This is a genomic window from Micromonospora sp. U56, from assembly GCF_018070095.1.
GTDB classification, from domain to species: domain Bacteria; phylum Actinomycetota; class Actinomycetes; order Mycobacteriales; family Micromonosporaceae; genus Micromonospora; species Micromonospora purpureochromogenes.
The window spans coordinates 1-46,445 of sequence record NZ_JAGPYL010000042.1; the positions used below are offsets into that span (position 1 = coordinate 1).

Here is a 46,445-nt window from a genome sequence, read left to right on the forward strand (position 1 = left end):
CGGGGCGGTGGCGCTGCACGCCGCGGCGGCCGGGCTGGTCCGGCCGTGGACCACCGCGCTGGCGCTGGGCGCCATCGCGCTGATCGGCCTGGTCGTCGCGGCGCTGGCCCGGGGGCTCGCCCCGTCGCTGACGGAGGACGTGGAGACCGAGGGGATGCCGCCGCACCTGGTGCGGATCGGCGGCGCGGCGGCCGGGGCGGCCCTGCTGGCGCTGCCGGGCGCGGTCGCCGCGCTGGCCGCCGAGTTCGGTCACTCGGCCCAGGTGGTGCTGACCGGCGCGCTGGCGGCGTCCAGCATCGGGCTGGCCGGGGTCGCCGCGGTCCGCCGCCAGGTGCCGCAGTACCTGCCGTACGCGAGCGCGGCGATCGTCGGCGGCGCGACGGTCAGCGCGCTGGCCGCCATCTTCGCCCACCTCCCCTCCGGCGTGTACGCCGCCGCGGCGGCGCTGCTCGGGGTGCTCGCCGAGCTGGTCCGGGCGGCCACCGTCCCGCCGGTCGGCTCGGCCCAGCCGGTACGCCGGTGGGCCGTGCTGCTGGACGGCGCGCTGCGCCGGGTGCCGGTCGACGGCTCCCGACGCCGCTGGCGCATCAGCCCGGCCGTCGGCGCCTTCGCCGCGGCGGCGCTGCCGACGGCGCTGGCCCTGGCCTCGCTCGCGCCGCTGCTCTACATCGCCCTGGTGGAGCCGCACCGGATGCTCTCCCGGATCTGGCAGGGGCCGCCACCGGAGCTGCTCACCCCGCCTCCGGAGGCGGTCGACCCGACCCACGTGCTGACCGCGCTGCTGCTCACCGCGACCGCGGCGCTGGCGGCCACCGGGCTCAGCGGCGGGCGGCGCGCGCGGGCCGTACCGGTGGTCCTGCCGGGGCTGGCGGTGACCCTGCTGATCACTCCGGTGGCGCTCGGCCACGCCTGGCCGGAGAGCGCCCTGGCGGCACTGGCGGTCTTCACCATCTCGATGCTCGGGCTCGCGCTGACCCCGCCGCCGCCGCTGGCCGAGCCGGCCCGGTCGCTGCGGGTGACCCGGGTGCTGGTCTTCGCGATCGGGCTGGCCGGCGGCGGCGCCGGGCTGGCCGGCAGCCTCGGCACCCAGGGCCTGACCCTGTTCACGCTGGGCGGGGCGGTGGGTGTCGGCAGCGTCGCGGCGCTCTACGGCACCACCCAGCGGGCACGCATCCTCGGCTGGCTCTTCGCCTCGCTGATGGCGCAACTCTTCGTGCTCACCGCCGGGCTGGTCGCCGGGCTCGCCGCCGTCTGGTCGGCGTTCGGGGTGCTGGCGGTCGGCGCGGCGTTGCAGGTCTTCGCGGCGACCCTGCCGAGGCTGCGCCGCCCCGAGGCGCAGCCCGAGGCGGCCACCGTGGAGTGGACCGGGTACGCGGCCGCGCTGATCGCCCTGGCGCTGGCCTACGACTCGCCCCGGCACATCGCCGCCCTGCTGGCCGCCTGGGGTGCCGTGCTCGGGATCGCCGCGAGCCGGCCGGGGCGCCGCCCGCTGGAACGGCAGATCCTGTTCTGGGCGGTGGTGGCCTGCGAGATCACCGCCTGGTGGATCCTGATGCGGGTCGCCGCCGTGGCGCTGCCGGAGGCGTACACGCTGCCGTTCGCGGCGCTCGCCCTGCTGGTGGGGGTGCTGGAGCTGCGGCACCGGCCGGACCTGTCGAGCTGGGTGGCGTACGGGCCGGCGCTGGTCACCGCGTTCGTGCCGACCCTGGCGATCGTGCTGGCGACCGAGTCCAGCATGCTGCGGCAGGTGCTGCTGCTGCTCGGCGCGGTGGCGGTGCTGATCTTCGGCACCACGAGCCGGCAGCAGGCACCGGTGATCGTCGGTGCCACGGTGACGGCGATCGCCGCGGTGCACGCGCTGTTCAGCCTCGGCCCGTGGCTGGTGCTGATCCCGGTCGGCGTGGTGCTGCTGGGGCTGGGCGCGAGCAACGAGCGCCGCCGCCGCGCCCAGGAGCGGTTGCAGACCGCGCTGCGCGGCATGAGATAAATCGGAGGGTCCCTGTGGCGTGACTGCCGTGTTGCGCAGAGCGTGCGGGTGGTCGCGGATCACGAACCGGCACAGCCGACACGCTGCGTGATGGCGCGTCTGGGATCATCGACGGTGAGCGCCGTCGTGGTGTGGAGCGGTCAGGCGAGGGAGGCGCGGAGGGCGGCGTCCTTCGCGGCCACCATCTCCTCCAGGCTCGCCTGGAAGGCGGTCATCCGCTTCAGCAGCGCCGGGTCCGAGGCGGCCAGGATGCGGACGGCGAGCAGGCCCGCGTTGCGGGCGTTGCCGATCGACACGGTGGCCACCGGCACCCCGGCCGGCATCTGCACGATGGAGAGCAGGGAGTCCATCCCGTCGAGGTGCTTCAGCGGCACCGGCACGCCGATCACCGGCAGCGGGGTCACCGAGGCGACCATGCCGGGCAGGTGGGCCGCGCCGCCCGCCCCGGCGATGATCACCTTGACGCCACGGTCGGCGGCGGAGCGGCCGTACTCGATCATCTTCACCGGGGTGCGGTGGGCGGAGACGACGCCCACCTCGTAGGGCACCCCGAACTCGTCCAGCGCCTCGGCGGCGGCCTTCATGACCGGCCAGTCCGAGTCGCTGCCCATGATCAGCCCGACGGTGCTCACACGCGGCTTCCCTTCGTTCGCGACTGCGGGGCTCGCAAGCTCACTCCTCGCGCTCACTGTCCCTCGCGCAGCCAGGAAGCGGCCCGCGCCGCCCGCGCCCGTACGTCGTCCAGGTCGTTGCCGAGCACCGTGACGTGCCCGATCTTGCGGCCCGGTCGCACCTGCTTGCCGTACAGGTGGACCTTGGCGCCCGGCTCGGCGGCGAAGAGGTGGTGCAGCCGCTCGTCGATGGAGATGCCGCCCGGCTCGCCGCCGAGCACGTTCGCCATCACCACCACCGGGGCGGTCAGCGAGGTGTCCCCCATCGGGTAGTCGAGCACGGCCCGCAGGTGCTGCTCGAACTGCGAGGTGCGGGCGCCCTCGATGGTCCAGTGCCCCGAGTTGTGCGGCCGCATGGCCAGCTCGTTGACGACCAGGCCGGCGTCGGTCTGGAACAGCTCCACCGCCAGCAGGCCGACCACGCCGAGCGCGGTGGCCAGGTCGATGGCGAGCTGCTGGGCGGCGAGCGCCAGCTCCTCCGGCAGGTCGGGCGCGGGGGCGAGCACCTCGACGCAGATCCCGTCCCGCTGCACGGTCTCCACCACCGGGTACGCGGCGACCTGCCCGAACGGCGAGCGAGCCACCTGCACGGCCAGCTCCCGACGCAGCACCACCCGCTCCTCGACGATCAGCGAGGTGCCGCCGGCGAGCAGCGTCGCGGCCAGCTCGGCGGCCCGGGTCGGGTCATCGACCATCCAGACGCCCCGGCCGTCGTAGCCGCCGCGGGCGGCCTTCAGCACCACCGGCCAGCCGTTCTCCTCGCCGAAGGCGACCAGGTCGGCGGGCTCGGCGACCGGCCGCCAGGCCGGGTTCGGAGCGCCCAGCGCATCGAGGCGCTCCCGCATGATCCGCTTGTCCTGGGCGTGCAGCAGCGCGTCGGCGGCCGGGAAGAGCTTCACGCCCTCGGCGGCGAGGGCGCGGATGTGCTCGGTGGGCACGTGCTCGTGGTCGAAGGTGACCACGTCGCAGCCCTTGGCGAAGGTGCGCAGCGCCGAAAGGTCGGTGTGGTCGCCGTACTGGACGTCGGAGGCGACCAGGGCGGCGCCGTCGTCCGGGGCGAGCGCCAGCACGCGCAGTGACTGGCCGAGGGCGATGGCGGCCTGGTGGGTCATCCGGGCCAGCTGGCCTCCGCCCACCATGCCGACGACGGGCAGACCGGTACGGGAATCCATAGCGCCGCCAGCCTATCCGGGCGGCCGGCGATCACCGCCGCGAGGGGCGCCGGCCCGCCAGCTCAACGCCGGGCGTCAGCCGAGCTGGGCGACCAGGTCGTCGACCGAGGTCACCGGCCGCTGGCAGACGAAACCCCGGCAGACGTACGCGGTGGGCCGCCCGTCGACCAGCGGCCGGTCCGCCAGCAGCGGCACCCCCGGCTGGTCGGGTCGGCCGGCCACCACGACCGCGCCCGGTGGGGCGTGCCGCACGGCGGCGGCCACCAGCGGGTCACCCACCGCGTCGTCGGTGGCCACCGCGATCTCGTACGGCCCGGAGAGCAGCGCCTCCCCCATCGTCGCCGCGTAGCCGGTGAAACGGGCGTGCCGCCCGACGATCGGCGCGACGGCGGCCAGCGCCGCCTCGGCCGCCTCCCGGTAGCGGTTCTCCCCGGTCAGCGCCGCGTACGCCACCAGCGCCGCCACGATCGCCGAGCGCCCCGACGGGGTGGCGTTGTCGGTCGGGTCGGCCGGCCGGGCCACCAGTTGCTCGGCGTCGTCGGCGGTGTCGTAGAAGCCGCCGCCCGGGGCGGCGAACCGGGCCAGGGCCACGTCGAGCAGCCCGCCGGCCAGCTCCAGCCAGCGCCCCTCGCCGGTGAGCTGGTGCATCGCGCAGAACGCCTCGGCCACGCAGCCGTAGTCCTCCAGCACGCCGGCCGGCTCGCCGACCACCTTGTCCCGGGACGCCCGGCGCAGCCGCCCGTCCACCATGTGCACGGCGGCCAGGTGCTCGGCGGCATCGCGCATCGCGCCGTCGGCGACGATGGTGACGCCCTCCATCAGGTTGGCGTCCTCGTCGTCGGGCGAGGCGTAGAGAGCGGCGACCCGGAGGAACTCGGCGATCGCGGTGATCGCCAGGCCGTTCCAGGCGGCCACCACCTTGTCGTCGCGGGCGGGTTGCGGGCGGGTGTCCCGGGCGACGAGCAGCCGGCCGACGACGTCCCGCCAGCGGGCCCGGATCTCCGGGTCGGCGTCGTCGACGTCGCGGGCGAGCCGCAGCACGCTCGTGCCGTGCTCAAAGGTGCCCTTTTCGGTCACCTCGAACAGGTCGGCGGCCCAGCGGCCGTCCTCCTCGCCCAGCGCCTCGACGAGCTGGGCCGGGGTCCAGGCGTAGGTGAGCCCCTCGACGCCCTCGGTGTCGGCGTCCAGCGCGGAGGCGAAGCCCTCCCCCGCCCGGTGCAGCTCGTCGGCGAGGAACCGGGCGGTGTCCCGGGCCACCCGCCGGGCCATCCGGTCGCCGGTGAGCCGCCAGAGCTGGGCGTAGAACCGCAGCAGCAGGGCGTTGTCGTAGAGCATCTTCTCGAAGTGCGGCACGGTCCAGTGCGCGTCCACCGAATAGCGGGCGAAGCCGCCGGCGAGCTGGTCGTGGATGCCGCCCCGGGCCATCGCCTCGGCGGTGTGCCGGGCGATCTCCAAGCTGCGCGTCGAGCCGGTGCGCTGGTGGTGCCGGAGCAGGAAGAGCAGGTTCATGTGCGGCGGGAACTTCGGCGCCCCGCCGAAGCCGCCGTTCGTCGCGTCGTACTCGCGGGAGAGCTGGTCGGCGGCGGAGTCCAGCAGCTCGGCGGTGAGCGGGGCGGTCGGGCCGCCGACGGCCTGGGCGCCGCCGATCGCCTCGACCACAGCGGCGCCCTGGCGCAGCACCGCCTCACGCTGGTCGCGCCACGCGGTGGCGACCGACTCCAGCAGCCGGACGAAGTTCGCCCGGGGGAAGTACGTGCCGCAGAAGAACGGGGTGCCGTCGGGGGTGGCGAAGACCGTCATCGGCCAGCCGCCCTGCCCGGTCATCGCCTGGGTGGCGGTCATGTAGACCGCGTCGACGTCCGGCCGCTCCTCCCGGTCCACCTTGATCGCCACGAAGTCGTCGTTGACCAGCGCGCCGACCTGCTCGTTCTCGAACGACTCGTGGGCCATCACGTGACACCAGTGGCAGGCCGCGTAGCCCACGGAGATCAGCACCGGCACGTCCCGCCGCTTCGCCTCCGCGAACGCCTCGGCGCTCCAGGGCCACCAGTCGACCGGGTTGTCGGCGTGCTGGAGCAGGTACGGCGAGGTCGCGTCGGCGAGTCGGTTCACCCGACGACCATATCCAGCCGGGCGGGCCCGCGCCGGTCGGACCGGCGGCAAGCACGGGGCCTTCCGTAGTTCACTTCCATCTATTTATATCTGTGCATGCCGGCGATCGTCGCCGGCCTCGCGAGGAGGCACGCATGCGCGGATCCCGTCGTCTGTCCGTACTCACCTCGGTCGCGGTGCTCGCGGTCGTCCTCACCGGACAACCCGCAGCCGCCGCCGTGGACCCCGCCACCCGGATCTCCGGGACCACGGCCGTCGGCACCCACAACGCGTACGAGCGTGGCACCTACACCTACCTGGCGCAGGCGCTCGACGCCCGGCCCGGGATGATCGAGCTGGACGTCTGGCCGGACGTGCTCACGCGCCAGTGGCGGGTCAGCCACTCCAACCCGCTCGGCAACGACAACAACTGCGTCGCCGCCACCAGCGCCGCGCAGCTCTACACCGGCACCCGCAACAAGAACCTCGAACACTGCCTGGACGACATCCGGCTCTGGCTGGGCGCCCACCCCGACGCCGGGCCGGTGCAGCTCAAGCTGGAGCTGAAGACCGGCTTCAGCGCCCGTACCGGGCAGGGGCCGGTCCAGCTCGACGCGCTGCTCGCCGCCCGGCTCGGCGACCGGGTCTTCCGCCCGGTCGACCTGCGCGGCGGGTACGCCTCGCTGGACGCCGCCGCCCGGGCCGACGCCTGGCCGACCCGCCAGCAGCTCGCCGGCAGGGTGCTCGTGGAGCTGATCCCGGGCACCGTGGAGGAGGGCAACCCCACCGACACGCTCCGCACCGACGTCGAGTACGCCCGTCACCTCGCCGGCCTGGCGTCGGCCGGCACCCTCGCCCGGGCCCAGGCGTTCCCCGCCGTGCACAACGTCCAGGCCGGCGACCCGCGCACCCGCTACACCGAGGTGAGCCTGCGGCCGTGGTTCGTCGTCTTCGACGGCGACGCGAGCGCGTACGTCGGCGGCGGCATCGACACCTCCTGGTACGCCACCAACCACTACCTGCTGGTGATGACCGACGCGCAGAACGTGCCGCCGAAGGTGGGGAACACCGACCCGGACGCCGCCCGGGCCCGGGTCGCCCAACTGGCGGCGGCGCACGCCAGCATCGTCTCCGCCGACTGGGCGGCCCTGCCGACCGTCGTCGGCGAGGTCCTCCCCCGCGCCTGACCCGCCGCCCGGGCACCGTTTGTGGCGTCGCGGTGTCCGCCGCCCGGACACCGCGACATGCCGCATCCCGCGAGCGGGCGGTGGGTCAGGAGGCGCCGTCGGCGCGCAGCGGGAAGACGTTCGACTCGGCCGACTCGCGCAGCGTGCCGAGCACCGCGCCGATCTTGTCGGCCGGCATCGGCTTGAAGAAGTGGTAGCCCTGGGCGGCGGTGCAGCCCAGCTCGGCCAGGGCGAGCCGCTGCTCGGCGGTCTCCACCCCCTCCGCCACCACCCGCAGCCCCAGCTCGTGGGCGAGCCCGACGGTGGTCCGGACGATCGCCGCGGCCTCCGGCGACTCGGCCATCCGGATCACGAACGAGCGGTCCACCTTGAGCTCGTCGACCGCGATCCGGGTCAGGAAGGTCAGCGACGAGAAGCCGGTGCCGAAGTCGTCGACGGCGAGCTGCACGCCCATCGCGCGGACCGTGGCCAGCACCTCGTCGATCACCTCCAGCTCGCTCATCACCACCGTCTCGGTGATCTCCAGGACCAACCGGTGCGGCGGCACCTGGTGGCGGCGCAGCGCGTCGGCGATCTCGGCCGGCAGCCGGGGGTCGAGCAGGCTACGGGCCGACAGGTTCACCGAGATCGGCACGTCCAGGCCGTCCCGAGCCCAGTCGGCCGCCACCGCGAGCGCCTTGTCCAGCACGTACCGGGTGAAGGCGCCGAGCTGCTCGCTGTTCTCCACCGGGCGGATGAAGTCGACCGGGCCGAGCCAGCCGCGGCGCGGGTGCCGCCAGCGGATCAGCGCCTCCACCCCGGTCGGGGCGCCGGTGGCCAGGTCGACCGCCGGCTGCAGGGCCAGCACCAACTGGTCGTCGGCCTGCAGCGCCTCCCGCAGCTCCGCCAGCAGCGCCAGCTGGTCGGTGCTCGCGGCATCGCGGGCGCTGTCGTACGCGGCGACGCTGCCGCCGCCCTCCTTGGCCTGGTACATGGCGATGTCGGCCCGGCGCAGCAGCTCGGTCAGGTCGGCGGTGCCCGCCCCGGCCACCACCACCCCCACCGACACCTCGACCGACATCCGCACCCCGGCCACCTCGGTCGGCGCGGCCAGCCGCTCGGCGATCTCCCGGGCCTGGCGCAGCGCGTACGCCATCGGGGCGGACCGGTCGCCGATCACCGGGACCGATGTCAGCAGCAGCGCGAACTCGTCCCCGCCGAGGCGCCCCAGCAGGTCGCCCGGGCGGGCGAGGGTGCCGAGCCGGTTGGCGGTGAGCCGCAGCAGCTGGTCGCCGGCCGCGTGCCCGAGGGTGTCGTTGACCTCTTTGAACTGGTTGATGTCGAGCAGCAGCAGCGCCACCGGGTGGTCGTGGGCGAGCTGCCGCAGCGCCTGGTCGCCCTTGCTGAGCATGGCCGCCCGGTTCACCAGCCCGGTCAGCGCGTCGTGCACCGCCTCGTACGACGACCGCGCGCTGACCAGCCGCAGCTCCCGGTGGGTGGCCGCGTCGTGCAGCGCGGCGGCGAGGGCGTCGGAGAAGGCGGCCACGGCGTCCCGCTCGCGGGCGCTCGGTGGCGCGGTGGCGGGGAAGCGGACCCGCAGCTCGCCGACCTCGACGTCGCCGACGGTCAGCGGGCGGGCCAGCTCGTGCTCCGCGGTGGACGGCCGGGCGGGCGGCCCGACCTCGCGGTCGCGCACCTGGCCGGAGGCGTCCCCCCGGTACCGGCGCCAGCGGCCGTCGCCCCGGGCCACGTCGACGTCGACCAGCTCCGCGCCGAAGAGGGTCAGCGCGCCGGTCACCGCGGCAGTGGCCACCCCGCGCTCGTCGAGCTGGTTGAGCGCGGCGGTCGCCTCCGCGAAGGCCCGCCAGTCCCGCCGTTCCTGGTCGGCCCGGAGCCGGTGCCGGTAGGTCTGCTGGAGCAGCCAGAGCAGCGGCGGGAGCAGCAGCAGCCAGCGGGCGTCGATCTCCACCAGGGCGACCACGACCAGGCCGACCGCGACGTTGCCGACGAACATCAGCAGCTTGCCCCGGAGCGCGGCGAGCACCGGCGGGCCGACGGCGACGCCGTGCCGCAGCGCCAGGGTGGCGCCGCCGAGGCAGGCGGTGGCGAGCAGGTAGGTCACCGAGCCGGCGATCAGGGCGAGCGCGAGCCCGGGGGTGGGCGCGGCCAGCAGCGGCGCGCCGAGCGCGGTGGCGACCGCGACGGCGAGCGCGGTGGCGGCGGTCAGCGAGGCGGCGATCCGCAGCACCTCGAGCGGGGGTCGGCGGTCGACGGCCAGGGACATCCCCGTCCAGGCCAGCCCGGTGCCGAGCAGCGCCGCGGCCGGCAGCCACCCGGCCGGTACGAGGTAGAGGCAGACGATCAGCGCGGCCTCACCCCAGGTGATGCTGACCATGCCGGTGGCGGTGCGGAACCTCAGCCGAGCCAGTTGGGCGACCGCGAACGCGGCGAGGGCGATGCCGAACCGCGCGGCGGCGGGAAGAGCATCGTCCGGCGGCAGCGTGACGGGGACGGTCAGGCCGATCAGGACCGCCGTGAAGGCGGTCAGCGTGACGGCGGTGATCAGCAGGAGCACCCGTGGCGGCGTGCCGCCCGGATCGGGCCGGTCGACGTGGTCGCCGGCCCGGCCGGACGTCACCGGCCCGCTCCGTCCGCCGGCACACGGGGGATGCCCGGGACGGACGCTGCTGCGACGGTCATGGCGCCCCCTCCCGCGCACGGCTCAGGGACTTTTCGGTCCCCCCGGCGGAAGGCTAAGCCAATCCGGGTGGTCGCAACAGGGGCTGACGACCCGGATCGGCGTGAATCACGCTCCGACTAGCCGTTTCGGTGCTGCTGGTGGCCGTTGGGCGTGTCGGTCCGTGATTCCTGCGTCGAGGTCCCGTCCGCCGGATCGGTGGCCGACGTGTCGGCCTGCCCCTGGCTGGGGAACCGGTCGGGCAGCCGGCGCAGCCGGGCGTTCATGTTGCGGATCAGCAGGATGGTGGCGGCGGCCAGGAGCAGGATGAGGAAGAGGCCCATCGGCCCGGCCAGACCACCCGTGCGGGTGTCACCGAAGTTGTTCTCCGCGAGCACCTGGGCAGCGGCGGTCAGCATGGTGTTTCTCCGATGTGCGGTGGGGTTTCAGCGTAGCCCCCCGCCCGGTCAGCGGGCATGGGCCGTCTCGCGCACCCCGGCGAAGAGGTCCGACTCGGGCAGCGGGCTGTCGACCAGCGAGCGGACCAGCTGGAAGTCCTCCGTGGGCCAGGCGTGCCGCTGCAGCTCCATCGGGACGTGGAACCAGAAGCCGTCCGGGTCGATCTGGGTGGCGTGGGCGCGCAGCGCGTCGTCGCGGACCGGGAAGTAGTCGGCGCACTCCACCCGGGTGGTGATCCGCGGGCCCTTGTCGGGGCGGTCGTCCCAGCGCTTGAGCCACTCCTCGTAGGGGGAGGCCAGGCCGGCGGCGAGCATGCCCTCGTGCAGCGCCATGATCTTGCCCTTGGAGAAGCCGATGTCGTAGTAGAGCTTGAGCGGCTGCCAGGGCTCGCCGAGCTCCGGGTAGCGCTCCGGGTCGCCGGCCGCCTCGAAGGCGGCCACGCTCACCTTGTGGGTCATGATGTGGTCGGGGTGCGGGTAGCCGCCCTCCTCGTCGTACGTGGTGACGACGTGCGGACGGAACTCGCGCATCAGCCGCACCAGCGGACCCGCGGCGACCTCGACGTCCTGCAGGGCGAAGCAGCCCCCGGGCAGCGGCGGCAGCGGGTCGCCCTCGGGCAGCCCCGAGTCGACGAAGCCGAGCCAGGCCTGCTCGACGCCGAGGATCGCCCGGGCGGCGTCCATCTCGGCGCGGCGGATCTCGCCGATGTTGGCCCAGACGTCGGGCCGGTCCATCTTGGGGTTGAGCACGCTGCCGCGCTCGCCGCCGGTGCACGTCACGACCAGGACGTCGACACCCTCCGCGACGTACTTCGCCATGGTCGCGGCGCCCTTGCTCGACTCGTCGTCGGGGTGCGCGTGCACCGCCATGAGACGCAGTTGCTCTGCCACTGTGGGCGCTCCTCGTCTGTGCCGGCCGACGGCCCACCCCGGGCCGCCCGGCTGACCTGCCGGAATCCTCCCCCGTGCCGGACCCTGCCGGCGCCGACCTGTCATCCTTGACAACAGGACGAGCTTGGGAGCGTGGAACTCTCCCATTCTTGCCGATGCTTCCGACAACAACGCCAGGAGATACCCGCCGGTGACCGAGACGCACGCCACAATCACCCCGGGCGCGCCCGCGTTCCCGCCCGGACGGTACGGCCGCCGCCGCGAGCCGGGCCGCCGCCGGCCGCTGCTGGTCTGGCTGCTGGCCGCCGCCCTGGTCGCCGGGCTGGCCCTGGTCGCGATGCAGCTCTACGCCCGGTACGGCGACCCGACGTACGACGCCGAGGTGATCACCTACACCGACGTCACCGACACCGGGGTGCGGGTCGACTTCCGGGTCACCCTGCCCGAGGGCGGCGCCGGGGTGTGCGTGCTGCGGGCCCGCTCCCACGACGGCGCCGAGGTGGGTCGGGACGAGGTCGCGGTGAGCGCGCGGCCCGGCGCACGGCAGGTCACCGCCCAGCACCGGATCGCCACCACCGCGCGGCCCTTCATCGGCGAGGTCCTCCGCTGCCGACCCGCCGGCTGACCCACCGGCCGGCGCGGACGTCCCGGACCAGGGTCGGGTAGCGGTGCCGGGGGTGATCGACGACACCCGCGGGTGTGCCGCACTGGTAACTTGGTAATTCACCTGTCAGCCAGTTCCGCACGATCGAGGAGTACGCCTGTGTCCACCAATGACAACGAGGCGCCCGCCACCTGGCTGTCCCAGGACGCGTACGACCGCCTGAAGGCCGAGCTCGACCAGCACATCGCCAACCGGCCGGTCATCGCCGCCGAGATCAACGCCCGGCGCGAGGAAGGCGACCTGCGGGAGAACGGTGGCTACCACGCCGCCCGCGAGGAGCAGGGCAAGGCCGAGGGGCGCATCCTCTACCTCAAGGAGCTGCTGCGCACCGCCAAGGTCGGCGAGGCGCCGACCGCCGACTCGGTGTCGCCCGGCATGGTCGTGACGATCTACTTCGACGACGACCAGGACGACACCGAGACGTTCCTGCTCGGCTCGCGGGAGATCGCCTCCACCACCGACCTGACGGTCTACAGCCCGGAGTCGGCGCTCGGCAAGGCGATCCTGGGCGGTCGCCCCGGCCAGACCTGCACCTACACGGCGCCGAGCGGCGCCGACATCAAGGTGACCGTGGTCAGCTTCGAGCCGTTCTCCGGCTGAGTCCGGCCCCGCCGGGTCCGCGCGACCCGGCGGTTCCCCATCGCGTACGCCCCGAGGCGTGGCACCGTCGCCGGTGTCACGCCTCGGCCGCGAAGACCACCTGGTAGCCGCTGGCCCGCAGGGCGCTGATCAGCGTGTCGGAGTGCTCGACGCCCCGGGTCTCCACCGACAGCGCCACCTCCACCTCGCCGAGGCGCAGGTGCGGGTTGGCCCGCTGGTGCTCCACGTCGACCACGTTCGCCCGGTGCTCGGCGATCTCGGTGAGCAGCGAGGCGAGCTGACCGGGCCGGTCCGAACAGCGCACCGTGAACCGCAGGTAACGCCCGGCGGCGGCCAGGCCGTGCTCGATCACCCGCAGCATCAGCAGCGGGTCGATGTTGCCGCCGGAGAGCACCGCGACCACCGGCGCCTCCACCTCGACGACCCCGGCCAGCAGCGCGGCCACGCCCACCGCGCCGGCCGGCTCGACCACCTGCTTGCCGCGCTCCAGCAGCATCAGCAGCGCCCGGGAGATGTCCTCCTCGGAGACCGTGACGATCTCGTCGACCAGCTTGCGGACGTGGGTGAAGGTGATCTCCCCCGGCCGGCCGACCGCGATCCCGTCGGCGATGGTGGCGAAGGACGGCAGGCGTACCGGCTCGCCGGCGATCAGCGAGGGCGGGAAGGCCGCCGCGCTGGCCGCCTGCACCCCGACCACCCGTACGTCGGGGCGCAGCGCCTTGGCCGCCACCGCCATGCCCGAGATCAGGCCACCGCCGCCGACCCCGGTGATGATCGTCTTCACGTCGGGGCACTGTTCGAGGATCTCCAGCGCCACGGTGCCCTGACCGGCGATCACGTCGGGGTGGTCGAACGGGTGGATCAGCACCGCGCCGGTCCGCTCGGCGTAGGTCTGCGCCGCCACCAGGGACTCGTCGACGGTGTTGCCGACCAGTTCGATCTGCGCGCCGTACCCCTTGGTGGCGGCCACCTTCGGCAGCGGCGCGTTCACCGGCATGAACACGGTGGCGTGGGCGCCCACCAGGCCGGCGGCGAGGGCGACGCCCTGGGCGTGGTTGCCGGCGCTGGCCGCGACCACGCCCCGGGCGCGCTCCTCCTCGCTCAGCCGGGAGATCCGCACGTACGCGCCGCGCACCTTGTACGACCCGGCGCGCTGCACGTTCTCGCACTTCAGCCACGCCGGACCGCCCAGCTTGGCGCTCAGCGGCCGGGAGGGCTCCAGCGGGGTGGTGCGGGTGACGCCGGCGAGCAGTTCCCGCGCGGCCCGTACGTCGGCGAGACCGACCAGTTCCGTCATGCCCCGATCGTGCCACCCGGCACCGGGGGAGCCTGCGGCGACGCCGGGGGCGTGTCGGCCGAGGCCTGCGGCGCGGGCGCCGGCTGCGGCTGCGGCTGCGGCTGCGGCGGGGCGAACGTGCCGGGCGCGCCGGCCGGTGCCGGCGTGCCGGGGGCGAACCCGCCGGGCGCCGGGGTCCCCGGGGCGTACGGCCAGGCCGGGGTGGCGCGGGCGATCCGGTCCTGCTGGGCGGCGGAGATCTTCCGGATCAGCACGATGAACGACGCGGCGGCCACCACGCAGGCGATCGCCGGGATCGCGTTGCGGCCGAGGGCGCCCTGGTAGTAGTCCACGTACGCCTGGAAGTCCGCGGGGTCGACGGCCGTCTCGGGGAGTTGGGTGTACTCGAGGTCGTTCTTGCGGCTGAACAGCCGCTCGCCGACGCTGAAGACCAGCCACGCCGCCCACCAGACGACGACCAGCCACGGGGTGCTCCGGCGCCAGAGGCTGTCCCGGGCGATGTTGGCCACCACCCGGACGGGCACCACGAAGTTGGCGAACGGCACCAGCCAGCCGGCGATCGCCCAACCCTGACCGAGGACGGGCAGCGCGCCGGGGAAGGCGTCGATGTTCTTGCGCGCCCGCCAGGTCCAGATGATGACCAGCACGGCGGCGGTCAGGTAGGCCACCACGAACGGCAGGCTCAGCGCGACCTCGAAGAGCATGGCCCCGAGGAGCACCTCGCTGTCGCCGTCGCGTTCGGCCTGCCTCGCCAGCACCATCCCGGCCACCGGGGCGAGCGCGGACAGCAGGTAGAACGCGGCGGTCACGCCGACCGCGATCGAGGCGGCCAGGCCGATGCCGCGCACGGCGTGGGTCGCCAGCCCCGGCGTGACGGCCGGCTGTCCGAGGGGGGTATAGCAGTTCTGGCACTCGTTGAAGCTCGGGGACGTGACGTCCCCGCAGGTCTGGCAGAGCATGGGGACCGTCCAGGGGGTGCGGCGAGGGGGTGCGCGCACACGCTAGACGATCATGCGGCGGCCGGTGACCCCGTTTCGACCCGCGGATAGCCGGGGGCGTGCCTGGTCCACGGCGCCTGCATCTCGAACTGCCCGGCGACGGAGAGCAGCAGCAGCTCCGAGCCGGGCGGACCGATCAGCTGCGCGGCGACGGGCAGGCCGTCCGGGCGCCGGCCGACCGGCACCACGATGGCCGGCAGGCCGGCGATGTTCCAGGGCGCCGCGTACGGGGCGTACCGGATGTTGGCCTTCATGTTGGCCACCCACGACCGGCTGGACCAGGCGGCGGCCTCCGGCGGCGGGCCGGCCAGCGCCGGGGTGAGCAGCAGGTCGACCGAGTGGTCGGTGAAGAAGTTGATCGAGCGTTCGCGCCAGGCGGCCCGGTCGGCCTCCCGGACGTACCCCCGCCGCTGCGCCCACTCGCCGAGCGCGACGTGCCGGCGGCTCCGCCGCTGAAGGTCACGCCGGGCGATCCCGGCGGCCCGCACGTCGGCGGCGGCCGCGGCGAACCAGGTCGCGATGCCCTGGAGGCCGAGCGCGGTCGGGTAGACCGGGTCGGCGGGAACGGTGTCGTGGCCGGCGGCGGCGAGCAGTCGGCCGGCGGCGGCCACCGCGTCCCGGTTGGGGGCGTCCGGCGAGATGCCGCGTACCGGGGAGCGCAGCGAGACACCGACCCGCAGCCGCGGCGGCGGCACCAGCTTGTCGGCCCGGCGCCCGGCGAGCACCTGGAAGCCGACCGCGGCGTCCGCCACCGTGGTGCTGAGCATCCCGTGCTCGGTGAGGCCGAACCAGTCCTCCGCGCCGAGCTGGGTGGGGATCACGCCCCGGCCCGGCTTCAGGCCGACCAGGCCGCAGCAGGCCGCCGGGATCCGGATCGAGCCGAGCCCGTCGTTGCCGTGCGCGATCGGCACCAGCCCGGCGGCCACCGCGGCGGCGGCGCCGCCGGAGGAGCCGCCGGGGGTGCGGCGGGTGTCCCACGGGTTGCGGGTGATCCCGGACTCGTCGTCGGTGAGGGCCCAGAGGCCCAGCTCCGGCATCCGGGTCACCCCGAGGATCACCGCGCCGGCGCCGCGCAGCCGCCGGACCACCTCGTGGTCGGCCTCGGCGACCGGGGTGCGGCAGGCAGCCGAGCCGTTCCAGGTGGGTACGCCGGCGACGGCGGTGTTCTCCTTGACCGCCACCGGCACCCCGGCCAGCGGAAGGTTGGCCAGGTCCTCCTGCTCGTCGACCTTCTCCGCCTCGGTGACCGCCTCCCCGCCGCGTACCGTGCGGAACGCGGCGAGGTCGGCGTCGACCCGGGCGATGTGGTCCAGGTGATCGGCGACGACCTGGGTGGCCGAGACATCGCCCCGGCGTACGCCCCGGGCGATCTGCTTGGCGGTCGCTCCGACCCAGGTCGGCATGATGTCCTGCACGGCCACCCTCCCCAGCCAGCGGTCAGCCCAGCGCCTGCTCCAGATCGGCGAGCAGGTCGTCGACCGTCTCGATGCCGACAGACAGTCGCACGAGATCGCCGGGAACTTCAAGCGGCGAGCCGGCAGCACTTGCGTGTGTCATCCGGCCCGGGTGCTCGATCAGGGACTCGACGCCGCCGAGCGACTCGGCGAGCACGAAGAGCTTGGCCCGGTTGCAGATCTCCACGGCGTGCTCCTCGCCACCGGTGGCGCGGAAGGAGATCATGCCGCCGAACCGGCGCATCTGCTTCGCGGCCACCTCGTGACCGGCGTGCGAGGGCAGACCCGGGTAGATCACCTCAGCGACCTTGGCGTGGCCGTCCAGGTACGCGGCGATCCGCTCGGCGTTGTCGCAGTGCCGGTCCATCCGTACCCCGAGGGTCTTGATGCCGCGCAGGGTCAGCCAGGCGTCGAAGGGCCCGTTGATCGCGCCCATCGCGTTCTGGTGGTAGCGCAGCTCGTCGCCGAGGCCGGCGTCGGCGGCGATCAGTGCGCCACCCACCACGTCGGAGTGTCCGCCGATGTACTTGGTGGTCGAGTGGACCACCACGTCCGCGCCGTGCGCGATCGGCTGCTGCAGGTACGGCGAGGCGAAGGTGTTGTCGACCGCCAGCAGTGCCCCGGCGTCGTGCGCGACGGCGGCCAGGGCGGCGATGTCGGCGATGCCGAGCAGCGGGTTGGTCGGCGTCTCCACCCAGACGATCTTCGTGGTGGCGCGCATGGCGGCCCGCACGGCGTCGGTGTCGGAGACCTTGGCCGGGGTGTAGTCCAGTCCCCAGCGCTCGGCGACCCGGGCGAAGAGCCGGTAGGTGCCGCCGTACGCGTCGTCCGGGATCACCACGTGGTCGCCCGGCTTGCAGACGGTGCGGAGCAGGGTGTCCTCGGCGGCCAGGCCGCTGGCGAAGGCGAGCGCCACCGGGCCGCCCTCCAGGGCGGCGAGGCACTCCTGGAGCGCGTCCCGGGTGGGGTTGCCGGAGCGGCTGTACTCGTAGCCGTGCCGAGGCGCGCCGACGGCGTCCTGGGCGTAGGTGCTGGTCTGGTAGATCGGTGGGATCACCGCGCCGGTGCGGGCCTCGGGGTCCTGGCCGGCGTGGATGGCGAGCGTCTCGAAGCCGTGACTCATTCCCGAGACGTTAGTCCGCCGGTCCGCCCGGGCGGGCGGAACCCGGCCGCGGGTCGCGGCGGCGGCCTGTCGGACGGGTGGGACATACTTGCTCGGTGACCTCGCCCGCGATGCTGCCTTCGCGCCTGATCGGCGCGGCCGACCGCATCCCGGCCGCTCTCGCACTGCTCGACGGGCCCGAGCACGGCCGGGTCAGCTTGCCGGTATGGCTCGCCTGGTCGGGGCCGGTCGAGTTCGACGTCAGCGACCCCCGGGAACGGCTGACTCTCTACTGCCTTCTGCTCGACTGCGGGCAGCGCGACGACATCGTCCGGTACGTCAACGCCGAGCTGCTGCGCCGCGACTGGCCTCGGATCCGACGGCTGACCGCCCGTCGGCTGGTCGCGCTCTGGGAGCGCCGGCTGCCCGATCTCTCCACCGCCTGATGGACGCTCTGCACCGCCAGCTCGTCGAGGTCGGCCTCAACGCCGGCGACGACCTTGGTCTGGTGCTGGCCGGCGGCTACGCCATGTGCGCGCACGAGCTGGTGAGCCGACCGTCGCAGGACATTGATTTCGCCACGGCCACCGCGCTGCCGCTTCAGCGGGTGGTCGACCGGCTCGCGGCGGCCTACACGAACGCCGGGTTCTCCGCACGTGTCATCGAGGCCACCCCACGAATGGCCCGACTCGTCATCTCGACCGGCACGGCGGTGTGCGAGGTGGATCTGCTCAAGGAGGCGCTCGCACCGCCGGCCCGGTTGAGCATCGGTCCCGTTCTCGCCTTCGACGACGCCGTCGGACTCAAGATGCGGGCGCTGCATGACCGGGCGGCGCATCGCGACTTCATCGACATCCATGCGGCGAACGCCCGACTGAGCTGGAAGGACCTGGAGGCTTTCGGCGCACGACACACGGCGGGATTCTCGCTGGAGGAGCTGGCCGACCGGCTCGGCGCCATCGACGAACGCGATCCACGCGCCTTCCTGTCCTACGGGCTGAGCCAAGCGGACATCGATGAGCTGCGGACCTGGGCCGGACGGTGGGAGGCCGACATCCGACGGCGGCTGGCGAACAGGGAGACCGGGCCACAGGGCCCGCCGGACGACGAGTGGGACAGCTACCTCGACGAGCTGTGATCACCGTGCGAGCGGGCACCGGCCGCCCGGTACTAGCCTGGCCCGGTGAGCGGGTGCGTGTTCTGCGGGATCGTGGCGGGCGAGGTGCCGGCGTTCCGGGTGGCCGACGAGCCGGACGGCGTCGCCTTCCTGGACACCCGGCCGGTGTTCAAGGGCCACGTGCTGGTGGTGCCCCGCACCCACCTGATCACCCTCACCGACCTGCCGGCGACGGCGCTGCCCGGCTACTTCGGCCTGGTCCAGCGGCTCGCGGTGGCGGTGGAGGCCGGCCTGGGGGCCGGTGGGACGTTCGTGGCGATGAACAACAAGGTGTCCCAATCCGTCCCGCACCTGCACACCCACGTGGTGCCCCGGACAAAGGGCGACGGCCTGCGCGGCTTCTTCTGGCCGCGCACCCGCTACGCCGACGACGCCGAGGCGCAGGGGTACGCCGACCAGGTCACCGCCGCCCTGTCGCCCGCCGCCGCCTGATTCCGCCAACCCCGGGTAAGGAACCGGGGTCCGGCGGTGTTGCAGGCGGCAGAAGTACGAAAGGAGACCCACCGTGTTCCTTCGCCGTATGAAGGCCGAACTGCCCACCCCCGACCAGGCCCTGCCGGGTCGCCCGATCGCGATGCCGATCGGTGACCGGCACGAGGTGCTGCCGTCGACCCTGAGGGGTCCGTTCCCGGAGGGTGCCCAGGTCGCCGTCTTCGGCATGGGCTGTTTCTGGGGTTCCGAGCGGCTGTTCTGGACCCTGCCCGGGGTGATCACCACCTCCGCCGGCTACGCGGGCGGCATCACGCCGAACCCGTCGTACGAGGAGGTCTGCTCGGGGATGACCGGGCACGCCGAGGTGGTCCAGGTGGTCTACGATCCCGCGAAGATCAGCTACGAGGACCTGCTCAAGGTCTTCTGGGAGAACCACGACCCGACCCAGGGCATGCGCCAGGGCAACGACGTGGGCAGCCAGTACCGCTCCGCGATCTACACGACGACCGACGAGCAGCGGGCGACCGCGGAGGCGTCGCGGGACGCGTTCGCGCCGATCGTGGCCCGGGCCGGCAAGGGTGAGATCACCACGGAGATCAGGCCGCTGGGTAACTACTACTTCGCCGAGGACAACCACCAGCAGTACCTCGCCCCGACGAAGAACCCGAACGGGTACTGCAACCACGGCCCCAACGGGCTGAGCTGCCCGGTCGGCGTGGCGCGTACGACCGGCTGACCGACCGGAATGTCCGATACCGGGCCTGCGGTGTTCCTCACACCGCAGGCCCGGCACATTTCCGGCATAGGTCGCCGGCAGCACAGGAACCGCCGGCCCGGGGCGGTGGCTACCGACGGTAGCGGCGCATGATAGCGAAGCGTCACCCGACTGTCATCGTCTCAACAGGCGAACTGCAACAACCTCTGGCAGCATGGGCTCGCATGTGCGGACTTGCGGGAGAGTTTCGCCGTGACGGTTCACGGGCCGACGTGTCGGCCGTGGAGCGCATGGCGGCCACGATGAGTGACCGAGGCCCGGACGACAGTGGGGTCTGGTCCCAGGGACCGACAGCGCTCGGACATCGACGCCTGAAGATCATCGACCTCTCCGCGGCCAGCGGCCAACCGATCGTGGACGCCGCCGCCGGCCTGACCGGCGTCTTCAACGGCTGCGTCTACAACTACCGCGAGCTGCGCGAGGAGTTGCAGGCCAAGGGGCACCGCTTCTTCTCCTCCGGCGACAGCGAGGTCGTCGTCAAGGCGTACGCCGAGTGGGGGCTCGACTTCGTCGACCACCTGATCGGCATGTTCGCCGTGGCGATCACCGAGCGGGACACCGGCCGGCTGGTGCTGGCCCGCGACCGGCTCGGCATCAAGCCGCTCTACCTGGCCGAGACGCCGGGCGTGGTGCGCTTCGCCAGCACCCTGCCGGCGCTGCTGGCCGGCGGCGGCGTGGACACCGCCATCGACCCGGTGGCGCTCGCCCACTACCTGAGCTTCCACAGCATCGTGCCGCCGCCGCGGACCATCCTGCGCGGCGTCACCAAGCTGCCCCCGGCCACCGTCCGGGTCTACGAGCCCGACGGCCGCACCCACGAGCGGGTCTACTGGGACCCGTCCTTCACCCGGACCGCCGAGCGGGCCGCCTGGTCCGAGCAGGACTGGCAGGACGCCCTGCTGGAGTCGCTGACCACCGCCGTGCGCCGCCGGATGGTCGCCGACGTGCCGGTCGGCGTGCTGCTCTCCGGCGGGCTGGACTCCAGCCTGGTGGTCGCGCTGCTGGCCGGCGAGGGGCAGTCCGGGCTGTCCACCTTCTCCATCGGTTTCGACTCGGTCGGCGGCCGGGAGGGCGACGAGTTCGTCTACTCCGATCTGATCGCGAAGACCTTCGACACCGACCACCACCAGCTCAAGGTGGCCGCCGGCGACCTGGTGCCGCCGCTGGAGGCGGCCGTCGCGGCGATGAGCGAGCCGATGGTCAGCCACGACTGCGTCGCCTTCTATCTGCTCAGCCAGGAGGTGTCGCGGCACGTCAAGGTGGTCCAGTCCGGGCAGGGCGCCGACGAGATCCTGGGCGGCTACCACTGGTACCCGCCGCTGGCCGGCATCGACCGGGAGCAGGCGCTGCAGACGTACGCCAAGGCGTTCTTCGACCGGGACGCGGCCGGCCTGGCGCGGGTGCTCAACCCGGACCGGCTGGCCGACGGCGACCCGGCGCGGGAGTTCGTGGCGGCGCACCTGGCCCGGCCCGGCGCGCAGACCGCGGTCGACGCCGGCCTGCGGATCGACACCCAGATCATGCTCACCGACGACCCGGTGAAGCGGGTCGACAACATGACCATGGCGCACGGGCTGGAGGCCCGGGTGCCGTTCCTGGACCACGAGTTCGTGGAGCTGGCCGCGAGCTGCCCGCCCGAGCTGAAGCTGGCCCAGGGCGGCAAGGGCGTGCTCAAGGAGATCGGCCGCCGGGTCCTGCCGCACGAGGTGATCGACCGACCCAAGGGCTACTTCCCGGTGCCGGGCCTCACCCACCTGGAGGGCAAGCTGCTCGACCGCGTACGCGACGCGCTCTCCGCGCCGGCCGCCCGCCGCCGCGACCTGTTCCGCGCCGACTACGTCGACGCGCTGCTCGCCGACCCGAACGCCGAACTGACCCCGTTGAACGGAAACAAGCTGTGGCAGCTGGGACTCCTGGAAATGTGGCTCCAGAGCCACGGGATCGACTGACCATGACCGACACGGTGACGACCACCGACCGGGAACGGGTGCCGGGCCGACACCGGGAGCGGATCGGCCCCGGTGGCGACCCGATCGCGCCCGGCACGCCGGCGCCCCGCCCGCGCAGCACCGACGGGGCCGGCGTGGTGCTGGACTGCGGCTGGGGGCGGCTGGTCTTCGGCCAGACCTTCACCGACCAGGCGGCGGTGGCGGACGTGCTGCGCTCCGAGGCGGCCGGCGCCCGGGACATCTGCATCTACCTGCGCGACCCGCACGTGCTGGTGTCCCGGCTCCCGGACGAGCTGTTCATCGACCCGTCGCTGACCTACCGGCTGCCGCTGGGCGAGCGGCGTCCGGCCGCCACCGACGGCGACGGCGAGGTCCCCGGCCTGGTGATCCGGCCGCTGCGCGACGCCGACGACGCGGACGCGGTCAACCGGATCTACGCCCGCAACGGCATGGTCACCGCGCCGGTCGACGTGCTGGTCGACAACGCCGGCAACGACCGCTTCCTGCACCTGGTCGCCGAGGCCGCGACCGGCGACATCGTCGGCACCATCACCGGCGTGGACCACGTGACGGTCTTCGCGGACCCGGAGAACGGCGCCAGCCTCTGGTGCCTGACCGTCGACTTCAACACCGCGCCGCCCGGCACCGGACAGGCGCTGCTGACCGGGCTGGCCGACCGGCTCGACGAACGGGGGCGGGCCTTCGTCGACCTGTCCGTGCTCGCCGAGAACTCCGGCGCGATCCGGCTCTACGAGCGGCTCGGCTTCCACCGCACCGCCACGCTCTGCGTGAAGCGGAAGAACCCGATCAACGAGCGGCTCTTCCTGCCCGCCACCCCGGCCGGATACGACGACCTCAACCCGTACGCGAAGATCGTCGCCGACGAGGCGATGCGGCGCGGCATCCGGGTGGAGGTCACCGACTCGCGCTGGGGGGAACTGCGGCTGACCAACGGCGGCCGGACCATCCACACCCGCGAGTCGCTGTCCGAACTGACCTCGGCGGTGGCGATGAGCCGCTGCGACGACAAGCGGGTCACCCGCCGGATCCTCACCGAGGCGGGGCTGTCGGTGCCGCGCGGCCGGACCGCCACCGGCGGGCCGGACGACCTCGCCTTCCTCGCCGACGTCGGGCCGGTGGTGGTGAAGCCGGCGCGGGGCGAGCAGGGCAACGGCATCACCGTCGGCGTGCGCACCGCCGAGGCGCTGACCGCGGCGGTCGAGCTGGCCCGGCGGTTCTGCCCGGACGTGCTGATCGAGAAGCTGCGCGACGGCGAGGACCTGCGGGTGATCGTGATCGACCACGAGGTGGTGGCCGCCGCCGTCCGCCGGCCGGCGCAGGTGACCGGCGACGGGGTGCACGACATCGCCGCGCTGATCGACCGGCAGAGCCGCCGCCGGGCCGCCGCCACCGGGGGCGAGTCCCGCATCCCGGTCGACGAGATGACCCGCGAGGTGGTCGCGGAGGCCGGGTACCGGATGGACGACGTGCTGCCCGAGGGTGAGGTGCTGGCCGTCCGCCGGACGGCCAACCTGCACACCGGCGGCACCATCCACGACGTGACCGCCGAGCTGCACCCGGCGATCGCCGAGGCCTGCGTGGCGGCGAGCCGGGCGCTGGACATCCCGGTGACCGGGCTGGACCTGCTGGTGCCGGCGCCGGACCGGCCGGAGCACGTTTTCATCGAGGCCAACGAGCGGCCCGGGCTGGCCAACCACGAGCCGCAGCCGACCGCCGAGCGCTTCGTCGACCTGCTCTTCCCCGGCACCCGCGCCCCGCAGCGGCTCTGGAGCCCGGCCGGACCGGGAGCCGCCGCGTGAGCCCGAAGCCACTGGTGATCGACCTGGACTACCTGCGCCAGGTGCTGCTGGAGCTGTTGGAGATCCCGAGCCCGTCGGGGCGTACCGACCACGTGCAGCAGTACGTCGGCGAGCGGCTCTCCGCGCTGGGCATCTCCTCCACGCTGACCCGGCGCGGCGCGCTGAGCGCCTGCCTGCCCGGCCCCCGCCAGACCGGTGCCGACCGGGCGATCGTGGTGCACACCGACACCATCGGCGGCATGGTGAAGCGGCTCAAGGAGAACGGCCGGCTGGAGCTGAAGACCATCGGCACGCACAGCGCCCGGTTCGCCGAGGGCGCGCACGTCCGGGTCTTCACCGACGACCTGGAGCGGGTGATCACCGGTCAGGTGCTGCCGCTGAAGGCCAGCGGGCACCGCTACAACGACGACGTCGACGTGCAGGGCGTCGGCTGGGAGCACGTCGAGGTACGGCTCGACGAGCCGGTCGACGACGTCGCCGGCCTGCGCGCGCTCGGCATCGACGCGGGCGACTTCGTGGCGTTCCTGCCCAACCCGACGATCACCCCGAGCGGGTACGTCAAGTCGCGGCACCTGGACGACAAGGCCGGCGTGGCCGCCGTGCTCACCGCGTTCAAGGCGATGGTCGACGCCGGGATCACCCCGGCGGTCACCGCGCACCTGCTGGTCACCGTCACCGAGGAGATCGGCCACGGCGCCAGCCACGGCCTCGACCCGGACGTCGCCGAGATCGTCTCGGTGGACGCGGCGGTGGTCGCCCCCGGCCAGCAGTCCCGGGAGGACGCGGCCACCCTGGCGATGGGCGACGGGGTGGGCCCGTTCGACTACCACCTGACCCGCAACCTCGCCTCGATCGCCCGCGAGCACGGCGTCGACCTGGTCCGGGACGTCTTCGACTACTACCGCTCGGACGTGGCGGCGGCGGTCGAGGCCGGCGCGCACGCCCGGGTGGCCCTGCTCGGCTTCGGCGTGGACGCCACCCACGGCCACGAGCGCACCCACCTGGACGGGCTGCGCCACCTCACCCAACTGCTCTGCCTCTACCTGCAGAGCGACCTGGTCTTCCCGGAGTGGGACGCCGAGCCCGAGGGCGACCTGGCCGACTTCCCGTCGCTGGCGGTGCAGCCGGCCAGCGAGGAGGGCCCCCGGGAGGGCCCGATCGGCATCGCCGACGCCTCCTGATCCCGCCGGCGACCGTTGCCCGTCGGCGGGCGGGGCGGGCCCGACGCATTTCCGTCCGGGCTGTGATCGAAATCCGTTGCCGGTGCCCCGCGGGACTGGATAGCGTGGCCGTACACGGGAAAGGAGGTGGTCCAGACTTGTATAGCAATCGGACTCGTGAGGTGGCTGTCCGCTAGCCGCTGTCCTCGACAGTGACACCCGTCCGCCGCGAGGCGGGCATCTGCACCATCGTCGAGACCGTGTGGCAGCGGTGCGGCGAAACCACGACAGCCACCCGACCCCCGGGGTGCCGGCCCAGTCCAGCCGGCCCGCGCGCGAGCGCGGAAGCCCCGGGGGTCGCTTCATGTCCGGCCCGGCCGGACCGGTCAGCTCAGCGGGGAGGCCGCCTTGTCCATGCGCGAGCTGGTGGTGCTCGGGACGGCCAGCCAGGCCCCCACCCGGCAGCGCAACCACAACGGGTACGTGCTGCGCTGGGACGACGAGGTGATCCTCTTCGACCCGGGTGAGGGCACCCAGCGGCAGCTGCTGCACACCGGGGTAACCGCCACCGACCTGACCCGGATCTGCGTCACCCACTTCCACGGCGACCACTGCCTCGGCCTGCCCGGTATCATCCAGCGGCTCTCCCTGGACCGGGTGCCGCACCCGGTGGCGGTGCACTTCCCGGCCGGCGGCGCCGAGTACTTCGCCCGGCTGCGGCACGCCACCTCCTTCCACGAGACCGCCGAGCTGGTCGTCGAGCCGATCGAGGCGGACGGGCAGCGGATCACCCTGCGCGGGGGCACGCTGGAGGCCCGCCGGCTGCGGCACTCCATCGAGACGTACGGCTACCGGCTGGTGGAGCCGGACGGCTGCCGGATGCTGCCGGAGCGGCTGTCCGCGTACGGGATCGCCGGACCGGCGGTCGGGGAGCTGCTCCGCGTCGGCCACCTCGACCTGGCCGGGCGGCGCGTCACCCGGGACGAGGTGAGCGTGACCCGACCGGGCCAGCGGTTCGCCTTCGTGATGGACACCGCGCTCTGCGACGCGGTGTACGCCCTCGCCGAAGACGCCGACCTGCTGGTGATCGAGTCGACCTTCCTGGAGTCGGAGACCGCCCTGGCCGCCGAGGCCGGCCACCTGACCGCGGCTCAGGCCGCGCGGGTGGCGACCGAGTCGGGGGTACGCAAGCTCGTGCTCACCCACTTCTCCCAGCGGTACAGCGACCTGCGCCGCTTCGCCGACGAGGCCCGCCGGCACTTCGCCGGGGACCTGGTCATCGCCGAGGACCTGAGCACCGTGCCGGTCCCGCCCCGCCGGGTAGCCTCGGCCGGATGACCCTCACGCTGCGCCCCGCCACCGTCGACGACCTGATGGCGGTCGGAGCCCTGCACCGGCGGTCGCGGGCGGCCGCCTACTCCTCATTCCTGCCGGCGGAGGCGCTGGCCGACCCGTCGGCCGAGGCGATGGGCCGGTACTGGGTCGAGCGGTTCGGCTGGGAGCGTGACGACCACCGGATGACCCTGGCCGAGCGGGACGGCCGGCTGGTCGGCTTCAGCTACCTGGGCCCGGACGACGAGGGCGACCCGGCCACCGGCCTGCTCAACGCCATCCACCTCGACCCCGACGAGCGGGGCCGGGGCACCGGCCGCGAGCTGATGGTCGACGCGCTGGACGCCATGCGGTCGCGCGGCTGGTCCCGGGCGGTGCTCTGGGTGCTGGCGCAGAACCTCGACGCGCGTCGTTTCTACGAGCGCGGCGGCTGGACGCCGGAGGGCACCCGGCGCGACGAGCACTTCGGCCCGATCGTCGTCCCGCAGGTCCGCTACGCCCGACCGCTCTGACCCGCCCCGTTCGCTCTGAGCTGATCGGGGCATGCCCGTCGATGCGAGGGCGTTGCCGGGTTCATGGACACCGATCACACCGAGCGGGCGGAGGACGCCGCGCTCGACGCGTACTCCCGGGTGGTCACCGGCGTGGCGGCCCGGGTGCTGCCCAGCGTGGCCGCCCTGTCGGTGCGGACCGCGCGCGGGGCCGGCGCCGGCTCCGCGATCACCGTGGGCACCGACGGCCTGCTGCTGACCAGCGCCCACGTGGTGCAGGGTGCCCGGGACGGCTCGGCCGCCTTCGGCGACGGCACCGAGGCGCGGTTCCGGGTGGTCGGGGCGGATCCCCTCTCCGACCTGGCGGTGCTGCGGGTGGACGAGGCGACCGTGCCGCCGGTGGAGCTGGGCGACGCGGACACCCTGCGGATCGGCCAGCTGGTGGTCGCGGTCGGCAACCCGATGGGGCTGGCCGGCTCGGTCACCGCCGGGGTGGTGTCCGGGCTGGGCCGGTCGCTGCCGGCCCGGGACGGCCGGGTCACCCGACTCATCGAGGACGTCATCCAGACCGACGCCGCGCTCAACCCCGGCAACTCCGGCGGCGCGCTGGCCGACTCGGCCGGCCGGGTGATCGGGGTGAACACCGCCGTCGCCGGCTACGGCCTCGGGCTGGCCGTGCCGATCAACGCCACCACCCGGCAGATCGTCGACGACCTCATCGCCGACGGCCGGGTGCGCCGGGCCTGGCTGGGGGTGGCCGGCGTCCCGGTGCCGCTGCCGCCGGTGATCGCCGAGCGCACCGGCCAGCGCCGTGGCCTGCGGGTGGTCGAGGTGGTGCCGGGCAGCCCGGCCGGACAGGCCGGGATCTACCTCGGTGACGTGATCCTCTCCGCCGGCGGCCGGCCGGTCCGGGACGGCCAGGGCCTGCAACGGCTCATGCTCGGCCCGGCGATCGGCACCCGGCTGCCGGTGACCGTGCTGCGCCGGGGCGCCCTCGTCGACGTGGTCGCGGTGCCGACCGAGCTGGGCCGCTGAGCCGTCCCGTCCCGGTCGGAGTCCGCCGAGAAGACGATCACGCCGAGGTGGCCGACGCCCGGTACCACGACGCGGGGCCTCCCCCCGACAGGAGGAGGCCCCGCGGTACGTCGTCGGGTCAGCGCGCGCCGAGGTGGGCGAGCAGGTCCTGCCGGGTGAGCACGCCCTTGGGCTTGCCGTCGACCAGCACCAGCGCCGCGTCGGACTTCTCCAGCAGGCCGACCGCCTCGCTCACCGGCTGCCCACCGCCGATCATCGGCAGCGGCTCGGCCATGTGCCGCTCGATGGTGTCGTGCAGGTGCGCCTGCCCGGTGAAGAGCGCGTCGAGCAGGTCCTTCTCGGCGATCGAGCCGGCCACCTCGCCGGTCACCACCGGCGGCTCGGCCTTGAGCACCGGCAGTTGCGAGACGCCGTACTCGCGCATGTAGTCGATCGCGTCGCGGACCGTCTCGGTGGGGTGCACGTGCACCAGCTCGGGCAGGCCGCCCGGCTTGCTGGCGAGCGCGTCGGCGACAGTCGGCTCGGTGCCCGAGTTGTCCAGGAAGCCGTACCGGGCCATCCAGTTGTCGTTGAAGATCTTCGACAGGTAGCCCTTGCCGCTGTCCGGCAGCAGCACGACGATGACGTCGTCCGGGCCGGCCTTGCGGGCCACCTCCAGGGCGGCCACCACGGCCATCCCGCAGGAGCCGCCGACCAGCATCCCCTCCTCGCGGGCCAGCCGCCGGGTCATCTCGAACGAGGCCTTGTCCGACACCTCGATGATCTCGTCGGCGATGCCCCGGTCGTACGTCTCCGGCCAGAAGTCCTCACCGACGCCCTCGACCAGGTACGGCCGGCCGGTGCCGCCGGAGTAGACCGAACCCTCCGGGTCCGCCCCGATGACCTTGACCCGGCCCTCGGAGGCCTCCTTCAGGTAGCGCCCGATGCCGGAGATGGTGCCGCCGGTGCCGACGCCGGCCACGAAGTGGGTGAGCCCGCCCTCGGTCTGCTTCCACAGCTCCGGGCCGGTCGTCTCGTAGTGCGAGCGCGGGTTGGCCGGGTTGCTGTACTGGTTGGGCTTCCAGGCGCCGGGGATCTCCCGGGCCAGCCGGTCGGAGACGTTGTAGTAGGAGCGCGGGTCCTCCGGCGCGACGGCGGTCGGGCAGACCACCACCTCGGCGCCGTACGCGCGCAGCACGTCCTGCTTGTCCTGGCTGACCTTGTCCGGGCAGACGAAGACGCACTTGTAGCCCTTGAGCTGCGCCACCAGGGCCAGCCCGACGCCGGTGTTGCCGCTGGTCGGCTCGACGATGGTGCCGCCCGGCTTGAGGATCCCCGCGGCCTCGGCGTCCTCCACCATCCGCAGCGCGATCCGGTCCTTCACCGAACCGCCCGGGTTGAGGTACTCCACCTTCGCCAGCACGGTGGCCTGGATGCCCTCGGTGACGTTGCGCAGCCGTACCAGCGGGGTGTTGCCGATCAACTCGACGACGTTGTCGTAGTACTGCACCTCGTTGTGCCCTTCGTTGCGGCGCCGGCGCCGGCGGCCGGGCAGACGTTTCGTTCGTCGCCCAGGGTACGTGCCGTCAGGGGATCATCTGCCCGGGGATGACGGAGCTGCGACCCGCCTCCCACTCCAGGAAACGCTCGGTCTCCGCCAGCACGCTGCCGGCCAGCCAGGTGACCATGACCGCGTCGTCCACCAGGCCGAAGATGGTCAGGAACAGCTCCGGCACCACGTCCACCGGCGAGAGCACGTACGCCGTCGCCGCCGTCATCATGGCCAGCCGGAGGCCGCCGTCGTACTCGCCCCGGGCGGTCGCCCTGATCATCCGGGGCAGCGCCGCCAGCCGGGCGCCCAGCGAGGGCCCGCCCCGGGCGCCCGCCGCCAGTGCCCGGAACAGCGCGGTGAACGCCGCGCTCCGCTTCAACATTTTGCTCATCTCGTCCGACCCCTTTCCGCCTGACCAGCGTGACGCGGGTGCGCAAGCCCGCCGCGACCTGCTCCGCCGGCGCCCGTCGCCCGTCGCCGTCACCGGACAGGTACCCAGAAGCGGCGCTTCCCAGGCACGAACCGGCCAGCCCGAGGAGAGCGGCGTGTCGGGCCGGCGCGATAACGTGGCGGTATGGGGGTGGCTGGTTCCGTCGTACCGGGTCCGCGCTGGCACCGCGCCCGCCAGATCGCCCGGATGGCGGCGATCGGCACGGGCGCCACCGCGGCGGCGTTCGTCGCGACCGGCGGCGTGCTGCTCGGTCAGGCCCGCCAGGCCCGGCGCACCATCCCGATGGCCGAGGCGCCCCCACCCCGCTGCGACGGCGTCTACGGCGCGAAGTGCCCCGGCCCGCCGCTGACCATGGTGGTGCTCGGCGACTCGTCGGCGGCCAGCTACGGCGTGCACCGGCGCCGGGAGACCCTGGGGGCGCTGCTCGCCACCGGGCTGTCCCGACGGCTGCACCGGCCGGTCCGGGTGCACCGCTTCGCCGTGGTGGGATCGCTCTCCGCCGGGCTCAGGCCGCAGGTCGAGTCGGCGCTGGAGTGCGACCCGGACGTCGCGGTGATCCTGATCGGCGGCAACGACGTCACCAACCGCACCCCGCTCGGGCTGGCGGTGCGCTATCTGGTCGAGGCGGTCCGCGCGCTGCGGGCCGCCGGCTGCGAGGTGGTCGTCGGCACCTGCCCCGACCTCGGCGCGATCCAGCCGATCCAGCCGCCGCTGCGCTGGCTGGCCCGGCGGTGGAGCCGGCAGCTGGCCGCCGCCCAGACGGTGGCGGTGGTCGAGGCGGGCGGCTGGACGGTCTCCCTCGGCGACATGCTCGGTCCCCGGTTCGTCGCCGAACCCACCCGGATGTTCGCCTGGGACCGGTTCCACCCGTCCGCGGAGGGGTACGCGGTGGCCGCCGCCGCGCTGCTGCCCACCGTCATCTCGGCGCTGGGCGCCGGCGCGGAACGCAGGCCGGTGCCGGTCCGGGCCGAGGGGGTACGGTCGCTGCCGGAGGCCGCCCAGGAGGCGGCCCGGCACGCCGGGACGGAGGTCAGCGGCGCCCAGGTCCGGGGTCGCGACCGCGGGCCGGCCGGCCGCTGGGCCCACCTGCGCCGGCGGGCCTTCTTCGGCGTCGGCGCGGTGCCGCAACCCGGTCCCGCCACCGACTCACCCACACTGGAGGGATCGGCATGAGCGAGCGAACCACCGGGCCCCGCGCGGCGAAGCCCCGTGCCGACCGCCGCCAGGAGCGCGCCTGCCGGCGCGACGTCCCGCACGGGGAGGTGTCGTCATGACCGAACGCGGCATCGGTGCGGAGCTGGCGCTCCGGCTCGGCAAGGCGGCGGCCTTCTCCCTGGTCGCGGGCACCATCGGCGGCGCGGCGGTGCTCGCCGGGCAGGCCGTCGCCGCCCGCAACCGCAGCTACGCCCAGCCGGAGCTGGGCCTGGCGCTGCGCGCCACGGTCGGCCGGGCCGGCGCCCCGCCGCTGCGGCTGGTGCTGCTGGGCGACTCCTCGGCGCTCGGCGTGGGGGTCGAACACTTCGACGAGACCGTGGGCGGGCAACTGGCCCACCTGCTGGCCGAGGGGCCGACCGGGCGGCAGGTGCACCTGTCCAGCGTGGGGGTCTCCGGCTCCCGCTCCACCGACCTGGCCACCCAGGTGGCCCGGGCGCTGCTCGGCGAGCGCCCCGACGTGGCGGTGATCCTGATCGGCGCCAACGACGCCACCGCGATGCGCCGGCCGGGCGAGGCCGCGGCGTACCTCGGCGCGGCGGTGCGCCGGCTGCGCGACGCGCGGGTGGAGGTCGTGGTCGGCACCTGTCCGGACCTGGGCGCGGTCCGCGCCGTCGCGCAGCCGCTGCGGCAGGTACTCGGCTGGTCGGGGCGGCGGACCGCCCGGGCGCAGACGACGGCCGTGCTCGACGCCGGCGGCAGCGTGGTCGACCTGGGCACCGAGACCGGGCCGGTGTTCCGCGCCGACGCCGGGACCTTCTGCCCCGACGGCTTCCACCCCTCCGCCGACGGTTACCGGGTCTGGGCGCACGCCCTGCTGCCGGCGGTGGCCGCCGCGGCCACCAGCGCCTCCCGCCACTGAGCAGGCGGCGGGCGGGCGGGCGCCCGCCGCAGGGTGACATTTCCCGTCGCCCCGGCAGCTTCCGCGCCAAGTTACCGGCGAGTTAACGTTGGCTCATGCCGATTGAGTCGTCCCGCGACGCCGTCATCGTCGCCACCGCCCGCTCCCCCATCGGTCGCGCCTTCAAGGGCTCGCTGCGCGAGGTCCGCCCCGACGACCTCGCCGCGACCATCGTCCAGGCCGCGCTGGACAAGATCCCCGGGCTCGACCCGGCCGAGGTCGAGGACCTCTACCTCGGGTGCGGCCTGCCCGGCGGCGAGCAGGGCTTCAACATGGCCCGGGTGGTCGCCACGCTGATGGGCCTGGACGGCCTGCCCGGCGCCACCCTCACCCGCTACTGCGCCTCTTCGCTGCAGACCACCCGGATGGCGATGCACGCCATCCGCGCCGGTGAGGGCGACGTCTTCATCTCCGCCGGCGTCGAGACGGTCTCCCGGTACGCCCGGGGCAACTCCGACACCCTCCCGCCGGAGGCGCAGGCGCTGGTCGGCGGCGGCTGGGAGAACCCCCGCTTCGCCGAGGCGCAGGAGCGCTCCAAGGCCCGCGCGGCCGGTGGCGCCGAGGTGTGGGCCGACCCGCGCGAGGCCGGCCGGCTCCCCGACATCTACCTGACGATGGGGCAGACCGCCGAGAACCTCGCTCAGGTGTACGACGTCACCCGCGAGGACATGGACGCCTTCGGCGTCCGCAGCCAGAACCTCGCCGAGAAGGCGATCGCCGACGGCTTCTGGGCCCGCGAGATCACCCCGGTCACCACGCCGGACGGCACCGTGGTCAGCACCGACGACGGCCCGCGCGCCGGGGTCACCCTGGAGGCCGTCGCCGGTCTCAAGCCGGTCTTCCGCCCCGACGGCCGGATCACCGCCGGCAACTGCTGCCCGCTCAACGACGGCGCCGCCGCGGTCGTGGTGATGAGCGCCCAGCGCGCGAAGGACCTCGGGCTCACCCCGCTGGCCCGGATCGTCTCCACCGGCGTGACCGCCCTGTCACCGGAGATCATGGGCCTCGGCCCGGTCGAGGCCTCCCGGCAGGCCCTCAAGCGGGCCGGCATGACCGTCGACGACGTCGACCTGGTCGAGATCAACGAGGCGTTCGCCGCGCAGGTGATCCCCTCCTACCGGCAGCTCGGCATCCCGGAGGAGAAGGTCAACGTGATGGGCGGCGCGATCGCCGTCGGCCACCCGTTCGGCATGACCGGCGCCCGGATCACCGGCACGCTGCTCAACTCCCTCGAGTGGCACGACAAGACCATCGGCCTGGAGACCATGTGCGTCGGTGGCGGCCAGGGCATGGCGATGGTGCTGGAGCGGCTCAGCTGATCCCCGGTTCGCCGGTCGTCCGCGCGGGTATCGGATCCGCATGGCGACGGTGGTGGAGCGGGAACGCAAGTACTCCGCCGACGAGGGCTTCCGGCTGCCGGACCTGACGGGGTGCGGTGGCGTCGCGACGATGTCGGACGCCACCGCCTTCGACCTGGACGCGGTCTACGTGGACACCCCGGACCTGCGGCTGGCGCGCAGCGGCTTCGCGTTGCGCCGGCGGACCGGCGGTCACGACGCCGGCTGGCACCTGAAGGTCGGCGCAGCCGGGGGCGCCCGGACCGAGTACCAGTTCCCGGCCGGCGCGGAAGACCTCGACCCGCCGGCGGAGCTGGTCGGGCTGTTCCGGGCCGCCTCCCGCGGGCAGGCGGTCGAACCGGCGGCCCGAATCACCACCCACCGAGTGGAACGACGGCTGCTGGACGCAGCGGGCCGGGTGGTGGCGGAGGTCGCCGAGGACACCGTCGACGGGCGGGACCTGGTCACCGGCGAGCGGCAGGCGTGGCGGGAGATCGAGGTCGAGCTGGTCGACGGCGACGACCGGCTGCTCGACGCGGTGCAGTCGCGGCTGCGCGAGGCGGGCGCCCGCCCGGTTCCCGTCTCCAAGTCCCACCGGGCCCTCGCCGGCCGGCTCGCCGCCGCCACCGACGCAGCCCCGACGGACCCGGTCGCCCGCTACGCCCTCACCCAGCGCGACGCGCTGATCGCGGACCATCCCGGGGCCCGGCACGGTGACGAGGACGCGGTGCACGACATGCGGGTCGCCGTCCGGCGACTGCGGGCCACACTGCGCACCTTCCGCGGCCGCTGGGACCGTCCGCGCAGCGAGGCCCTGCGCGCCGAGCTCCGCTGGCTGGGCGGCCAGCTCGGGCCGGTCCGCGACGCGCAGGTGATGGCCGCCCGGCTCACCGACGCCGTCCGGGCCGAGCCCGCCGACCTGGTCCTCGGCCCGGTCGCGACGCGCATCTCGGAGCGGTTCGCCGCCGACCTCGCCACCGCCCTCGACGAGCTGGTCCGGACGCTGGACTCCGACCGCTACACCGAACTGCTGGCCGGACTGGACCGGCTGCTGGAGGCACCGCCCGCCCGTGCCGTCGACGCGCGGTGGGTCGCCCGCCGGGTCCGCCGGGCGGTCACCCGCGCCGACGACCGGCTGGACCGGGCCCTCGACGGGCAACGGAACCAGGAGGCGGACGTCGCGCTGCACGAGGCACGCAAGGCGTACAAGGCCGCCCGGTACGCCGTCGAGGTGCGCGAGCCGGACGCGGGGCAGCGCGCCGCCGCCCTGGTGGAACGGCTCAAGGACCTCCAGGACCTGCTCGGCACGCACCACGACTCGGTGGTCACCCGGGAGGTGCTGCGACGCCAGGCGCTGCGCGCGTACGCCGACGGGGAGAACACCTTCACCTACGGGCTGCTGCACGCCCGGCAGGCCACGGCGGCCGATCGGGACCTGCGGGCGATCCCCGCCGCCCGGGACCGGGCCCGCCGGCGGAAGGCACGCCGCTGGCTGAGGAAGTGAGGCGTCAGAGCGCCGAGCGGGTCGCCGCCACCTCGGCGGCGGCCCGGGCCAGCATCGCGTCCGGCGCCCCGGCCTCGACCAGGTCGGCCGCCACCACCCGGAGCTGGTCGACCAGCGCCAGGTCGTTGTCCAACCGGGGTACGCCCCGACGCGGCTCTCCCTCGGCGTCCGCGCCGAGGTTGGCCAGCTCCTGCACCAGCCGGTGCACCAGGTCGGCACGGGACACATTGCCCCCCGCGGCGATCGCCGCCCACCGCGGCTGCTGCCAGTGCCCCACCTGACGGACCAGCAGCTCCACCGCCCGGTCCAACTCCGCTGCGCTCATCGCCGCCGAGTCTACGGCCGGCCCCGCCCCGCGCCCGCTCAACGGCGCAGGTAGCTCAGCAGCCGCAGGATCTGCCAGTAGAGGAAGATCAGCCCGACCAGCAGCCCGAACGCGCAGAGCCAGGCGTACCGGCGGGGCAGGCCGGTGCGGACCGACCGCTCCACCTGGTCGAAGTCGAGGATGAAGCTGAGCGCCCCGGCGATGATCGCCACCGCCGAGAAGGCGTACGGCAGCCAGCCGACCTGGCCGGAGATGCTGTAGATCTCCACGCCCTGCCGGCCGGTGAACAGCCGGAAGACCAGGTTGACCAGGCTGACGGCGAGCAGCCCGATCAGCGTGCCGATCACCAGGCGGGCCAGCCGGGGTGTGGCCCGGACCAGCCGGGCCCGGTAGAGCACCGCCATCCCGAGGAACACCCCGAAGGTGCCCACCACCGCCTGCGCGACGATGCCCGGGTAGACCAGCTCGAACGCCCGGCTGGCCACCCCGAGCAGCACCCCCTGGAGCAGGGCGTACCCGATGATCGGGACCGGGTGGGTGATGCCGCGCAGCGAGATGACCAGGAGCAGCGCGATGCCGGCCAGGGCGGTGCCGGCCAGCGCCGCCGGGACCCACACCGCCTGCGGCACGACCACCCAGGCCACCGCCGCGGTGGCGCCGGTGAGCAGCAGCAGCCCGACGGTACGGACCACCACGTCGTCGACGGTCACCGCCTCCGCGCCGCCCGCACCGGGCAGCCGGTGCTCCCGGCTGCTGTCGTCCAGCCGGTCCAGGACCGGGTTGGCGCTGCGCACCCGCCACCTCCTCGCCGGGCAGTACCCCTGGTGTCACTCTCCCCCGGGCGGCCCGCCGGCGGCGGGGAAACGGCCGGGCCGAGGTGCGGCCGCGACGGGGCCCACAGACGACGGCGCCCGCCGCCGCGGGTCGCGGTGGCGGGCGCCGAGGAGCTCCGACGGTCAGTCGTCGCCCTGGAAGTAGCTGATCAGGCGGAGCAGCTCCAGGTAGAGCCAGACCAGGCTGACCACGATGCCGAACGCGGCCGTCCAGGAGTAGCGCTGGGGCAGCCCCATCCGGACGCCGTCCTCGACCTCCTTGAAGCTGAGCACGAAGCTCAGCGACGCGACCACGATGCAGACCAGGCTGAAGCCGATGGCCAGCGGGCTGCCGTCGCGCAGGCCGGTGTTGACGTCGAAGAAGACCGCCAGCACGAAGTTGATCAGCATGACGGCGAAGAGGCCGGCCATCACGGCGATCATGCCCTTGACGAACTTCGGGGTCGCCCGGATGACCTTCGCCTTGTAGAGCATGGCCATCACGAAGAAGACACCGAAGGTGGCCACCACGGCCTGGAGCACGATGCCCTCGAAGGCGGTCTCGTACGCCTTGCTGACCAGACCGACGAAGGCACCCTCGACGACGGCGTACGCGACGACCAGCGCCGGGTTCGCCATCCGGGAGAAGGAGATGATCAGGCCGAGCACCAGGCCGACCATCGCGGCGCCAAGCCACGCCGGGCCGAGGAGCGCGTCCGGGACCAGCACCCAGGCGGCCGCGGCGGAGACGCCGAGGATGCCCAGGAGCGCGACGGTCTTGACGACCACGTCGTCGATGGACATGGTGCCGGCGGCGGGGGCCACCGGGTAACCGGGCTGGCCCGGGTACTGCTGGGGAATACCGGGCTGGCCGTGGCCGTACTGCCCGGGCGGGGCGTACCCGGCGGAACGCTCCCGCTCGGCCGCCTGGCCGAGCCGGGCCAGCACCGGGTTCGAGGTCTTCACTTCTCAGGCCTCCCTCAGGGGGTCGTCGCACGCACGACGTGCCCTACAAGAGTAAACGCATCCAGCGACCTGCGCGCCCGCGCGCGGGCTGAGGGAAAGCTGAGGGTGCCCGGGGCGGGGGTCGAACCCGCACGCCTTTCGGCAGCCGCTTTTAAGGCGGCCGTGTCTGCCGTTCCACCACCCGGGCGGGCGGCACCGGCACGCCGACACGCGCGGTGCAGTGTCACCGTAACCGTTCACCGGCGACCCGGCGTACCCCGTCACCGGTGCCGCACTAGGGTCGAGCCCGTGACCAGCGCAGCCCGTACGGCGTCCGACGCCGACCCCGACCTGGCTGTCGGCCTCGCCGAGCCGGCCACGCCCGGCTCCCGCGCCACCCGCTGGCGGGCGTCCGTCGCCCGGCACCGCACCGGCCTGCTCGTCGGCCTCGCGTTCGCGCTGCTCGCCGGCTGGCTCACCCAGGGCCTCTGGCCGCACCCGACCGGCCGGGTGCTGGCGCTCAACCCGGAGGACCAGACCCTCTACGAGTGGTTCCTGGCGGTCGACTCACGGGCCGTGCTCGGCGACTTCGGCCTGCTCACCGACCGGCTCAACAGCCCGGACGGGGTGAACCTGATGACCAACACCACGGTCATCGCGCTCGGCGTGCTCCTCGCCCCGGTCACCCTGCTCTTCGGCGCGCCGGTCACCTTCGCTCTGCTGGCCGGGGTGAACCTCGCCAGCACCGCCGTCGCCTGGTACCTGCTCTACACCCGTACGCTGCGCGCCCACCGGCTCGCCGCGGCGCTCGGCGCCGGGCTGTGCGGCTTCGGCCCGGGCATGGTGTCCCAGTCCAACAGCCACCTGCACATGACCGCCCAGTGGCTGGTGCCGGTGATCGTCTGGCTGGTCGTGCGGATGCTCCGCGCGGCCGACCCCGGCCCGGCGTCGCTGGCCGGGCCGGACCGCCGGCGGCTGGTCACCTCGGCGCTGGGCCTGGCCGCCGCGGTCACCGCGCAGGTCTTCATCGGCGAGGAGGTGCTCTTCCTCACCGCGGTCACCCTGCTGGTGATGGCGGTGGCGTACGCGATGACCGACCGCGAGCTGCTGCGCCGGGCGCTGCCCGGCTTCGCCGGCGGCCTGATGCTCGCCGCCGGGCTGTCCCTGCTCGTCCTCGGCTACCCGCTGTGGTTCCAGTTCGCCGGGCCGCAGGGCGTGGCCGACGGCATGTTCAGCCCGCACTACTTCTCGGCCGACCTGCGCAGCTGGTGGACCATCTCCCCGCTGTCGGTGGTCGGCAGCGACTCGTCGGCCCGGCTGACCACCGGCCCGGCCGAGTACAACACCTTCCTCGGCCTGCCGTTGCTGCTGGTCGCCGCCGGCTGCGCGCTCTGGCTGGGGCGCCGGCCGGTGGTGGTCGCGTGCGTCGCCGGCGCGTTGGCGATGGGCGCGCTGTCGCTCGGCCCCGAGGTGGTGCACGACGGCACCCGCCCCGCGGTGCCCGGGCCGTACGCGCTGCTCGCCGGCCTGCCGGTGATCGACGGCGCGCTGCCGATGCGGTTCGGGCTGACCCTGCTGCCGCTGGCCGCGACGCTGCTGGTGCTCGCGGTGGACCGCGCGCTGCGGCGGCCCGGCCGGGGCCGGCGGCTGGTCCCCGCCGCGGTGGGGGCGGCCCTGCTCACCGTCTTCCCCGCTCCCCTGCCGACGACCGACCGCCCGGCGCTGCCCCAGTTCATCACCGGCGGCCACTGGCGCGAGTGCGTACGCCCCGGCGGGGTGCTGGTGCCGGTGCCGGCCGCCACCCCCAAGGAGCCCTGGCCAATGCGCTGGGCGGCGGCGGCCGACGGGGCGTTCGGCATCCCGGAGGGCTTCTTCATCGGCCCGTACGGCCGGGACGGGACCGCCGCGATGGGCACCTACAAGCAGCCCACCTCGGCGCTGCTGGCCGACGTGGCCCGGCGGGGCGACGAGCCGGTGATCGGCGACGAGCAGCGCCGGCAGGCCCGGGCGGACGCCGACTTCTGGGACGCCTCCTGCGTGGCGGTCACCGACGACGCCCCGCACGCGGAGAGCCTGCGCCGCACCCTGGTGCAGCTCTACGGCCCGGGCACCCGGATCGCCGACGCCTGGACCTGGCGGGTCTGACCCGGCCCTCGGTTCACGACGAAGGCCCCCTCCCGTGCCGGGAGGGGGCCTTCGTCGTGAACGGGATCAGACCGGGCGGCCGGCGCCGACCGGCGGCTGGGACGCCTCGGCGAACTCCTCGCGCGGGTCGTGCAGCTGGCCGAGGGCGACCACCTCACGCTTGAGGAAGAACGCCAGCGACCAGTCGACCACGACCCGGACCTTGCGGTTGAACGACGGGATCCGGCTCATGTGGTACGTCCGGTGCATGAACCAGGCCGGCCAGCCGGTCATCTTCACGCCGTACACCTGGGCGACGCCCTTGTGCAGGCCGAGGCTGGCCACGCTGCCCGCGTGCTTGTGCTTGTAGTTGACCGGCTCGCGACCGCGGATCACGTTCGCGATGTTGTCGGCCATCCGGGCCGCCTGACGCACCGCGTGCTGGGCGCTCGGCGAGCAGTAGTTGCCCGGCTCCTTGGTCAGGTCCGGCACGGCGGCGCAGTCGCCGGCGCTCCAGGCGCCCTCGACGACCCGGTCGCCGTCGACGATCTGCAGCGTCGGCAGGCAGGTGACCCGCTTGCGCTCGTCACGTGGGAAGTCGGTCGCGTCCAGCATCGGCGACGGCTTCACGCCGGCCGTCCAGACGATGGTGTCGGAGCGGAAGGTGTCGCCGTCGGAGAGCTTCACCACGCCGTCGACGCAGGACTCCAGCCGGGTGTCCAGGCGGATGTCCATGTTGCGCTTGAGCAGCTGCTGGACGGTGTAGGCACCCATGTCCCGGTCGACCTCGGGCAGCACCCGCTGGGTCGCCTCGACCAGCACCCAGCGCATGTCCTCGGGCTTGAGCTCCGGGTAGTACCGCAGCGCGTCCCGGGCCATGTCCTCCATCTCGGCCAGCGCCTCGATGCCGGCGTAGCCACCACCGACGAAGGTGAAGGTCAGCGCCGAGCGGCGGACCGCCGGGTCCGGCGTGGCGGCCGCCACGTCGAGCCGGTCCAGCACGTGGTTGCGCAGGTAGATGGCCTCACCGATGGTCTTGAAGCCGATGCCGTGCTCGTGCAGGCCGGGAATCGGCAGCGTCCGGGAGACCGAGCCGGGGGCGACCACGATGTGGTCGTACGGAATCTCCCGGGTCGGGCCGCTGATCGGCTGCACCACCGCGGTCTTCCGGTCGTGGTCGATCCGCGTCACCGCACCCGCCACGACCTTGCACCGGCGCAACTCCCGCCGCAGCGGCACCACGGAGTGCCGGGGCGAGATGTTGCCGGCCGCCGCCTCCGGGAGGAACGGCTGGTAGGTCATGTGCGGCTGCGGGTCGACGACGACGACCTCGGCCTCACGGGAGCTCAGCTTCTTGGACAGGCGCAGAGCGGCGTACAGGCCGACGTGCCCGGCACCCACGACAAGGATCCGCTTCGGATTCACGTCATCTATCTTTCCCCGGGCGGCTCGGGTAATCCCGTCCGAGACCCCCTTCTGTGACGGAGCACAACCCCTGTGACCTGCGCAACGCCCCGGAGCCGTTCCGCTATCCGCGACGCAGCAGCCAGCCCAGGAGCCCGCTCAACCCCACCGCCACCAGCAGTCCGGCCACCGTCGCCGCCTGAAACCCGGCGCCCCCGCCGATCTCGCCCAGCCAGGCCAGGATCACCCCGACCACGGCCGTGGCGAGGATCACCACGCCGGCCCGGCTCAGCCAGCGCAGCACCAGATCCGGGTCGACCACGGCGTCGTAGGGCAGCACCGCGGCGAGCGCGCACAGGGTGTGCGCCAGGTAGAGGGCGGCGGCCACGGCGAGCAGCCGCCAGAGCGCGATCGGCCGGTCGTACCCGGCGGAGGCGAGCAGCCAGCCGCCCACGGTGACCAGGGCGGCGAAGGTCGGCCACCCCCGGCGCGGGGCCACCCCCGGCAGCACCGCCACCACCGTGAGGGCGAGCAGCGCCCGCGCGGAGAACATCTCGACCGGGTACGCCAGCAGCAGGCCGACCAGCACGGTGAGGAAGATACCGGCGCGCACCAGCAGGGGCGCAAGGCTCACCCGGTTCGCAACCGCCCGCAACGCCCGCACCCGCTCGGCGACCGCGTTCATCTGTCCCCGCTTTCGTTCGCGACTGCGGGACTCCGCTGCGCTGCGTTCCTCGCGCTCACCGGTGCCAGCCTTCGTTTCGCGACTGCGGGACTCCGCTGCGCTGCGTTCCTCGCGCTCACCGGGCGCCCACCCGCGGGGCGGTGGCCAGCCGGGCCACGTCGCGCAGCACCTGGTCCAGGCTGCCCGCGCCGGCCCAGCGCACCACCGGCACGCCGTGCTCGCGCAGCTGGGCGATCATCGTGTCCCGGTCCAGCCGCCAGAGCCGGAACGCCACCGGCGCCCAGCCCCGCTCGCCGGGCGGGGCAAGGTCGGTGGGCAGCGTGTCCACCGCGACCACGAACCGGCCGCCCCGCGCCAGCCGGGCCAGCATCTGCGCGGACCGCTCGTCCAGCAGCGGGGTGAGCACCACCACCAGCGCGTCGGCGGAGAGCACCTGCGGCCCGAAGACCTGGTCGTACGGCTCGTGCGGGGAGGCCTCGGCGCGCACGTCGAGCAGCCACTCCAGCACCGTCAGGTACTGCCGGCGGCCGGTGGCCGGGCGCAGCCGGCGGGCCGCCGGCCCGTACTCCAGCAACGCCACCCGGTCACCCCGGTGCAGGTAGTGCTCGGCGATCGCGGCGGCGGCCCGGACGGTGGTGTCCAACACGGACGCGGCGCCCTTCACCCCGCCCGAGCGGCCCGCCTCGGCGAGCACGTCGAGCAGGACCACCACCTCAGCGTCCCGGTCTGACAGGGTGGCCGCCACGTGCAGCTGACGGGCCCGCAGGGAGACCCGCCAGTCGATACGGCGCAGCCGGTCGCCGGGCCCGAAGACCCGAACGCCGGCCAGCTCGCCGCCCTCGCCCGGGCGGCGCGAGTGGTGCGCGCCGACCAGCCCGGCCGCCCGGGGCATCGCCTCCACCGCCTCGAACTGCTCGGTTTCCGGGTAGACCCGCATCCGCACCGGGTCGGTGATCACCGCGCGGGAGACGAGCAGCCCGTCGGCGGCGGCGACCCGCGCGCCGGCCGGGCCGATCGGATGCCGCCCCCAGCGCAGCGCGGTGCCGGACAGCTCCAGGTCGACGGCCCGGCCGGTGGGGATCGAGGTGACGAAGGGGCGGTCCGCGCCGCCGGAGCGGCGCACGTCCACCCCGGCCCCGCCGAAGCCGACCCGCTCGACCCGCAGCCACGGCGAGACGCGGGCCCGCACCACCGCCACGTCGTACGCCACGGTGTCCGGGTTGCCGACGCTGACCGTGCCGGCCATCGCGCCGCCCTCGACCAGGTGCGCGTCGTCGGCGAGGATCTCCAGCTGCGGCGCGCCGGTGGGCCGGCGGCGCAGCGCGTACGCGGTGCCGAGCGCGAACGGCGCGGCGAGCACGACCAGGTCGACCCGGCCGAGCAGCACGGCGGCGATCAGCAGCACCCCGGTGAGCAGCACCGCCCGGCCCAGCGCCCAGGTGGGCGCCCAGCCCGCCGCCGGCTCCGCCGCTTCGTCGGTGGGCACGGTCGTCAGCGCCCCGGCCGGCCGGCCGCGTAGCTGGGCAGCGCGCCGCTGGCCGGGGCGGGCGTCTGCTCCAGCACCTCACCGACCACGAAGGACGGATCGACCCGGCGCAGCCACATCTCCGGCCGCAACGTGATCCGGTGCGCGAGCGCCGGGGCGGCCACCTCCTTGACGTCCTCCGGCACCACGTAGTCGCGGCCGGCGAAGACCGCCCGGACGCGGGCCAGCAGCAGCAGCGCCAGCGAGCCGCGCGGGGAGGCGCCGACCAGCACCGACGGGTGCTCGCGGGTGGCCGCGGTCAGGTCGACGATGTACCGGCCGACGGAGTCCTCCACCACCACGTCCTCCAGCGCTGCCTGCATGGCGCGCAGCGTGGCGGCGTCCACCACCGGTTTGATCTCGGCCTCCTCGCGGCGGCGGGCCATCCGCCGGCGCAGCACGTCCCACTCCTCCTCGCGCTGCGGGTAGCCGAACGACACCCGCAGCAGGAACCGGTCGAGCTGCGCCTCGGGCAGCGGGTACGTCCCCTCGTACTCGATCGGGTTGGCGGTGGCGAGCACGTGGAACGGCTCGTCCAGCCGGTAGGTGACGCCCTCGACGGAGACCTGCTTCTCCTGCATCGCCTCCAGCAGCGCCGACTGGGTCTTCGGCGGCGTCCGGTTGATCTCGTCGGCGAGCAGCAGGTTGGTGAAGAGCGGGCCGGCCCGGAAGGAGAAGTCGCCGCTGCGCTGGTCGTAGAGGAAGGAGCCGGTGACGTCGGCCGGCAGCAGGTCGGGGGTGAACTGGAGGCGGCGGAAGTCCAGGCCGAGGGCCTGCGCGAAGGACCGCGCGGTCAGCGTCTTGCCCAGGCCTGGCAGGTCCTCCAGCAGCACGTGCCCGCCGGCCAGGATGCCGGCGAGGACCAGCTCCAGGGACTCCCGCTTGCCGACCACGACCTGACCGACCGCGTCCAGCACCGCCCGGGCCAGGTGGCCTACCTCGGAGGCGGGGATGCTGCCGTCCACGTCGTTCATCAGATTTTCTCCAGTTCGGCGACGATCGCCGCGAGGTCGCGCGGCGACGGGGGGCGGCGGGAGGGGGTGTTGAGGAACGTCCACAGCGGTTCCCCGAGGAGGGTGCGGGCGCGGGCCGGGTCGGACTCGCGGGTCAGGCCGTGGCGCTGGCGCAGCCGCTCGTCGGCCAGCTCGCCCAGCCGCGGCAGGATCCGCTCGGTGAACCGCTTCTGGTTGCCCGAGGACCAGTCCAGCGGCCGTTCCCACCCGTTGATGGCGGTCCGCAGGGCGTCCCGGGCGCCCCAGTTCCAGGAGCCGGGCTCCTCACCTGCGGGGGCGCGCCCACCGGCGCGGGGCGGGGGCGGCGGCGCGAGGGCTGCGGTGACCCGGCGGACGGCGAGCACCGCCAGGACGCCGGCCACCACGATCCAGATCGAGACCTGGAGGCCGACCGCGCGCAGCACGGCCAGGACCACCACGGTGATGGCGGCGGCGACCGCGAGGGCACGCAGCACCGCCCGGCCCCGCCCGCCGCGCTCCTGGCCGGTGCGCGGCGGCGGCTCCTCCTCGAAGGTGAGCAGGTCGTCGAGGCCGGTGCGCTCGGTCACGATCGCACCGCCCGGGGCTCGACGGGTCGCGCGTTCACGCCGGCACCTCCTCGGCGGCGGTGGCGAGGGCGGTCAGTTCGCCGCGCAGCCGGCGCAGCGCCGCCCGGGCCTGGTCACGCATCCGGGCGTCCACGGTGTGGGTGGCGTACCGGGCCTCGCGGTAAACGTGGGCGAATGAGTCCAGCACGTCGGCGCTGGCGATGGCGGGCACCCCGGCCTCCGGGTCGCCCCGCAGCAGCCGGGTGACCAGGTCGGTCGGGGTGTCCCCGGTACGCCGGGGCACGCCCACCTCATTGGCGGCCTCCTCCAGGCGTACCCAGCAGGCGATCACGGCGGTACGCGGGTCGGTGTCGGCATCGTCCAGCTCCACCAGGCCCGCGTCGAGGGCGGCGACCACCTCGCGGGCGGTGCCCTCGGCGGTGCGCCGTGCGCGGGCGGCCGGGACGGCCCGGGTGGTGCGGCGCAGGGCGCCCCGGATCAGCGTCCAGGCCAGGTAGCCGAGGGCGAGCAGGATGGCCAGGCCCAGCAGGACGATCGCCGCGGTCGCGATCCACTGCGGGATGTCGGCCTGGGTGCGTTCGGCACCGGCGCGCGGCTCGATCGGGATGGAGGGGGCCGGCGCGGCGGAGGGGTAGTCCGGGACGTACGGGAGTTGCTTGGCGGCGGGCGGGATGCGGCTCGCGCCGATCGAGGAGTGCCCGGCGGCGAGCGCCGCGGCGGCCAGCAGGAGGGTCACCGCGAGGACGGGCCACCACCTGCGCAGCACGCCGAGGTCCATCGCCACCGCCCCACGCAGCCTCAGTCCACCCCGGCGAGTTGCTTCGCCCGGGCGAACACGTCGTCCAGCATCAATGGTGTCAGCCGTCCCGTGAAGGTGTTCTGCTGGCTGACGTGGTAGCAACCGAGCAGCTCGGGGGCGGCCGTCCCGGACCAGTGTGCCCCATGCCCGAAGACCGGTCGCGGGCTGGGCGGGCGGACGCCGTACACGTCGCGCAGCACCGGCCACCACGCTGCCCAGGCGAAGGCGCCCAGCGCGACCACGACGCGCAGGGTGGGCCGGATCAGCCCGACCTCGCGGTGCAGCCACGGCGCGCAGGTGTCCCGCTCGGCCGGGGTGGGCTTGTTGTCCGGCGGCGCGCACCGCACCGCGGCGAAGATCCGGGTGTCCCGCAGCGTGAGCCCGTCGTCGGCGGCCACGCTGGTCGGCTGGTTGGCCAGGCCGGCGCGGTGCAGGGCGGCGAAGAGCACGTCGCCCGACCGGTCGCCGGTGAAGATCCGACCGGTGCGGTTGCCGCCATGCGCGGCCGGGGCCAGCCCGAGGATGCCGATCCGGGCGTCCGGCGTGCCGAAGCCGGGGACCGGGCGACCCCAGTAGTGCTGCTCGCGGAAGGCCGCCCGCTTCGTCCGGGCGACCTCCTCCCGCCAGGAGACCAGGCGCGGGCAGGCGAAGCAGTTGCTGACCGCGCCGTCGAGGTCGGCCAGGTCGGTCGCCCGCGCGGCGCGGGCGACCACCTCCACGGGGGTACGGGGCTCAGCCAAGCTTGGCCCGGAAGAGTTCCAGGGTGCGTGCCCAGGCGGTGGCGGCGGCCCGCTGGTCGAAGTTCTCCGGGCGGTCCTCGTTGAAGAACGCGTGCGCGGTGCCCGGGTAGTCGTGGGTCTGACAGGTGCCGCCGGCCGTCTCGATGGCCCGGCGGACGGTCTGTACGCCGTCCGCCGCGGAGAGACCGTCCGCTTCGGAGCAGTGGATGACCGCCGCCTTGCCGGCGTAGTCGGTCCACTCGGCGCGCATCGCCTCCCAGGGCAGCCGCGGGTAGAAGGCGGCGGTGGCGACGATCCGCTCGGAGCGGGTGGCCGCCCAGAGGGCCAGGCTGGCTCCGGCGCAGAAACCCGCGCAGCCGACCTTGCCGGTGACCTCGGGACGACCGGCCAGGTAGTCCGCCGCGACCGCGATGTCCGCCGCCGCCTCGTCCATCTGCGCGCTGTTCAGCATCTGCCGGGGCTCACTCGGCTTGCTGGCCGGCTGACCGTGCCGGAAGTCCGGGGCGAGGGCGACGAAGCCCGCCTCCGCGAAGCGGTCCGCGACCGACCGGATGTGGGGCACCAGACCCCACCAGTCCTGGATGACGATGACCGCGGGGCTGGCCGCACCGCCGGAGGGTATCGCGAGATACCCCTCGCTCGCCCCACCGTTGCTGGCGTAGCTCACCATCTCGCCCATCGGCCGTCCTCCTAGCGGTCAGTCATCGTTGGCTGGTCGCCCAGTGGTCCTACGTGCCGGTAGCCTGCCACGCCGTGAGCGCGCCGGGAAGACGCGAGAACAGTGGCATATACCTCCCGTTCACCGCATGGTGAACCGGCGTACGACGACGGCGGCGCGGGGGCTTCCCGCGCCGCCGTCCGACGGTCGCGCCGAGGCCGATCCGGCCTTCGTGGTCCCGGCCGGTCAGGCCTTCCTGGTCAGGCAGAGCAGGTAGCCCTTGCCGCCCGGGGCAATGTTGTAGAAGACTTGACGATCTCTCCGCCCTGACGGCCGGAGATTCCCTCCACGCTGCGCGTGGACCGCACAGCGTCGGGGCGGATTCCTGCTTCTCGGCGCGGTGCCGGCAGGGGTGCCGGTCTTACCTGCGCTCCACAGGCGTTTAGGCTCTCGGCGCGTCCCGCCGCGAGTATGTTTCTGGCCGCGTTGACGTCCCGGTCGTGGGCGGCCCCGCACGGGCAGGTCCACGACC

General features: G+C 74.1%; 43 protein-coding genes and 1 tRNA gene. 19 read left to right on the forward strand and 25 right to left on the reverse strand.

Annotation, left to right across the window (positions count from 1 at the left end):
• Positions 1-1,987, forward strand: a 1,987-nt coding sequence (locus tag KBX37_RS16010) for an SCO7613 C-terminal domain-containing membrane protein (protein ID WP_374103757.1), incomplete at its 5' end; no start/stop codon positions are given.
• 140 nt (positions 1,988-2,127) lie between these two features.
• On the opposite strand, the gene purE is transcribed toward KBX37_RS16010, so the two are convergent.
• From purE to KBX37_RS16025, 3 genes are all read right to left on the reverse strand, one after another.
• Complete coding sequence (gene purE, locus KBX37_RS16015; protein WP_210776749.1) at positions 2,128-2,619, reverse strand: 5-(carboxyamino)imidazole ribonucleotide mutase; 492 nt, start codon at positions 2,617-2,619, stop codon at positions 2,128-2,130.
• A 53-nt stretch (positions 2,620-2,672) separates the two neighbouring features.
• Positions 2,673-3,830: a 5-(carboxyamino)imidazole ribonucleotide synthase gene (locus KBX37_RS16020; protein ID WP_210776750.1), complete on the reverse strand. Its 1,158-nt coding sequence runs from the start codon at positions 3,828-3,830 to the stop codon at positions 2,673-2,675.
• A 75-nt stretch (positions 3,831-3,905) separates the two neighbouring features.
• Positions 3,906-5,942, reverse strand: coding sequence for a thioredoxin domain-containing protein (locus tag KBX37_RS16025; protein WP_210776751.1), 2,037 nt, complete (start codon positions 5,940-5,942; stop codon positions 3,906-3,908).
• A gap of 134 nt (positions 5,943-6,076) precedes the next feature.
• Between KBX37_RS16025 and KBX37_RS16030 the strand changes: the two genes are divergently transcribed.
• On the forward strand, positions 6,077-7,108 hold the full coding sequence (locus KBX37_RS16030) for a phosphatidylinositol-specific phospholipase C domain-containing protein (protein WP_210776752.1): 1,032 nt from the start codon (positions 6,077-6,079) through the stop codon (positions 7,106-7,108).
• Positions 7,109-7,193: 85 nt separating this feature from the next.
• On the opposite strand, the gene KBX37_RS16035 is transcribed toward KBX37_RS16030, so the two are convergent.
• The 3 genes from KBX37_RS16035 to mca form a co-directional block, all read right to left on the reverse strand.
• Positions 7,194-9,656 (reverse strand): putative bifunctional diguanylate cyclase/phosphodiesterase, encoded by a 2,463-nt coding sequence (locus tag KBX37_RS16035; protein ID WP_374103759.1) that lies wholly within the window; start codon positions 9,654-9,656, stop codon positions 7,194-7,196.
• A 248-nt stretch (positions 9,657-9,904) separates the two neighbouring features.
• Complete coding sequence (locus tag KBX37_RS16040) at positions 9,905-10,180, reverse strand: hypothetical protein (RefSeq protein WP_374103760.1); 276 nt, start codon at positions 10,178-10,180, stop codon at positions 9,905-9,907.
• A gap of 51 nt (positions 10,181-10,231) precedes the next feature.
• Positions 10,232-11,113, reverse strand: coding sequence for a mycothiol conjugate amidase Mca (gene mca / locus KBX37_RS16045; RefSeq protein WP_210776755.1), 882 nt, complete (start codon positions 11,111-11,113; stop codon positions 10,232-10,234).
• Positions 11,114-11,303: 190 nt separating this feature from the next.
• On the opposite strand from mca, the gene KBX37_RS16050 reads away from it, so the two are divergent.
• On the forward strand, positions 11,304-11,738 hold the full coding sequence (locus tag KBX37_RS16050; RefSeq protein ID WP_210776756.1) for a DUF4307 domain-containing protein: 435 nt from the start codon (positions 11,304-11,306) through the stop codon (positions 11,736-11,738).
• A gap of 138 nt (positions 11,739-11,876) precedes the next feature.
• Positions 11,877-12,377 carry a transcription elongation factor GreA gene (greA, locus tag KBX37_RS16055; protein WP_154939421.1) on the forward strand — a complete coding sequence of 167 codons (501 nt, stop codon included), beginning with the start codon at positions 11,877-11,879 and terminating at the stop codon, positions 12,375-12,377.
• Positions 12,378-12,453: 76 nt separating this feature from the next.
• On the opposite strand, the gene ilvA is transcribed toward greA, so the two are convergent.
• The 4 genes from ilvA to KBX37_RS16075 are packed head-to-tail and all read right to left on the reverse strand — an operon-like array spanning position 12,454 to position 17,249.
• Complete coding sequence (gene ilvA / locus KBX37_RS16060) at positions 12,454-13,674, reverse strand: threonine ammonia-lyase (protein ID WP_210776757.1); 1,221 nt, start codon at positions 13,672-13,674, stop codon at positions 12,454-12,456.
• A complete protein-coding gene (locus tag KBX37_RS16065) occupies positions 13,671-14,672 on the reverse strand; it encodes a DUF4328 domain-containing protein (RefSeq protein ID WP_307849087.1) in 1,002 nt (333 codons plus the stop codon). The genes ilvA and KBX37_RS16065 overlap by 4 nt, the downstream gene beginning before the upstream one ends.
• Before the next feature lie 11 nt (positions 14,673-14,683).
• A complete protein-coding gene (locus KBX37_RS16070) occupies positions 14,684-16,093 on the reverse strand; it encodes an amidase (RefSeq protein ID WP_210776758.1) in 1,410 nt (469 codons plus the stop codon).
• Between the two features lie 16 nt (positions 16,094-16,109).
• A complete protein-coding gene (locus tag KBX37_RS16075) occupies positions 16,110-17,249 on the reverse strand; it encodes a cystathionine gamma-synthase (protein WP_210776759.1) in 1,140 nt (379 codons plus the stop codon).
• A gap of 95 nt (positions 17,250-17,344) precedes the next feature.
• On the opposite strand from KBX37_RS16075, the gene KBX37_RS16080 reads away from it, so the two are divergent.
• The 10 genes from KBX37_RS16080 (at position 17,345) to KBX37_RS16125 (ending at position 27,399) form a co-directional block, all read left to right on the forward strand.
• Positions 17,345-17,674 carry a hypothetical protein gene (locus tag KBX37_RS16080; protein WP_210776760.1) on the forward strand — a complete coding sequence of 110 codons (330 nt, stop codon included), beginning with the start codon at positions 17,345-17,347 and terminating at the stop codon, positions 17,672-17,674.
• Positions 17,674-18,366 carry a nucleotidyl transferase AbiEii/AbiGii toxin family protein gene (locus tag KBX37_RS16085; RefSeq protein ID WP_210776761.1) on the forward strand — a complete coding sequence of 231 codons (693 nt, stop codon included), beginning with the start codon at positions 17,674-17,676 and terminating at the stop codon, positions 18,364-18,366. The genes KBX37_RS16080 and KBX37_RS16085 overlap by 1 nt, the downstream gene beginning before the upstream one ends.
• Before the next feature lie 45 nt (positions 18,367-18,411).
• Positions 18,412-18,837, forward strand: a complete 426-nt coding sequence (locus KBX37_RS16090) for an HIT family protein (RefSeq protein ID WP_210776762.1) — start codon at positions 18,412-18,414, stop codon at positions 18,835-18,837.
• Positions 18,838-18,910: 73 nt separating this feature from the next.
• Positions 18,911-19,573 (forward strand): peptide-methionine (S)-S-oxide reductase MsrA, encoded by a 663-nt coding sequence (msrA, locus tag KBX37_RS16095; protein WP_210776763.1) that lies wholly within the window; start codon positions 18,911-18,913, stop codon positions 19,571-19,573.
• A 203-nt stretch (positions 19,574-19,776) separates the two neighbouring features.
• The gene (locus tag KBX37_RS16100; protein ID WP_210776764.1) at positions 19,777-21,561 is read left to right on the forward strand and encodes an N-acetylglutaminylglutamine amidotransferase; all 1,785 of its coding nucleotides are present in this window, start codon (positions 19,777-19,779) and stop codon (positions 21,559-21,561) included.
• 2 nt (positions 21,562-21,563) lie between these two features.
• On the forward strand, positions 21,564-23,381 hold the full coding sequence (gene ngg / locus KBX37_RS16105) for an N-acetylglutaminylglutamine synthetase (RefSeq protein WP_210776765.1): 1,818 nt from the start codon (positions 21,564-21,566) through the stop codon (positions 23,379-23,381).
• Complete coding sequence (locus tag KBX37_RS16110; RefSeq protein ID WP_210776766.1) at positions 23,378-24,562, forward strand: osmoprotectant NAGGN system M42 family peptidase; 1,185 nt, start codon at positions 23,378-23,380, stop codon at positions 24,560-24,562. The genes ngg and KBX37_RS16110 overlap by 4 nt, the downstream gene beginning before the upstream one ends.
• A 387-nt stretch (positions 24,563-24,949) precedes the next feature.
• Positions 24,950-25,879, forward strand: coding sequence for a ribonuclease Z (locus KBX37_RS16115; RefSeq protein ID WP_210776767.1), 930 nt, complete (start codon positions 24,950-24,952; stop codon positions 25,877-25,879).
• Entirely contained in the window at positions 25,876-26,385 is a 510-nt protein-coding gene (locus tag KBX37_RS16120) for a GNAT family N-acetyltransferase (protein ID WP_210776768.1), read from the forward strand. The genes KBX37_RS16115 and KBX37_RS16120 overlap by 4 nt, the downstream gene beginning before the upstream one ends.
• 63 nt (positions 26,386-26,448) lie before the next feature.
• Positions 26,449-27,399 carry a S1C family serine protease gene (locus KBX37_RS16125; RefSeq protein ID WP_210776769.1) on the forward strand — a complete coding sequence of 317 codons (951 nt, stop codon included), beginning with the start codon at positions 26,449-26,451 and terminating at the stop codon, positions 27,397-27,399.
• A 118-nt stretch (positions 27,400-27,517) separates the two neighbouring features.
• Here KBX37_RS16125 and KBX37_RS16130 read toward each other — a convergent pair whose 3' ends face one another.
• A complete protein-coding gene (locus KBX37_RS16130) occupies positions 27,518-28,888 on the reverse strand; it encodes a cystathionine beta-synthase (protein WP_210776770.1) in 1,371 nt (456 codons plus the stop codon).
• A 76-nt stretch (positions 28,889-28,964) separates the two neighbouring features.
• On the reverse strand, positions 28,965-29,321 hold the full coding sequence (locus tag KBX37_RS16135; RefSeq protein WP_210776771.1) for a YkvA family protein: 357 nt from the start codon (positions 29,319-29,321) through the stop codon (positions 28,965-28,967).
• 183 nt (positions 29,322-29,504) lie between these two features.
• Between KBX37_RS16135 and KBX37_RS16140 the strand changes: the two genes are divergently transcribed.
• The 4 genes from KBX37_RS16140 to KBX37_RS16155 all read left to right on the forward strand — a co-directional run bounded on the left by KBX37_RS16140 (position 29,505) and on the right by KBX37_RS16155 (position 34,335).
• Positions 29,505-30,554 (forward strand): SGNH/GDSL hydrolase family protein, encoded by a 1,050-nt coding sequence (locus KBX37_RS16140; RefSeq protein ID WP_210776772.1) that lies wholly within the window; start codon positions 29,505-29,507, stop codon positions 30,552-30,554.
• Positions 30,555-30,651: 97 nt separating this feature from the next.
• Complete coding sequence (locus tag KBX37_RS16145) at positions 30,652-31,455, forward strand: SGNH/GDSL hydrolase family protein (protein WP_210776773.1); 804 nt, start codon at positions 30,652-30,654, stop codon at positions 31,453-31,455.
• 95 nt (positions 31,456-31,550) lie between these two features.
• Positions 31,551-32,813, forward strand: a complete 1,263-nt coding sequence (locus tag KBX37_RS16150; RefSeq protein WP_210776774.1) for an acetyl-CoA C-acetyltransferase — start codon at positions 31,551-31,553, stop codon at positions 32,811-32,813.
• Positions 32,814-32,853: 40 nt separating this feature from the next.
• A complete protein-coding gene (locus tag KBX37_RS16155) occupies positions 32,854-34,335 on the forward strand; it encodes a CYTH and CHAD domain-containing protein (protein ID WP_210776775.1) in 1,482 nt (493 codons plus the stop codon).
• A 4-nt stretch (positions 34,336-34,339) separates the two neighbouring features.
• On the opposite strand, the gene KBX37_RS16160 is transcribed toward KBX37_RS16155, so the two are convergent.
• The 4 genes from KBX37_RS16160 to KBX37_RS16175 all read right to left on the reverse strand — a co-directional run bounded on the left by KBX37_RS16160 (position 34,340) and on the right by KBX37_RS16175 (position 36,625).
• On the reverse strand, positions 34,340-34,660 hold the full coding sequence (locus tag KBX37_RS16160; protein ID WP_210776776.1) for a hypothetical protein: 321 nt from the start codon (positions 34,658-34,660) through the stop codon (positions 34,340-34,342).
• A gap of 38 nt (positions 34,661-34,698) precedes the next feature.
• On the reverse strand, positions 34,699-35,454 hold the full coding sequence (locus tag KBX37_RS16165) for a Bax inhibitor-1/YccA family protein (protein ID WP_210776777.1): 756 nt from the start codon (positions 35,452-35,454) through the stop codon (positions 34,699-34,701).
• A 162-nt stretch (positions 35,455-35,616) separates the two neighbouring features.
• Positions 35,617-36,438, reverse strand: a complete 822-nt coding sequence (locus KBX37_RS16170; protein ID WP_210776778.1) for a Bax inhibitor-1/YccA family protein — start codon at positions 36,436-36,438, stop codon at positions 35,617-35,619.
• A 106-nt stretch (positions 36,439-36,544) separates the two neighbouring features.
• Positions 36,545-36,625, reverse strand: a tRNA-Leu gene (locus KBX37_RS16175).
• A gap of 101 nt (positions 36,626-36,726) precedes the next feature.
• On the opposite strand from KBX37_RS16175, the gene KBX37_RS16180 reads away from it, so the two are divergent.
• Positions 36,727-38,562: a hypothetical protein gene (locus KBX37_RS16180; RefSeq protein ID WP_210776779.1), complete on the forward strand. Its 1,836-nt coding sequence runs from the start codon at positions 36,727-36,729 to the stop codon at positions 38,560-38,562.
• A 66-nt stretch (positions 38,563-38,628) separates the two neighbouring features.
• Here the strand turns inward: KBX37_RS16180 and KBX37_RS16185 are convergent, their stop codons facing one another.
• The 9 genes from KBX37_RS16185 to KBX37_RS35985 all read right to left on the reverse strand — a co-directional run.
• Positions 38,629-39,966, reverse strand: a complete 1,338-nt coding sequence (locus tag KBX37_RS16185) for an NAD(P)/FAD-dependent oxidoreductase (protein WP_210776780.1) — start codon at positions 39,964-39,966, stop codon at positions 38,629-38,631.
• A 103-nt stretch (positions 39,967-40,069) separates the two neighbouring features.
• Positions 40,070-40,630: a hypothetical protein gene (locus KBX37_RS16190; protein ID WP_210776781.1), complete on the reverse strand. Its 561-nt coding sequence runs from the start codon at positions 40,628-40,630 to the stop codon at positions 40,070-40,072.
• A gap of 115 nt (positions 40,631-40,745) precedes the next feature.
• Positions 40,746-42,125, reverse strand: coding sequence for a DUF58 domain-containing protein (locus tag KBX37_RS16195; protein WP_210776787.1), 1,380 nt, complete (start codon positions 42,123-42,125; stop codon positions 40,746-40,748).
• Entirely contained in the window at positions 42,122-43,129 is a 1,008-nt protein-coding gene (locus tag KBX37_RS16200; RefSeq protein WP_210776782.1) for a MoxR family ATPase, read from the reverse strand. Before KBX37_RS16200 ends, KBX37_RS16195 begins: the two co-directional genes overlap by 4 nt.
• The gene (locus KBX37_RS16205; protein WP_210776783.1) at positions 43,129-43,716 is read right to left on the reverse strand and encodes a hypothetical protein; all 588 of its coding nucleotides are present in this window, start codon (positions 43,714-43,716) and stop codon (positions 43,129-43,131) included. Before KBX37_RS16205 ends, KBX37_RS16200 begins: the two co-directional genes overlap by 1 nt.
• Positions 43,717-43,750: 34 nt before the next feature.
• A complete protein-coding gene (locus tag KBX37_RS16210) occupies positions 43,751-44,494 on the reverse strand; it encodes a DUF4129 domain-containing protein (RefSeq protein WP_210776788.1) in 744 nt (247 codons plus the stop codon).
• A gap of 20 nt (positions 44,495-44,514) precedes the next feature.
• Positions 44,515-45,228, reverse strand: coding sequence for a uracil-DNA glycosylase (locus KBX37_RS16215; protein WP_210776789.1), 714 nt, complete (start codon positions 45,226-45,228; stop codon positions 44,515-44,517).
• Between the two features lie 19 nt (positions 45,229-45,247).
• The gene (locus tag KBX37_RS16220; protein ID WP_210776784.1) at positions 45,248-45,934 is read right to left on the reverse strand and encodes a dienelactone hydrolase family protein; all 687 of its coding nucleotides are present in this window, start codon (positions 45,932-45,934) and stop codon (positions 45,248-45,250) included.
• A gap of 239 nt (positions 45,935-46,173) precedes the next feature.
• Positions 46,174-46,445: zinc ribbon domain-containing protein (locus KBX37_RS35985; protein ID WP_210776785.1), on the reverse strand; the 272-nt coding region annotated here is incomplete at its 5' end.

Bases quoted from the DNA above. Each gene is read 5' to 3' on its own strand.
- ilvA (WP_210776757.1), bottom strand. From the start codon at position 13,674: ATGACGGAACTGGTCGGTCTCGCCGACGTACGGGCCGCGCGGGAACTG.
- KBX37_RS16220 (WP_210776784.1), bottom strand. From the start codon at position 45,934: ATGGGCGAGATGGTGAGCTACGCCAGCAACGGTGGGGCGAGCGAGGGG.
- KBX37_RS16150 (WP_210776774.1), top strand. From the start codon at position 31,551: ATGCCGATTGAGTCGTCCCGCGACGCCGTCATCGTCGCCACCGCCCGC.
- KBX37_RS16140 (WP_210776772.1), top strand. From the start codon at position 29,505: ATGGGGGTGGCTGGTTCCGTCGTACCGGGTCCGCGCTGGCACCGCGCC.
- KBX37_RS16145 (WP_210776773.1), top strand. From the start codon at position 30,652: ATGACCGAACGCGGCATCGGTGCGGAGCTGGCGCTCCGGCTCGGCAAG.
- KBX37_RS16135 (WP_210776771.1), bottom strand. From the start codon at position 29,321: ATGAGCAAAATGTTGAAGCGGAGCGCGGCGTTCACCGCGCTGTTCCGG.
- KBX37_RS16190 (WP_210776781.1), bottom strand. From the start codon at position 40,630: ATGAACGCGGTCGCCGAGCGGGTGCGGGCGTTGCGGGCGGTTGCGAAC.
- KBX37_RS16160 (WP_210776776.1), bottom strand. From the start codon at position 34,660: ATGAGCGCAGCGGAGTTGGACCGGGCGGTGGAGCTGCTGGTCCGTCAG.
- KBX37_RS16075 (WP_210776759.1), bottom strand. From the start codon at position 17,249: ATGAGTCACGGCTTCGAGACGCTCGCCATCCACGCCGGCCAGGACCCC.
- KBX37_RS16155 (WP_210776775.1), top strand. From the start codon at position 32,854: ATGGCGACGGTGGTGGAGCGGGAACGCAAGTACTCCGCCGACGAGGGC.
- KBX37_RS16085 (WP_210776761.1), top strand. From the start codon at position 17,674: ATGGACGCTCTGCACCGCCAGCTCGTCGAGGTCGGCCTCAACGCCGGC.
- KBX37_RS16020 (WP_210776750.1), bottom strand. From the start codon at position 3,830: ATGGATTCCCGTACCGGTCTGCCCGTCGTCGGCATGGTGGGCGGAGGC.
- KBX37_RS16125 (WP_210776769.1), top strand. From the start codon at position 26,449: ATGGACACCGATCACACCGAGCGGGCGGAGGACGCCGCGCTCGACGCG.
- KBX37_RS16100 (WP_210776764.1), top strand. From the start codon at position 19,777: ATGTGCGGACTTGCGGGAGAGTTTCGCCGTGACGGTTCACGGGCCGAC.
- ngg (WP_210776765.1), top strand. From the start codon at position 21,564: ATGACCGACACGGTGACGACCACCGACCGGGAACGGGTGCCGGGCCGA.
- KBX37_RS16200 (WP_210776782.1), bottom strand. From the start codon at position 43,129: ATGAACGACGTGGACGGCAGCATCCCCGCCTCCGAGGTAGGCCACCTG.
- KBX37_RS16120 (WP_210776768.1), top strand. From the start codon at position 25,876: ATGACCCTCACGCTGCGCCCCGCCACCGTCGACGACCTGATGGCGGTC.
- KBX37_RS16210 (WP_210776788.1), bottom strand. From the start codon at position 44,494: ATGGACCTCGGCGTGCTGCGCAGGTGGTGGCCCGTCCTCGCGGTGACC.
- KBX37_RS16030 (WP_210776752.1), top strand. From the start codon at position 6,077: ATGCGCGGATCCCGTCGTCTGTCCGTACTCACCTCGGTCGCGGTGCTC.